This is a genomic window from Antrihabitans spumae (assembly GCF_043944905.1).
In the GTDB taxonomy this organism is placed as follows: Bacteria; Actinomycetota; Actinomycetes; order Mycobacteriales; family Mycobacteriaceae; genus Antrihabitans; species Antrihabitans spumae.
The window spans coordinates 55832-112059 of the sequence record NZ_JBIMSN010000008.1 but is presented as its reverse complement, the minus strand read 5'-3'; the positions used below and the strand labels follow the sequence as shown (position 1 = coordinate 112059).

The 56228-nt window shown below is 63.9% G+C and carries 59 protein-coding genes and 2 riboswitches (2 of these 61 running past the window's edge); of the genes, 29 read left to right on the top strand and 30 right to left on the bottom strand.

All coding sequences use genetic code 11. The features are described 5' to 3' along the window. The 4 genes in view from ACHIRB_RS02385 to mnhG are tightly spaced (each overlapping or abutting the next) and all read left to right on the top strand, a layout consistent with a single transcriptional unit that may run on beyond the window. On the top strand, positions 1-431 hold the 3' portion of the coding sequence (locus ACHIRB_RS02385) for a Na+/H+ antiporter subunit D (RefSeq protein ID WP_395123877.1). It extends 1186 nt beyond the left edge of the window; the window shows 431 of its 1617 coding nt (coding positions 1187-1617); its start codon lies beyond the left edge, outside the window; the stop codon is at positions 429-431. Further along, complete coding sequence (locus ACHIRB_RS02380; protein WP_395123878.1) at positions 428-961, top strand: Na+/H+ antiporter subunit E; 534 nt, start codon at positions 428-430, stop codon at positions 959-961. Before ACHIRB_RS02385 ends, ACHIRB_RS02380 begins: the two co-directional genes overlap by 4 nt. Continuing rightward, positions 958-1218, top strand: a complete 261-nt coding sequence (locus ACHIRB_RS02375) for a monovalent cation/H+ antiporter complex subunit F (RefSeq protein ID WP_395123879.1) — start codon at positions 958-960, stop codon at positions 1216-1218. Before ACHIRB_RS02380 ends, ACHIRB_RS02375 begins: the two co-directional genes overlap by 4 nt. Next, positions 1215-1565 (top strand): monovalent cation/H(+) antiporter subunit G, encoded by a 351-nt coding sequence (gene mnhG, locus ACHIRB_RS02370; protein WP_395113862.1) that lies wholly within the window; start codon positions 1215-1217, stop codon positions 1563-1565. Before ACHIRB_RS02375 ends, mnhG begins: the two co-directional genes overlap by 4 nt. A 1-nt stretch (position 1566) precedes the next feature. On the opposite strand, the gene ACHIRB_RS02365 is transcribed toward mnhG, so the two are convergent. Beyond that, on the bottom strand, positions 1567-2163 hold the full coding sequence (locus tag ACHIRB_RS02365) for a dihydrofolate reductase family protein (RefSeq protein WP_395123880.1): 597 nt from the start codon (positions 2161-2163) through the stop codon (positions 1567-1569). Positions 2164-2337: 174 nt separating this feature from the next. Then, the gene (locus ACHIRB_RS02360) at positions 2338-2724 is read right to left on the bottom strand and encodes a PPOX class F420-dependent oxidoreductase (protein WP_395123881.1); all 387 of its coding nucleotides are present in this window, start codon (positions 2722-2724) and stop codon (positions 2338-2340) included. Between the two features lie 88 nt (positions 2725-2812). Between ACHIRB_RS02360 and ACHIRB_RS02355 the strand changes: the two genes are divergently transcribed. Continuing rightward, complete coding sequence (locus ACHIRB_RS02355) at positions 2813-3280, top strand: winged helix-turn-helix transcriptional regulator (protein ID WP_395123882.1); 468 nt, start codon at positions 2813-2815, stop codon at positions 3278-3280. On the opposite strand, the gene ACHIRB_RS02350 is transcribed toward ACHIRB_RS02355, so the two are convergent. The 6 genes from ACHIRB_RS02350 to ACHIRB_RS02325 form a co-directional block, all read right to left on the bottom strand. Beyond that, positions 3277-4533: a phosphatase PAP2 family protein gene (locus tag ACHIRB_RS02350; protein WP_395123939.1), complete on the bottom strand. Its 1257-nt coding sequence runs from the start codon at positions 4531-4533 to the stop codon at positions 3277-3279. The genes ACHIRB_RS02355 and ACHIRB_RS02350 overlap by 4 nt on opposite strands. A gap of 143 nt (positions 4534-4676) precedes the next feature. Beyond that, positions 4677-6020 carry a phosphatase PAP2 family protein gene (locus tag ACHIRB_RS02345; protein ID WP_395123883.1) on the bottom strand — a complete coding sequence of 448 codons (1344 nt, stop codon included), beginning with the start codon at positions 6018-6020 and terminating at the stop codon, positions 4677-4679. An 88-nt stretch (positions 6021-6108) separates the two neighbouring features. After that, entirely contained in the window at positions 6109-7248 is a 1140-nt protein-coding gene (locus tag ACHIRB_RS02340) for a glutamate--cysteine ligase (RefSeq protein WP_199704358.1), read from the bottom strand. 5 nt (positions 7249-7253) lie between these two features. Then, entirely contained in the window at positions 7254-7952 is a 699-nt protein-coding gene (sodC, locus tag ACHIRB_RS02335; protein WP_395123884.1) for a superoxide dismutase[Cu-Zn], read from the bottom strand. A 163-nt stretch (positions 7953-8115) separates the two neighbouring features. Next, entirely contained in the window at positions 8116-8688 is a 573-nt protein-coding gene (locus ACHIRB_RS02330) for a LytR C-terminal domain-containing protein (RefSeq protein WP_395123885.1), read from the bottom strand. A gap of 63 nt (positions 8689-8751) precedes the next feature. Further along, a complete protein-coding gene (locus tag ACHIRB_RS02325) occupies positions 8752-9081 on the bottom strand; it encodes a DUF3263 domain-containing protein (RefSeq protein ID WP_199704356.1) in 330 nt (109 codons plus the stop codon). 159 nt (positions 9082-9240) lie between these two features. Here ACHIRB_RS02325 and ACHIRB_RS02320 point away from each other — a divergent pair, with 159 nt between their 5' ends. The 3 genes from ACHIRB_RS02320 to ACHIRB_RS02310 are packed head-to-tail and all read left to right on the top strand — an operon-like array spanning position 9241 to position 11366. Continuing rightward, on the top strand, positions 9241-9831 hold the full coding sequence (locus ACHIRB_RS02320; protein ID WP_395123886.1) for a peptide deformylase: 591 nt from the start codon (positions 9241-9243) through the stop codon (positions 9829-9831). After that, positions 9821-10756, top strand: coding sequence for an N-acetylglutamate synthase, CG3035 family (locus ACHIRB_RS02315; protein ID WP_395123887.1), 936 nt, complete (start codon positions 9821-9823; stop codon positions 10754-10756). The genes ACHIRB_RS02320 and ACHIRB_RS02315 overlap by 11 nt, the downstream gene beginning before the upstream one ends. A 25-nt stretch (positions 10757-10781) precedes the next feature. Next, positions 10782-11366 carry a DUF3558 family protein gene (locus ACHIRB_RS02310; RefSeq protein ID WP_395123888.1) on the top strand — a complete coding sequence of 195 codons (585 nt, stop codon included), beginning with the start codon at positions 10782-10784 and terminating at the stop codon, positions 11364-11366. A 68-nt stretch (positions 11367-11434) separates the two neighbouring features. Here the strand turns inward: ACHIRB_RS02310 and ACHIRB_RS02305 are convergent, their stop codons facing one another. Then, positions 11435-12310: an alpha/beta fold hydrolase gene (locus tag ACHIRB_RS02305; RefSeq protein ID WP_395123889.1), complete on the bottom strand. Its 876-nt coding sequence runs from the start codon at positions 12308-12310 to the stop codon at positions 11435-11437. Positions 12311-12547: 237 nt separating this feature from the next. On the opposite strand from ACHIRB_RS02305, the gene ACHIRB_RS02300 reads away from it, so the two are divergent. After that, positions 12548-12814 (top strand): hypothetical protein, encoded by a 267-nt coding sequence (locus tag ACHIRB_RS02300; RefSeq protein ID WP_395113874.1) that lies wholly within the window; start codon positions 12548-12550, stop codon positions 12812-12814. 42 nt (positions 12815-12856) lie between these two features. Then, positions 12857-13672, top strand: coding sequence for an exodeoxyribonuclease III (locus ACHIRB_RS02295; RefSeq protein WP_395113875.1), 816 nt, complete (start codon positions 12857-12859; stop codon positions 13670-13672). A gap of 21 nt (positions 13673-13693) precedes the next feature. Here the strand turns inward: ACHIRB_RS02295 and ACHIRB_RS02290 are convergent, their stop codons facing one another. Continuing rightward, positions 13694-14137: a MarR family winged helix-turn-helix transcriptional regulator gene (locus ACHIRB_RS02290; RefSeq protein ID WP_395113876.1), complete on the bottom strand. Its 444-nt coding sequence runs from the start codon at positions 14135-14137 to the stop codon at positions 13694-13696. A 196-nt stretch (positions 14138-14333) separates the two neighbouring features. Beyond that, positions 14334-14663, bottom strand: coding sequence for a GNAT family N-acetyltransferase (locus ACHIRB_RS02285; RefSeq protein ID WP_395113878.1), 330 nt, complete (start codon positions 14661-14663; stop codon positions 14334-14336). 166 nt (positions 14664-14829) lie between these two features. Continuing rightward, positions 14830-14937: riboswitch (TPP riboswitch) on the top strand. Between ACHIRB_RS02285 and thiC the strand changes: the two genes are divergently transcribed. Then, complete coding sequence (thiC, locus tag ACHIRB_RS02280; RefSeq protein ID WP_395123890.1) at positions 14928-16583, top strand: phosphomethylpyrimidine synthase ThiC; 1656 nt, start codon at positions 14928-14930, stop codon at positions 16581-16583. It overlaps the preceding riboswitch by 10 nt. Next, positions 16580-17431 (top strand): bifunctional hydroxymethylpyrimidine kinase/phosphomethylpyrimidine kinase, encoded by an 852-nt coding sequence (gene thiD, locus ACHIRB_RS02275; protein ID WP_395123891.1) that lies wholly within the window; start codon positions 16580-16582, stop codon positions 17429-17431. The genes thiC and thiD overlap by 4 nt, the downstream gene beginning before the upstream one ends. Here thiD and ACHIRB_RS02270 read toward each other — a convergent pair whose 3' ends face one another. The 8 genes from ACHIRB_RS02270 to thiO all read right to left on the bottom strand — a co-directional run bounded on the left by ACHIRB_RS02270 (position 17432) and on the right by thiO (position 24257). After that, complete coding sequence (locus tag ACHIRB_RS02270) at positions 17432-18298, bottom strand: adenylate/guanylate cyclase domain-containing protein (RefSeq protein WP_372433154.1); 867 nt, start codon at positions 18296-18298, stop codon at positions 17432-17434. A gap of 37 nt (positions 18299-18335) precedes the next feature. After that, complete coding sequence (locus tag ACHIRB_RS02265) at positions 18336-19787, bottom strand: M28 family metallopeptidase (protein ID WP_395123892.1); 1452 nt, start codon at positions 19785-19787, stop codon at positions 18336-18338. A 187-nt stretch (positions 19788-19974) separates the two neighbouring features. Further along, positions 19975-20745 (bottom strand): ABC transporter permease, encoded by a 771-nt coding sequence (locus ACHIRB_RS02260; protein ID WP_395113883.1) that lies wholly within the window; start codon positions 20743-20745, stop codon positions 19975-19977. Then, on the bottom strand, positions 20745-21689 hold the full coding sequence (locus ACHIRB_RS02255; RefSeq protein WP_395113884.1) for an ABC transporter ATP-binding protein: 945 nt from the start codon (positions 21687-21689) through the stop codon (positions 20745-20747). The genes ACHIRB_RS02260 and ACHIRB_RS02255 overlap by 1 nt, the downstream gene beginning before the upstream one ends. A 150-nt stretch (positions 21690-21839) precedes the next feature. After that, a complete protein-coding gene (locus ACHIRB_RS02250; protein WP_199704339.1) occupies positions 21840-22151 on the bottom strand; it encodes a trafficking protein particle complex subunit in 312 nt (103 codons plus the stop codon). Between the two features lie 54 nt (positions 22152-22205). Then, on the bottom strand, positions 22206-22958 hold the full coding sequence (thiG, locus tag ACHIRB_RS02245; protein WP_199704580.1) for a thiazole synthase: 753 nt from the start codon (positions 22956-22958) through the stop codon (positions 22206-22208). 7 nt (positions 22959-22965) lie between these two features. Continuing rightward, a complete protein-coding gene (gene thiS / locus ACHIRB_RS02240) occupies positions 22966-23178 on the bottom strand; it encodes a sulfur carrier protein ThiS (RefSeq protein WP_199704338.1) in 213 nt (70 codons plus the stop codon). Continuing rightward, positions 23175-24257: a glycine oxidase ThiO gene (gene thiO, locus ACHIRB_RS02235; protein WP_395123940.1), complete on the bottom strand. Its 1083-nt coding sequence runs from the start codon at positions 24255-24257 to the stop codon at positions 23175-23177. Before thiO ends, thiS begins: the two co-directional genes overlap by 4 nt. 98 nt (positions 24258-24355) lie before the next feature. Between thiO and thiE the strand changes: the two genes are divergently transcribed. Next, on the top strand, positions 24356-25054 hold the full coding sequence (thiE, locus tag ACHIRB_RS02230) for a thiamine phosphate synthase (protein WP_395123893.1): 699 nt from the start codon (positions 24356-24358) through the stop codon (positions 25052-25054). 6 nt (positions 25055-25060) lie between these two features. Here thiE and ACHIRB_RS02225 read toward each other — a convergent pair whose 3' ends face one another. Together ACHIRB_RS02225 and ACHIRB_RS02220 are read right to left on the bottom strand one after the other, a co-directional pair. Continuing rightward, positions 25061-27235: a molybdopterin-containing oxidoreductase family protein gene (locus ACHIRB_RS02225; RefSeq protein WP_395123894.1), complete on the bottom strand. Its 2175-nt coding sequence runs from the start codon at positions 27233-27235 to the stop codon at positions 25061-25063. 4 nt (positions 27236-27239) lie between these two features. Further along, the gene (locus ACHIRB_RS02220) at positions 27240-27923 is read right to left on the bottom strand and encodes an NUDIX domain-containing protein (RefSeq protein ID WP_199704335.1); all 684 of its coding nucleotides are present in this window, start codon (positions 27921-27923) and stop codon (positions 27240-27242) included. Between the two features lie 345 nt (positions 27924-28268). On the opposite strand from ACHIRB_RS02220, the gene ACHIRB_RS02215 reads away from it, so the two are divergent. The 3 genes from ACHIRB_RS02215 (at position 28269) to ACHIRB_RS02205 (ending at position 33204) form a co-directional block, all read left to right on the top strand. Next, the gene (locus ACHIRB_RS02215; protein WP_395123895.1) at positions 28269-29693 is read left to right on the top strand and encodes a hypothetical protein; all 1425 of its coding nucleotides are present in this window, start codon (positions 28269-28271) and stop codon (positions 29691-29693) included. Next, entirely contained in the window at positions 29690-30691 is a 1002-nt protein-coding gene (locus ACHIRB_RS02210) for a glutamate ABC transporter substrate-binding protein (RefSeq protein ID WP_395123896.1), read from the top strand. The genes ACHIRB_RS02215 and ACHIRB_RS02210 overlap by 4 nt, the downstream gene beginning before the upstream one ends. 164 nt (positions 30692-30855) lie before the next feature. Next, complete coding sequence (locus ACHIRB_RS02205; RefSeq protein WP_395123941.1) at positions 30856-33204, top strand: serine/threonine-protein kinase; 2349 nt, start codon at positions 30856-30858, stop codon at positions 33202-33204. On the opposite strand, the gene ACHIRB_RS02200 is transcribed toward ACHIRB_RS02205, so the two are convergent. After that, positions 33182-34381: an acetate kinase gene (locus tag ACHIRB_RS02200; RefSeq protein WP_395123897.1), complete on the bottom strand. Its 1200-nt coding sequence runs from the start codon at positions 34379-34381 to the stop codon at positions 33182-33184. The genes ACHIRB_RS02205 and ACHIRB_RS02200 overlap by 23 nt on opposite strands. After that, positions 34378-36471 (bottom strand): phosphate acetyltransferase, encoded by a 2094-nt coding sequence (pta, locus tag ACHIRB_RS02195; RefSeq protein WP_395123898.1) that lies wholly within the window; start codon positions 36469-36471, stop codon positions 34378-34380. Before pta ends, ACHIRB_RS02200 begins: the two co-directional genes overlap by 4 nt. Positions 36472-36504: 33 nt before the next feature. Here pta and ACHIRB_RS02190 point away from each other — a divergent pair, with 33 nt between their 5' ends. Then, a complete protein-coding gene (locus ACHIRB_RS02190) occupies positions 36505-37689 on the top strand; it encodes a GGDEF domain-containing protein (protein WP_395123899.1) in 1185 nt (394 codons plus the stop codon). On the opposite strand, the gene fgd is transcribed toward ACHIRB_RS02190, so the two are convergent. Then, positions 37686-38696 (bottom strand): glucose-6-phosphate dehydrogenase (coenzyme-F420), encoded by a 1011-nt coding sequence (gene fgd, locus ACHIRB_RS02185; protein WP_199704330.1) that lies wholly within the window; start codon positions 38694-38696, stop codon positions 37686-37688. The genes ACHIRB_RS02190 and fgd overlap by 4 nt on opposite strands. 280 nt (positions 38697-38976) lie before the next feature. On the opposite strand from fgd, the gene ACHIRB_RS02180 reads away from it, so the two are divergent. Genes ACHIRB_RS02180 through ACHIRB_RS02165 form a run of 4 tightly spaced genes read left to right on the top strand, consistent with a single transcriptional unit; the run spans position 38977 to position 41667 of the window. Then, positions 38977-39261: a hypothetical protein gene (locus ACHIRB_RS02180; protein ID WP_395123900.1), complete on the top strand. Its 285-nt coding sequence runs from the start codon at positions 38977-38979 to the stop codon at positions 39259-39261. A gap of 45 nt (positions 39262-39306) precedes the next feature. After that, complete coding sequence (locus tag ACHIRB_RS02175; protein ID WP_395123901.1) at positions 39307-39996, top strand: TVP38/TMEM64 family protein; 690 nt, start codon at positions 39307-39309, stop codon at positions 39994-39996. A 55-nt stretch (positions 39997-40051) separates the two neighbouring features. Further along, entirely contained in the window at positions 40052-40816 is a 765-nt protein-coding gene (locus tag ACHIRB_RS02170) for an HAD-IIA family hydrolase (RefSeq protein WP_395113972.1), read from the top strand. A gap of 47 nt (positions 40817-40863) precedes the next feature. Then, on the top strand, positions 40864-41667 hold the full coding sequence (locus tag ACHIRB_RS02165) for a transglutaminase-like domain-containing protein (protein WP_395123902.1): 804 nt from the start codon (positions 40864-40866) through the stop codon (positions 41665-41667). 18 nt (positions 41668-41685) lie between these two features. Here the strand turns inward: ACHIRB_RS02165 and ACHIRB_RS02160 are convergent, their stop codons facing one another. From ACHIRB_RS02160 to ACHIRB_RS02150, 3 genes are all read right to left on the bottom strand, one after another. After that, positions 41686-42921, bottom strand: a complete 1236-nt coding sequence (locus ACHIRB_RS02160; RefSeq protein WP_395123904.1) for an O-succinylhomoserine sulfhydrylase — start codon at positions 42919-42921, stop codon at positions 41686-41688. Continuing rightward, a complete protein-coding gene (locus ACHIRB_RS02155; RefSeq protein WP_395113897.1) occupies positions 42918-43337 on the bottom strand; it encodes a rhodanese-like domain-containing protein in 420 nt (139 codons plus the stop codon). The genes ACHIRB_RS02160 and ACHIRB_RS02155 overlap by 4 nt, the downstream gene beginning before the upstream one ends. Positions 43338-43389: 52 nt before the next feature. Further along, positions 43390-43505: riboswitch (SAM riboswitch) on the bottom strand. A gap of 68 nt (positions 43506-43573) precedes the next feature. Beyond that, a complete protein-coding gene (locus tag ACHIRB_RS02150; protein WP_395113898.1) occupies positions 43574-44071 on the bottom strand; it encodes an Rv0361 family membrane protein in 498 nt (165 codons plus the stop codon). A 223-nt stretch (positions 44072-44294) separates the two neighbouring features. On the opposite strand from ACHIRB_RS02150, the gene ACHIRB_RS02145 reads away from it, so the two are divergent. Then, the gene (locus tag ACHIRB_RS02145; RefSeq protein ID WP_395123905.1) at positions 44295-45686 is read left to right on the top strand and encodes an FAD-dependent oxidoreductase; all 1392 of its coding nucleotides are present in this window, start codon (positions 44295-44297) and stop codon (positions 45684-45686) included. A 94-nt stretch (positions 45687-45780) separates the two neighbouring features. After that, positions 45781-46560 carry an amidohydrolase family protein gene (locus ACHIRB_RS02140; protein ID WP_395123906.1) on the top strand — a complete coding sequence of 260 codons (780 nt, stop codon included), beginning with the start codon at positions 45781-45783 and terminating at the stop codon, positions 46558-46560. Positions 46561-46568: 8 nt separating this feature from the next. Here ACHIRB_RS02140 and ACHIRB_RS02135 read toward each other — a convergent pair whose 3' ends face one another. Next, positions 46569-47051, bottom strand: a complete 483-nt coding sequence (locus ACHIRB_RS02135; RefSeq protein WP_395123907.1) for a DUF456 domain-containing protein — start codon at positions 47049-47051, stop codon at positions 46569-46571. Between the two features lie 271 nt (positions 47052-47322). Between ACHIRB_RS02135 and ACHIRB_RS02130 the strand changes: the two genes are divergently transcribed. The 3 genes from ACHIRB_RS02130 (at position 47323) to ACHIRB_RS02120 (ending at position 52209) form a co-directional block, all read left to right on the top strand. Then, positions 47323-48408, top strand: a complete 1086-nt coding sequence (locus ACHIRB_RS02130; protein WP_395113903.1) for a CaiB/BaiF CoA transferase family protein — start codon at positions 47323-47325, stop codon at positions 48406-48408. 220 nt (positions 48409-48628) lie between these two features. Continuing rightward, on the top strand, positions 48629-50413 hold the full coding sequence (locus tag ACHIRB_RS02125; RefSeq protein ID WP_395123908.1) for a putative bifunctional diguanylate cyclase/phosphodiesterase: 1785 nt from the start codon (positions 48629-48631) through the stop codon (positions 50411-50413). Positions 50414-50499: 86 nt separating this feature from the next. Next, a complete protein-coding gene (locus ACHIRB_RS02120) occupies positions 50500-52209 on the top strand; it encodes a putative bifunctional diguanylate cyclase/phosphodiesterase (protein ID WP_395123909.1) in 1710 nt (569 codons plus the stop codon). A gap of 4 nt (positions 52210-52213) precedes the next feature. Here the strand turns inward: ACHIRB_RS02120 and yczR are convergent, their stop codons facing one another. Next, entirely contained in the window at positions 52214-53701 is a 1488-nt protein-coding gene (gene yczR / locus ACHIRB_RS02115; RefSeq protein ID WP_395123910.1) for a MocR-like transcription factor YczR, read from the bottom strand. Positions 53702-53762: 61 nt separating this feature from the next. On the opposite strand from yczR, the gene ACHIRB_RS02110 reads away from it, so the two are divergent. The 3 genes from ACHIRB_RS02110 to ACHIRB_RS02100 all read left to right on the top strand — a co-directional run bounded on the left by ACHIRB_RS02110 (position 53763) and on the right by ACHIRB_RS02100 (position 55977). Then, positions 53763-54047, top strand: coding sequence for a hypothetical protein (locus ACHIRB_RS02110; RefSeq protein ID WP_395113909.1), 285 nt, complete (start codon positions 53763-53765; stop codon positions 54045-54047). A gap of 55 nt (positions 54048-54102) precedes the next feature. Beyond that, a complete protein-coding gene (locus ACHIRB_RS02105) occupies positions 54103-54678 on the top strand; it encodes a methylated-DNA--[protein]-cysteine S-methyltransferase (protein WP_395123911.1) in 576 nt (191 codons plus the stop codon). Between the two features lie 294 nt (positions 54679-54972). Further along, positions 54973-55977, top strand: coding sequence for an alpha/beta hydrolase (locus ACHIRB_RS02100; RefSeq protein ID WP_395123912.1), 1005 nt, complete (start codon positions 54973-54975; stop codon positions 55975-55977). Positions 55978-55983: 6 nt separating this feature from the next. On the opposite strand, the gene ACHIRB_RS02095 is transcribed toward ACHIRB_RS02100, so the two are convergent. Then, on the bottom strand, positions 55984-56228 hold the final stretch of the coding sequence (locus tag ACHIRB_RS02095) for a LuxR C-terminal-related transcriptional regulator (protein WP_395123913.1). 2347 nt of this gene lie beyond the right edge of the window; the window shows 245 of its 2592 coding nt (coding positions 2348-2592); its start codon lies beyond the right edge, outside the window; it ends in the stop codon at positions 55984-55986.

The following is a 56228-nucleotide window of genomic DNA, read 5'->3' as shown; positions in this document are numbered from 1 at the left end:
GGTTCATCGGCAAGGTCTTCCTGCTGCAGGCCGGTGCAAGCGAAGCAAGTTCGCTCGCGTGGATACTCGTTGCCGGCGGCACGGTGACAAGCCTGCTCACCCTCTACGTCATGGCCCGGGTGTGGACCAAGGCCTTCTGGCGTTCCCGCGCAGACGCGCCGGAAGGCGATCTCGCCGACAACGCGCCGTCCGCACTGATCGACGAATCCTTCGACGTCTCGTTCCACAAGCGGATGGACGTCGGCCGCATGCCGGTATTTATGATCATCCCGACCGTCGTGCTCGTCGGCATCGGGGTTGCGATGACGGTTTTCGCGGGACCGATCATCGGCATCAGTGACCGCGCGGCCAACGACCTGCAGGATCGCAGCATCTACATCGACGCTGTCCTCGGACCCGGCTGGACCGAAATGTCAGGAGCGAGAAAATGACTCGCACCGTCGGCGTGCAGACCTCCGTCATCGTGTGGCTCGCGATCGTCTACGTCTGGTTGTGGGGCGACATCAGCATCGGCAACATGCTCGCCGGACTACTCATCGGTGTCCTGATCACCGTCCTGTTGCCGCTGCCACGGGTGGGCGTCGCAGGTACCGCGCAACCTCTTCGAATCCTGCAGTTGCTCGCCGTCATCGTGTACTACGCACTCGAGTCAAGTGTTCAGGTCGCGTGGCTCGCACTCCGACCCGGTCCGGCGCCGATCACGGGGGTACTGCGTGTACGCCTGACGATCAAATCCGACCTGGTGCTCGTATTGTGTTGCGACGCACTCAACTTGATTCCGGGAACGATGGTGCTCGAGATCGACAAGGACCGAAGGTCCGTCTACGTCCACGTCCTCGATGTCGGCAGCGACGAAGCGGTCACCAAGTTCTATCGCTCGACTCGGCGACTGGAACGACTCTTCATCATGGCGTTCGAACCCGACGCCGACCGCCACCCGATCGCGGAGGTGGACCGATGAACATCGTCGACATCATCGCAGGAACCCTGTTGCTGGCAGCCGCGATTCTCACGTCCTACCGTGCGCTTGCCGGACCGAACACCCTCGACCGAATGATCGCGATCGACACCCTCATCGCCGTGTCGATGGCGGGTCTCGCGGTCTGGGCCGCCTACAGCGGCGATACGACGATCGTGCCTGCGATCGTCGCTCTGTCGCTTGTCGGCTTCCTCGGCTCGGCGAGCGTCACCCGATTCAGGGTGAGTGACGACGAATGAACGCCGTGCTCAACGTCATTGCCGCCACCGTCATCCTCGTCGGCGCCCTCCTCGCGCTGACGGCTGCGATCGGGATCGTCCGCTTCCCCGACACCCTGTCGCGGATGCACTCGGCGACCAAGCCTCAGGTCGTCGGACTGATCCTCGTGCTGATCGGGGCCGTGATTCGGTTGCGCGGCAACATCGACATCTGGATGCTGGTCCTCGTCGGGCTGTTCACGATCCTCACCGCACCCGTGATCGCGCACATGGTCGGTCGGGTTGCCTACCGCGAGCAGCGAGGTCGTGACGGTCTGTTGGCCGTCAACGAGATGGCCGACGACGAGCTCGATCAAGAGGACGACTGACTCAGTAGCGCACCTCGTAGGTCAGATGCGTGGCGCGATTGCCCTTTCGGATGGTCGGGTTCTCCAGTCGCACAGGCTTGTTGGCGAGATTCGCGAAATACGGTTTGCCGGATCCCAACAGGTAGGGCACCAGGTCGACGCTGATCACGTCGAGTAGTTGGGCATCGAGTGCCTGCTGCGCGATGGTCGTGCTGGCGATGACGACGTCCTTGTCGCCTGCGAGTTCCTTCGCTTTCGCGATCGCCGCCTCGATACCGTCCGTCACGAATGTGAACGGTGCATCCTGATGTGGCCATTCCTCGGCGGTCGGGACGTTGTGCGTCACAACGACTACGGGGACCCCGACAGGATGTGACCCACCCCAGCCCTGCGTCAGGTCGAACAGCGTCCGACCGGTGACCAGCGCTCCGATCCCTGCGACTACCTCCTCCATCCGCTCGGCGTCTTCTTCCGATTGGTTGAATGTGACGCCTTCGTTCGCGGTCTTCGTCTCGACCGGGCCCGACGCATACCACTCGAAGAGCTGGTCGACGCTACCGTCGGCATCCTCGATGAATCCATCCAGTGACATCGACATGTTGGAAAATACGCGTCCCATGGTTTCTACCTCTCGTAGGTGATCACCCGCCGTGAGCGATCTTCACCTACAGGTCGGAGACGGCACGTGGACTTCGACATCGGACCAGAAGAGATTTTCACGAGTGGGCTTTCGCTGCGGCATCGTTCGAGTGGAATTCACAGCCATTGCCCACTCGGCAAGCTCGGCGCCAACTCAGCCCATGCCGATGGACTGGTGGTCCGGCTCGATGAGAGCGGCAACCCGCACCTCGTCGCGAGGGTAGGTCTGGCCTGTGTACTTGAGCGAAATTCGGTCGACGATCGCCCAGCCTGCGTCACCCTCGACCCATTCCACGACCCTGCCTCGCACGATGACGGGCTCGAACGGGTTGTCGGGAGGCGTCAACGACAGAGCTACGCGTGGGTCACGCCGCAGGTTGCGCGCCTTTCGTGAACCGGGCCCTGTGAAGATGGCGATGTGATCACCCTCGGTGCCGATCCACACCGGAACCGAATGCGGTCCACCGTCGGGAAGGACGCTGGCGACGTGGGCGAGCGGATTTCCGTCGAGGACAAGCCGGATGTCGGGTTCGATGGTCATGACCATTCCTTTCGGGGTTCCTTCAGAAGACCCCACGACCGTAGCATTCAGAGTTCCCTAAAGGAACCCCAATTGCTAGACTGGATACATGCAACGCACGAACTTCCAGGACATGGCCTGCTCGATCGCCAGGACCCTCGACGTCGTCGGCGAACCCTGGTCACCACTGATCCTGCGAGACGTATGGGCAGGGTTCACCCGATTCGACGCGATCCAAACCGACCTCGGGATCTCGCGCAAAGTGTTGACCGAGCGGTTGAACCATCTCGTCGACAACGGCGTTCTCGACCGCCGACCCTACGACCGGCGGCCACGCTACGAATACGTGCTGACCGAGAAGGGGACCGAGCTCATCGACATGCTCATGGCCATGGCCAATTGGGGTGATCGGTGGCTTGCAGGCGACGCCGGTCCACCCGTGCTCTATCGCCATCACACCTGCGGTGAGATCGGCAGAGTGGATCAACGCTGCAGTCACTGCGGTGAGCCGATCCACGCGAACAACGTCGACCTGCTGCCAGGCCCCGGCGCCGCGCCGTCACCCACCCCGAACTAGCGAACCGCCAGTTCCACTTCCCGCTCGACCTCTACGCGGCCACCCCAGGCGGCCAGTGTCCCGCCGGGCCTCGCAAAGAAGGTCGCGTAGAACGCACAACCGAACGCCGCGACCGTACCGATGAGAAGGAAGCCACCGAGTTCCGGGTATTCGGCGAGTTGCACCGGCAGGTAGCGGAACGACAGCAACTGCGCCGCGAAGAGCAAGGTGCCGCCGGCCACGAGCCGGAAACGGAACCAACCCCAACCACGTTCGGGATCACGCAGTGCAGCCTCGACGGTCAGGCAAAGCACAGCGCCCGCCAAGAGATCGACGCCGTAGTGATAGCCGAATCCCAACGTCGCGACAAGCGTTCCGACGAGCCACACGGTGCCGAACAGCCGCACCCACCATGGACCCGATCGGGAATGGATGAACAGCGCGAGCGCCCACGCGGTGTGCATACTCGGCATGCAGTTGCGCGGTGTGAAGTCGTCGAACAGCATCGGCTGCGGCGTCAGGTCGAACGGCGGCTGACCGCCCGGCCAACTATCGGAAATCTGGAACCCGGCACCGTCCGCACCGAAGGCGAACACCGGACCGACAAGCGGGAAGATCAGGTAGAACACCGGCCCGATGATGGCCAGCACCATAAACGTGCGAACGAGATGATGCGTCGGCCACGCGAAGGGATTCCGACCGACGTGGCGCAACTGCCAGAAGGCGACCAGCATCGCAGCGATCGGCAGCTCGAAATAGATCCAGTCGATGAACGCCTGACCGACCGGCCCGAGTGCGTCCATCAGCCGCAACGCAGCCCACGACGGGTTACCGAGCGCGTGGTCGGCAAGTTGGGTGTATTCGTCGAGCACCATCGGCCGCGTGATCGCCGATATCTGCAGCCAGGTGACGGCGACCTTCGACGCGACGATCAAAAGTGCGCCGAACGCAACGCCGCGTAGCGCGCTGGCCTTCTCGGCACCCGTCCACCGCACAGCGGCAACGACGGCGATCGCCGTCAGCACGATCAGCGGACCGTTTCCGAACGTGAACACGCCGCCACGCAGGACGCGCTCGAGCATAAATACGAGGTCGATCCCGATCGCGGCAACAAGTGCGATGGCGCGTCTGCGATTGTCGAGACCGATCAACGCCAGACCGAAACCGGCCCACGGCACAGACACAGCCTTGGGTGTCGCGATGTAATCGCTGATCAGACTATGTATCGGGCCTTGAAATCCGAAATGCTCCGCGGCGAGTTGGACGCCGATCATCAGAGCCGCGCAGGTACCGATCAAGATCAAGACAAGCGTCAGCGACGCCTTCGAACCCGGGAACCCCCCCTTCGGGGCTTTGAACAGCACCCGAACATAGTAAACGGCAGATGAACAAAGACCGTATTCGTCGAGCGTCCGAGCTAAACGGTGTCTCTGTCCGATGTAGCTTCGACAGGACGCCGACCCCAGATTCCGAGAGTCGAGTCCGGTCTGGCGTAAAACGTTGCATAGAAAGCGACGACAGCCGCTGCCATGGTCGCAACCAGCAGCGGACCCGCAATTTGGGCGTATTGCGCCATCTGCACCGCGAGGTATCGAACCGCCCACATCAGCACGAGCATCAACACCGCGAAACTGACGACCAGTCGAATCCTGAACCAGCCCCAGCCTCGATCGGGGTCACGCAACGCGCTCTCCACGCAGAGAAAGAGGAACGCGCCCGCAAGCAGATCCACGCCGTAGTGATAGCCGAAACCCAGTGTCGCGGTGAGTGTTCCGACCAACCAGAAGGCACCGAGGTAGCGCAACCACCGAGGTCCGCCGCGGGAGTGCACGAAGATGGCGAGTGCCCAGGCCGTGTGCATACTCGGCATACAGTTGCGCGGCGTCTCGTCGTCGAAGGGGATCTCGACGGGGTTCACGTCGATTGTCGGCATGATGTGCGGCCAGATGTCGGAGACCTGATATCCGTTGCCCTCGGTCGAAAAGGCGTACACCGGACCGACGAGCGGGAAGACGAAGTAGAACAGGGGTCCGATCATCGCCATCACCAGGAAGGTCCGGACCAGATAGTGACTCGGCCAGTACTCCGGCCCGAGTCGAATGTTGCGGAGTTGCCAGAACGCCACAACCATGGTGGCAAGCGGTAACTCGTTGTAGACGACGTGGATGATGCCGTTGCCCACCGGTCCGAGAGCGTCGACGACCTGAAAGACCAGCCAGGACGGGTTGCCGAGCGCGTGGTCGGCCACCTTTGTGTATTCGTCGAGCACCATCGGTCGGGTCAACGCCGTCAGCGGCAGGAAGGTTGCCGCGACCTTCGCCGCAACGATGAGCAGAAAGCCCAGCGCGCAGGCGCGCAACGCAGCCACCCGCTCGTGATCCGACCAGCGCACGGCGGCATAAACAGTGAGCACCGTCAGCACGATCAGCGGTCCGCTGCCGAGGGCAAGCCGATTACCGATGATCAGACGAATACCGAGGACGACGATGTCGACGACGAGAGCCGCCGAAAGGGCAATGGTTCGGCGCCGATTGCTCAGCCCGACCATGGCGACTGCGAGACCAGCCCACGGCACCGACCACAGCGCGGGTGTCGCGCCGTATTCCCTGATCAGGCCCCAGATCGGACCGACAAGACCTTCTCGGGTCGCAGCGATCTGCAGACCGATCAGCAGGATGGTGCCGCAGACAAGCGCAGCGATCACCGCGACGGATGATCGCTCCTTGTGCACAGCTCCCCCATGCATGACCTTGTTCGACACCACGAAATAATAAGCGAGCGTTCACCGCTGATTCGCCGCGACGCAACCCACGCGCCACGCGACCGGCAGCCGGAACACCCCGATCACATCACGAATCGAGCTCCCGGACGAGTGAGTTCACCACAGCGACAAGATCGCCGTTCGCGTCGGCCGCGACCTGGCGTTGCCGCTGGTAGGACGCGCCGCGACGCGGGATTTCGGCAACTTTCGCCAGCTCGTCGGAACAACCCAACCGCACGGCCGTCGGGGCGAGACGCTCCAGCAGATCGTCGAGATCGGCAGTGATGAGCCTCTCGTTGCTGTCCGCATCGAGAATGATCTCGGCATCGAGCCCGTAACGGGCTGCCCGCCACTTGTTTTCCTGCACGTGCCACGGCGGAATACTCGGCAGCGTCTCGCCGTCTTCCAGCCGACGGTCGAGGTCGACGATCAGGCAATGAATCAGTGCAACCAGCGCCGCGAGTTCCGACCGAGTCGAGACGCCGTCGCAGACGCGGACCTCGATCGTGCCCCACTTCGGTGCAGGCCGGATATCCCAGTGCATACCGCCGAGCTGGTCGATCACACCGGTTTTGAGCTGGTCGTGAATGAACGACTCGAATTGCGACCAGTTCTCGAACTGGAACGGCAAACCGGCGGTCGGTAGCTGCTGAAACATCAAGGCGCGATTGCTCGCGTAGCCGGTGTCGGCGCCTGCCCACATCGGCGACGACGCGGACAACGCGAGCAGATGCGGGTATTGCAGCAGCAGCGAGTTGAGGATCGGAAAGACCTTCTCCCGATGCGACACTCCGACGTGCACGTGCACACCCCAGATGAGCATCTGACGTCCCCACCACTGGGTGCGCTCGATCAGCTCGTCGTAGTGCGGCGATCGCGTGAGCTGTTGAGTGGACCACTGCGCGAAAGGATGTGTGCCGGCGCAATACAAGTCGACACCGAGTGGGTCGGCTGCCCGGCGGACGACGTCCATCGTCGCGCCGAGTTCGCCGATAGCCTCACCGACCGTATTGTGCACGCCTGTGACCAACTCGACGGTGTTGCGCAGCAATTCCTTCGTGACCTGCTGCGTGCCGTCGTGTGCCCGCAATTCGCCTACCGCGTCGAAGACGTCCGAGGCGTTGTTGACGAGATCACGTGAGGTCTTGTCGACGAGCGCGATCTCCCATTCCACACCGAGTGTGGGTCGCGGAGACGCTGCGAACGGGACTTCGCGAACGCCTGACACTCGCTCTACCCGATGACGCCGCAGGCAACGCGAGTTCCCGCGTCACCGGTCTCGAGGGTCTCCTCGTCCGGTGCGGGCGCGTAACGCTCGGGGATGTTCGCGAAGTTGTCGGGGCCGGAGTGCACGATCACAGCTTTGCCATCGATGTCGTCGAGAGTGAAGGCGTCGGAGGTCGTCACGAGTTCGACGGAACCGTCATTGCGAACCTGTAGCGAGGTGAGGTCGCCCGTGGCGGGATGACCGGTCGCTCCGTCCTTCTGGAAGTGGCCGCCTGCGGAGTTGAAGTTGCCGACCTCGCCATCGGGAGCCGCGGAGTTCGGCTTGCACTCGGCACCCTGGTGGATGTGGAAACCGTGGAAACCGGGGGTCAAGCCAGTGGCGTTCACCGCGATCTCGACATACTCACCGTCCGCGGTGAAGGTGACGGTGCCGAGCTTCTTTCCGCTCGCGTCGGTCAGATCGGCGATCCGCGAAGTGCTCGAACTCGACGAAGAGCCTTCGGGGTTGTTGTTCTCCGTCGCGGACATGCCGCCCTCTTGAACCTCGGCACTCGGCGCAGCGGAGCTTGTGAACGGAGCCGGCGTCGTTCCCGGCTGGTCGCTCGCCACCTGGCCGTTGCTGCATGCGGCAAGGCCGAGTGCGGCGACAGCCGCAAGTGGCGCCGCAATACGCCAAGATGCACGAACAGGTGTGGACAAAGCCATTCGAACCGCTCCTCTACAGGTGGGCAAGCCAAGAGCATCTGGACATGGTGGAAATGGACATGATCCAAGTGGACTTGATCATAGACGTGGGAAAAGTGCGTCGGACCGAAAGGTGGTCGGGCCGCTCGTCGGCTTTCTGGTCACGGGTTGATCAGCTGGTGATTCAGCTGGTGATGATGACGATGACGCCGGCCGGTTCACCGACGATGTCGGCGAAGCGTGGCTGCGCGCTGACGCCGAGCTCTTTCGCTATCTCTTCGGCAGCTTCCTTTTCACCGGATGTCTTGCCGTAGTAGACGGTTGTGGTTGCAACGTCCGTGCGGCTGTAGTTCGCACTTTCGACATTCGTCCAGCCGCTACCGGTGAGCGTTGTCGCCGTCTTGGCGGCGAGACCTGTGACGTTGCTGTTGTTGAGGACCTGCACCGAGATCGCTTTGTCGACCGACCCCGCTGCTCGCGACGTCGAGGTCCCGGAGCTTGCCGACGTGGTGGTTTCGTCCGAAGACGATTCAGACGATGTATCGGTAGCCGACGAACCGGTCGTTGCCGCAGGCGGTGTGGCGTTGCCGACAGCCGCCGTGGTGGTTACCGAGGTGTTGTCGGCCGCGGCGTCGTCGTCGCCGGAATTACTCAGCGAAAGGGCTCCGAGACCGCCGAACACGATCGCCAGCGAGATGAGAACCATCGCAAGCGCACGAAGTGGTGGCCCACCGGAGGGCGGATTCGAGTTGCTCACTTCTCTGACACTAATCGACGGTCACGGTCGGTGACGGTGTTGCGCATCGCTCGGCCTACCGCGTCAGACCTCGAACCCGAGTCGACGAGCGGCACGAGCCTTCTGCCTACTTGCGCGCAGTCGACGCAGCCGTTTGACGAGCATCGGGTCGGCTGCAAGAGCCTCCGGACGGTCGACCAAGGTGTTGAGCACCTGGTAATAGCGCGTGGCCGACATGTCGAACAGCTCTTTGATCGCTTCTTCCTTGGCACCGGCGTATTTCCACCACTGGCGCTCGAAACTCAGAATGTCGTGTTCCCGTCGCGTGAGACCGTCTTCGCCGCGTTCTGTGGCGTTCGCCGAGTTTCCCGCTGCCCCAGGCTGATTCCGGCTGCGCGCTGCTGCGCTGTCCATCTCACTCCTTGATAATCACCGTCGCTCCGCTCGCTCGGCGCGGCGAATTACACAGTTGTTCTTCGACGCTCATTCAACCATGACCGACCTCTTGTCAACGGGGTTGTGGCGTGCGCGTCGGAAATTCCGGTGCCCGCGTGCCCAGTATCCTTGTCAACCATGGCAATTCTTCCGATTCGCATCGTGGGTGATCCGGTCCTTCACGAGCCAACCGAGCAGGTCACCGAAACACCGGCAGAACTCGCGGAGTTGCTGGCCGACATGCGCGAAACCCTCGCTGCCGCGAACGGAGTCGGGTTGGCGGCCAATCAAGTCGGCGTTGGACTACGCCTGTTCATCTACGACTGCCCTGACCTCGACGAGAACGACAAGCCCCGCCGACGCAAGGGCGCAGTGATCAATCCGGTGCTGGAGACCTCGACGATTCCAGAAACGATGCCGGACCCCGATGACGACGACGAAGGGTGCCTCTCGGTTCCTGGCGAGCAGTTCCCGACCGGACGCGCCGACTGGGCTCGCGTCACGGGGACCGACGCCGACGGCGAACCAGTTGTCGTCGAAGGCACCGGCTTCTTCGCGAGGATGCTCCAGCACGAGGTCGGTCACCTCGACGGGTTCCTCTACACCGACGTGCTCATCGGCCGAAACGCCCGCGCCGCAAAGAAAGCCATCAAACGGAACGGCTGGGGGGTGCCCGGACTGAGCTGGATACCCGGCACCGTCGAAGACCCGTTCGGTCATGACGACTGACCCCTCGGTCGGCTCACGAGTAGTACTTCGATACCGACTGCCGGAGGGCTACAGCCATCCGATGACGGACGTCATCGGCGAATTGCTTTCCCTCGATCCGCCGACCGTCAGGACCGCGAACGGCGAAACGGTCCGCGTCGCGGCCGATCGTGTCGTCGCGTTGAAGACGTTGGGTCCCAGGCCGATCCGGACGAGCGAAATCCGGAACCTCGAAATCGCTGCAGCCGACGGCTGGCCGGGAACAGAGCAGGAATGGGTCGACGGCTGGTTGCTTCGATCCGGTGCCGGCTTCACCGGACGTGCGAATTCCGCTGCGCCGCTGGAGTCTTCGGCTGACACGTCGAGCCTGGACAGGATCGGCCAGTGGTACGCCGACCGCGGCCTCGGTGTGCGACTGCTCCTTCCCGACCGCCTCGGCACCGTCCCACCCGGCTGGCAGACCTGGGACGAGGTGCACGTCCTCGCAGCCGACATAGCCAACGTGCCGCTGCCCGACGGACCGGCAATGGCGACTATCACCAACGAGCCAGGCTCGGATTGGCTGTCGCTCTACCGGTATCGCGGCTCCGTTCCACCTCCCGAGGCGATCGAGGTGCTGACCGCGGTCCGCAGCGGCGTGCTCGGGTTCGGCCAACTCGGCGGTGTCGGCGGCTACCCACTAGCGATCGCGCGCGCAGCGGTCACCACCGCACCTGACGGTCGGCGGTGGGTCGGGCTGACCGCGGTGGAGGTGGCCAAGGAACACCGCAGGCATGGGCTGGGAACGCTGCTGTGCGCGCGGATGATTCGCTGGGGTAAAGAGCACGGCGCAACGCATGCCTACCTACAGGTTGCCGTCGACAACCGGCCAGCGGTCGCAATGTATCGAGCCATCGGTTTCATGGAGCATCATCGATACCGCTACGCGGCGCCCACCGACGCCTAGCGGTCCGACTTGCAAGGGAGACGACATGCAGATTTCGCGGATCACACTCGGGATCACATGCATTGCAGCGCTGGCAGTTTCGGCCTGCAGCTCGGACGACTCGGGGTCGGCTGCGGTGACCGAGACCGAGTTCGTTGTTGCCGAAAGCGTCACAGCGACGTCGAGCCCGGCGACTGCGGCACCCGAAAGGCTCACGTTTCCGGACGCCACGTCAGCGGCGGGAGCGTTGTCCACCGAAGGTCCGTGCGCCCTGCTGACGGCGGCGGAGATTGCGGCAGCCACCGGCGATGAGCCGACCTACTCGAGCGTCGTTCGTAAGACCGAGTGCCGTTGGCAGCCGAGTGCGAACGATCCGACGCCGATCGTCGATGTCGAGACCGAAGCGAAGACCGCCGACGAATTCGAAACGGAGAAGACGCTTTACGGCGACCCGACTCGTCCCGCTCCGAACCTGGGATCCGACTCGTTCATCGGAGCCCTCGATCAGGCGGCCTACTGGCTGCAGGGCGGCACCATGTACAAAGTCTGGATTCAGGTCGATCTGGCCGACAACGAGAAGGAAAGGGCAGCCATCGAACTAGCCGAAGCAGCCGCCGGGCGGGTCGGCTGACGCTGCGGGCATCAAGCGGTCGACTTTCAGCGGTCAGCTTTCAGTGGTCAGCTTTCAGTCGTCCGCTTTCAGCGGTCGACTGTGAGCCATTCGCGTATCGCCCCCGCGAACCGCTCCGGCGCGTCGGACTGCACGAAGTGGCCTGCGCCTTCGATGATTTCGGTTCGGTGATCGGGAAACAATTGCTGCCAACGCCGTAGCTCTTTGGATCCGAATGCGATATCGCCGTCGCCCCACACGATGAGCGTCGGAAGAGAGGCAAGGTCGGCAAGCCCCGCCTCCACGTCGGCGAGGAACGCCCGACCGGCCGTGATCTGCCGGGGCAGAATGGCCGACGCTTCGCGGCGCTTGTTGCCGCCGAGGGCGTTTCGGTAGTGGTTCATCTCGTCGTCGCTTAGTTTCCGCAATTTGTGACCGGCCGGGATCATCGCGTTGACGAACAGATTGAACTGGCTGGTCAGCAGACGTCCGAGCGGTCCGCCAAGCACGCGACTGGCAATTTCTACCTGGATTGCTCCGATCGGCCACGCCCAGGTGTTGGCCAGAACCAGCCCGGTGAAGGCTCCGGGCCGCTGCTCGACGGCGGCGAGGCCGATGGGACCACCCCAGTCGTGAACAACGAGCGTGACATCGCTCAACGCGAGGGCGTCGACGAATGCTGCGATCACCCGGCTGTGGTCTTCGGGCAGCTGCCGGTAGCCAGGGGCGGGCGTCGACAGCCCGTACCCGGGATAGTCGACTGCCACACAGCGAAACTCGTTGTGCAAGGAAGAGATCACGTCGCGATACACGAACGACCACGTCGGGTTGCCGTGGAGAAACAGCAGCGTCGGACCCGAGCCTTCGTCCACGTAGTGCACTGTGTTCCCGTCGATGTCGACGAAACGACTCTCGAACGGAAACACGCCGTCGTCGACCCACGTAGGCCTCGTTGCTGTCGTCATAACTGCCCCTCCCGTTTACCGTAGTTGATATATTAAAGCGCACTTTATGTTTTCAAGTAATAGGTTTCGGCTCGGGACTGGCGTCGGTGTGCCGCGAGCCACAGACAAGTAACTATCGGCGCGTCGCCGACGACATTCTGTTAGACCACCTTGCTCAGCTACAGGTAGTCGACACGCACCCCGGACCCGGTGCGTTGTTCTACTGACTACCGGGCAACTCCAGAGGATCTCGTGAACATGCACACCGAGTACGACCCCGCGATGGCACCTGCGATGGCAGTCCTCACCGCTGCCTACGGACCAGGCGGCGCGTCCGAAGCAGCATCGATTGCCCGGCAGTACGTTCTCGAGGGCGAAGTCGGCGATGCCCGAGATCTGCTCTACTGCCTACTCGACCTGTCGTCGACGCTGTTGCGTCGACTCGACGATGGAACCGCAACGAGCCACGACGCCGCACTTCGTGAACTCGGCCTGCAGATCGTCGCCGACCGATCTGCAGCGTGAATCGCTGCTGCGCCCGAGCGTCGCAACTGACAAGATCCCTGAGTGCTCAGACTCGCTACGTGGAACGTCAACTCCGTTCGCTCTCGACTGGATCGCGTCGTCGATTGGCTGGACCGGTCCGATATCGACGTCCTCGCGCTGCAGGAAACCAAATGCCGCGACGACCAGTTTCCCTATGACCGATTCGACGCGGCAGGCTACGAGGTCGCTCATGCCGGGATCAATCAGTGGAACGGCGTTGCGATCGCGTCACGCGTCGGTCTAGAAGACGTCCAGATCGCGTTCGACGGCCAACCCGGCTTCGATCGGGACGCGGCCGACACCCTGTTCGCCGAACCGGTCGTCGACTCGCGCGCAATCGCCGCGACCTGCGGTGGTGTCCGGGTGTGGAGCCTGTACGTCCCCAACGGTCGGGCAGTGACCGATCCACACTTCGAGTACAAGCTCGATTGGCTTGCGCGCCTGCACGACAACGCCGAGAAGTGGCTCGCCGACGACCCTGCCGCTCAGATCGCACTGGTCGGCGACTGGAACATCGCGCCGACCGACGACGACGTCTGGTCCGTCGAATACTTCGCCGACAAGACCCACACGACGCCGCAGGAACGCGCGGCGTTCGACGCCTTCGTGACCACCGGCTTCAGTGACGTCGTCCGTCCCTACGCGCCTGGTCCCGGCGTGTTCACCTACTGGGATTACACGCGGCTGCGATTCCCTCGCAAGGAAGGTATGAAGATCGACTTCGTGCTCGCCTCGCCCGCGTTGGCAGCACGAGCGACGGCAGCGCTGATCGACCGCGAGGAACGCAAAGGCACCGGGGCAAGCGATCACGCACCCGTTGTCGTCGAATTCGAATAGCCGGGTTTTCTAACAGCTGAGCTATTGCGCGGGTTCCAGTGGCTCGAGGAGAGCCTCTTCGAGTGCGGACATCCCAGCCATCAGCGCCGCTCGCTGCGACTTGTCCAATCGCTCCAGAGCAACTGCGAAGTTCTGAATACGGGACGACGTCAAGCCGTTGACCAGCGCTTCGCCACTGTCGGTCGCCTGCAGGAGCGAGGCGCGGCCGTCGTCGGGATCGGCCTGTCGCACAACGTAACCGGACTTCTCGAGCGCGGTAACGATCCGCGACATCGTCGGTGGCGTCACCCGTTCTGCAGCGGCGAGGTCACCGAGCCTGGCCGGCCCACTTCGAGTAAGCGTTGCCAGCGCGGAAGCAACTCCGGGACTGAGTGATCCGGCGTCACCGGATCGGCGCAATGCCCGGGTTATCCGACCGAGCGACAAGTACAACTCTGCTGCTTCCCCAAGAGCCTGCTGGTCCATTTGTCCGATTCTGGCGTATGCCGGTCACATTGTCGTCACCCGGTCCATCCTCTACCCCGAAGCGACTACCCGACTGCGACCCTCTCGGCCTCGCGATCAGCATCGGCCGATCGCTACTTGTCACTGTCTCCGAACGCATAGTTGTGCAGGCAGATTCGCCGTCAGCTGCCTGCATTTCTATGCACTCGGCGTTCGGTCAGAGCGGAACGGCAACCTCGCGATACTCCGGGTTGTCTGCAACGAACCGCTGGACGTAGGTGCACACAGGACGAACCTTCCAGCCGTAGACCCTTGCATGATCGAGCGCGCCACGAACGAGCACACCGGCAAGACCGCGATGGCCGAAATCCTCGGTGATCACGGTGTGCATAAACGACACGATCAGCGGTCTGCCCGCACGCCCGCCCTTGGTCAGTTCGCTCTCGTAGAACCCCATGATGCCGACCAAATCGCCATTGAGCCACAGCTCGAAACGGCTCTGCGCGGCGTTGACCACGATTTCCGTAGTGATTGCATCCGACAGCATGTAAAGCCTCCACCATCAACTTGTCGAGCCGATCGATCCCCACCCGCGACAACGTTGACGCTGTGATGCACGCCACTATTCAACAGTGCGGAGCGGGACTTGTCATCGACTGGATGAAACGTCTGCGTTACGGTCGACACCGTCGGGCCGAAACGCGCGGCGACAACTACACATCCACGGGGGCTCGCACCAGCGGGCTGAGAGGACGGCTAGGGCCGTCGACCGTACGAACCTGACCGGATAATGCCGGCGTAGGGAGAAGCTATGAGGGACACCTCTATCTCGAACGATCGCTCTGTCACGACGGGGCCGATCGAAGGCAGCAGCAAGGTCTACATCGACGTTGCACACAGCGCGGGCTTGGCAATCCCGATCCGTCGCGTCCACCTGACCAACGGGGATCATCACGATCTCTACGACACCTCGGGTCCATACACGGATACGAACGTCGACATCGACGTCACTGCCGGGCTTCCGAAACTGCGCAACCATTGGACGAAATCGGAACCGATCGACGGCGCCGCGACGCAGCTCAGCTGGGCCCGCGCGGGCACAATCACCGATGAGATGCACTTCTGCGCTGCGCGAGAGGGACTTTCACCAGAACTGGTACGCGACGAGGTCGCTGCCGGACGCGCGGTGATACCGGCGAACCATCGCCACCCCGAGTGCGAACCGATGATCATCGGCAAGCGTTTCGCAGTGAAGGTCAATGCCAACATCGGCAACTCGGCTGTCACGTCGTCGATCTCCGACGAAGTGGACAAGATGGTGTGGGCTACCCGATGGGGCGCCGACACCATCATGGACCTGTCGACCGGCAAGAACATTCACGAAACCCGCGAATGGATCATGCGCAACTCCCCCGTGCCGGTCGGCACCGTTCCGATCTACCAAGCACTCGAGAAATGCAACGGCGATCCAGCTGCCCTCACGTGGGAGATCTACCGCGACACTGTGATCGAGCAATGTGAGCAGGGTGTCGACTACATGACGGTTCATGCCGGCGTGCTGTTGCGCTACATACCTCTCACTGCCAAGCGAGTAACGGGAATCGTCTCCCGCGGCGGGTCGATCATGGCCGCGTGGTGCCTTGCTCACCATCGAGAATCGTTCCTGTACACCCACTTCCACGATCTGTGCCGAATCTTGCGAGAGTACGACGTGACGTTCTCCCTCGGCGACGGCCTCCGACCCGGATCGATCGCAGACGCCAACGACGCCGCCCAGTTCGCGGAACTGCGAACTCTCGGAGAGCTCACGAAGATCGCGAAATCACATGGGGTGCAAGTAATGATCGAAGGTCCGGGTCATGTCCCCATGCACAAGATCGTGGAGAACGTGCGCTTGGAGGAAGAGCTGTGCGAAGAGGCTCCCTTCTATACGCTCGGTCCGCTCGCCACCGACATCGCGCCGGCATACGACCACATCACCTCTGCGATCGGGGCGGCAATCATCGCGCAAGCAGGCACGGCCATGCTCTGCTACGTGACGCCCAAGGAGCACCTTGGCCTGCCCAATCGCGATGACGTGAAGGTCGGCGTCATCACCTACAAGATCGCTGCGCACGCAGCCGACCTCGCCAAACAACATCCGCGCGCACAGGAACGTGACGACGCACTCTCCAAGGCCCGCTTCGAATTTCGCTGGCGCGATCAGTTCGCACTGTCGCTCGACCCCGACACTGCGCGCGAATACCACGACGAAACATTGCCCGCCGAGCCTGCGAAGACCGCACACTTCTGCTCGATGTGCGGTCCCAAGTTCTGCTCGATGCGGATCTCCGCGGACGTCCGTGAGTACGCCGAACGTAACGGCCTGACAGACGTCGACGCGATCGAAGCTGTAATGGCTGCGAAGTCGGCTGAATTCACGGACGCGGGAGGCCGGGTCTATCTGCCGGTAGTGTCCCGACCGTGAACCTGTTACCCCTCGCCCCCGACGGCACGACTCCCGTACCAGTGCTCACCATCGCCGGAACCGATTCCGGTGGCGGCGCCGGCATTCAAGCGGATTCACGGACAATGGCGATGTGCGGCGTCCATGCCTGCGTCGCGGTCGCAGCCGTGACGGTCCAGAACTCGGTCGGGGTCAGCGGTTTCCACGAAATTCCGGCGGACATCGTTGCGGCACAGGTGCGTTCGGTGGTCGGCGACATCGGCATCGGCGCCGCGAAAACCGGCATGCTCGCGTCGAGCGCGATCATCGAAGCTGTCGCTGCGGTGTGCACCGAGGTCGGCATCGGTAAGGACCAACCGGTCCCGCTACTCGTCGACCCCGTGTGTGCGTCGATGCACGGCGATCCGCTGCTGCATCCCGAAGCGCTCGATGCCGTCCGGAACACCCTGATCCCGATCGCGACGGTGGTGACTCCGAATCTCGACGAGGTCCGGCTCATCACCGGAATCGACGTCGTCGACGATCGAACGGCACGGCAGGCAGCCGAAGCATTGTTCGCGCTCGGTGCCAAGTGGTCGCTGGTGAAAGGCGGGCATCTGCGGACGTCCACCTCCAGCACGGACCTACTGTTCGACGGAGACAAGTTCCTCGAGTTCACCAGCCCACGGATCGACACGGGCAACGACCATGGTGGTGGCGACACTCTCGGCGCGGCGATCGTCTGCGCGCTTGCGAACGGCTACTCGGTCCCGGACGCCGTCGAGTTCGGCAAGGACTGGGTCACCCGGTGCCTGGCAGCGTCCTACGACCTCGGCGCGGGCCACGGCCCTGCCTCTCCACTGTGGCGGCTGCGTACGAACGAACTCTGATCAGATGCGCTTGAGGGTGAAGATCCGCAGATCCTCGGGCACTCCCTGCAGCGGGCCTGCGAAGAAGCTGCGGCGGTACGGCTTGACCGTGTAGCCGAGGTCCTCCAGCGTGTCAGGGCGCAATGCCTGCAGCGTCGCGGCAGACATCATGACGTTGCCGTTGCCACCCGCTTCCATGACTCGGGCGGCGATGGTCACGTCGACGCCGAGCCAGTCGCCACCGATCTCTTTCGGCGCACCCGTGTGGATACCGACCCGCATCTCGGGTCTCAATCCAGCCACTTCGACGTCGGCGAGGTTCTTCTTGGCAGCGACGACCGCTTGGATCGCCTTGTCCGCGGACGGAAACACTGCCATCAGGCCGTCGCCCATCCGCTTGACGACGTGACCGCCACGATCGACGATCGGGGGCTCGATCGCCTTGGCAACCTTGCGCAACAGTTCGAGTGTGGCTTCGTCGCCTGCGCCGAGCGACCAGCTGGAGAAACCGACCAGGTCGGTGAACACAACCGTCACCTCTCGGCTGCCCTTGCCTCGGCCGACACGTTCCAACGCCGCCTGCCAAACCTGAAGCGCACCGAGACCGATTTCGCGTGCAGCGCGAGGTTCGTCGCCGGCGAAACGTTCTGCTGCCCGAGCGACCGCTCGCGCGCTACCGGGCCCGGACGTGGAAAGCGGGTCACCGAACGCCGGGTCGCCTGGCAGCAGCACCCGAACGCGACGGACGGCGTCGATGACCTGCGTGCCACGATTCGCTGCGTGTAACCATTCGGCAAACGCAGGCCTACGTCGATCGCTGCGTCCGGAGCCAGCTTTGTTGGACTCGACCGGCCGCTCGTCGCGAGTGCTGTCGGGCCGGTCTGTCACGGATCGAGCGTAGCTCAGCTCTGTGCCGTGCAGCCTCTCACTTCTCATCGCCTCGAGCCGCCTCACGGTCTGCTCTGCTTGGTACGCCGTTGGGCCCGTCGATGGACTGCGCGTAGGTCTCGACGCTGTACGCGACGGCGGCACCGTTTCGGGCAAAAGCGTCACGATCGATGTTTGCCAGCGTATCGCCGGACGCGTGATAGTTCGCGTCGAAAGGCTCGTCGGCCTCCCCACCCCACTTCTGCGCCTGGTCGGCCGACATCTTGTCTTCTGCGCCGGTGAAGATGCCGCCCGACGGGATCTTGTGCTCGATGAACGGCCCGTAGTCGGAGCGGCCGTCGAAGTCGGTGCCCTCCGGAGTTATCCCCTGATTGAGCAGGTAGGCGTTCAGCATCCGCTCGATCGCCGCGGACCCGTCCGGCCCGGCAGGTTCGCCGGTCTTGTCGGAGTCGTCGCCGTCGTAGGTCAGGTAGGCAGGGTTCGGCGAGGCGATCATGTCGTAGTTGAGATAAAGAGCGATCTTCAGGCGTTCGTCACTGCTGAGCTTCGACACATAATCCGTCGAACCGAGCAGGCCGAGTTCCTCGCCACCCCACCAGGCGAACCGCACGGCGTTCTGCACGTCGGGCTCGCTGCCCATTTGCAGCGCCGTCTCGAGAATTGCAGCCGAGCCCGAACCGTTGTCGTTGATACCAGGCCCATCCGGGACGCTGTCGAGGTGCGCACCGACCATGACGACGTTGTCTGCGGATCCCGTCTTGGTCTGCGCGATGATGTTGCGAGTCGTGAACGTTGTGGCATCGGCGTCGATGAGTAGCTTCACGTTCGCGCCGGGTGCGACGAGTGCAGGGACGTCGCCGACGCCGATACCTGCGGTCGGGATCTTCGCGACATCACGACTGCCGAGCGTGCCGCCGCCGACCTGCTCGCCGACGAACGCGACCAGCAGGGCCGCTGCTCCGCGCTCGGCCGCGATCTGTTGTTTGGCCGCGAACGGGCAGATACCACGTCGCACGATCACGATCGCGCCCGTCACATCGAGGTTGTCGTAGTCGGAGGCCTCGCAGCCGGGTGTGTCGTCGACAGGTACCTCGAGGACCCGCGTCACGAGTCCAGCTTTGTCCGTACCGGGCGAGTAGCCGAACGTTGCGACCTTCACCTGCTGATCGCCTACCGTCAGGCTTTCGGATTTGAGATCGAAGGTGTTGATCTCGAACTCGGGCGTCGAGACCTCGAAGCCCTTTTCCTTCAATTTGTCTGTGACGTAGGCGACGCTCGCGTCGTATCCGGGCTTGCCCGCTGCGCGGTTGCCGTCGTTGTCCTTCGCGATGCGGTCCAGATTCTCCAGGTGGGCCATCAACGCGTCGATCTGCACCGCGCTCGCGACTTGCGCGCCCTGCTTCGGCTCCTCGTCGGAGCTCGACGTACAGGCCACCACCCCGAGTACAACCGCCAATCCTGCAATCGCGCACCGTATTGCAGATCTCATCGAATCCCCTCCCGGTCGTTACTCACCCTACCGAGAAACACATCAACCCGGTGCGGATGAACATCCCACACCGGGCCGACATGTCACCTTTACCGCGCCGGGCAGCGGCTCGGATCAGGTGCTGTGAGGCGACTCCCCCGACAGGAGTCGCACCCCTCATTCGGTTGGCTCGATTTTCAGCGACAAGCTAGGCGTCGCGGTTGTTCACGACGACGATCGCTGCAGCGAAGAAGACCGCGACGAAGGCTGTGAAGTAGATCAGGCTGCCCCACGGACCCCAGTGGAATTCGATGCCGGTGTCGCCACTCATGAAGTGCTGAGCGTTGGCAAACGGCAGGAAGGCCTGCACCTCGCGGCCGAAGCTTCCGAACAGTCCGAACAGGCTCTCGATCAGCAACGGCCACAGCACAACCAGTGAGATCGCGGCGGCCGATTGCTTGACGAGCGCGCCGACCGCAACAGCGAGAACGACACAGAGGAAGGCATAGATCGGTACGCCGTAGACCCCGCGCCACGCTTCCTCACCCGAGAGGGCGAGTGGTTTCTGAGCGTCGGAGTTGGCCACGAGTTTTGCGACCTCGATGGATCCGAAGGTGAGGGCCGTTGTCAGGATTGCGCCGAAAGCACCGATCAGCGCTGCCTTTGCAGCGATCACCGTGCCACGGTGCGGCATCGCCTGGAACGTCGTCCGGATGGTGCCGAAGCGATATTCGCTGGTCACGACGAGCGCCGCCATGATCATCAGGACCAACACGCCGAAACCGGTGACGCCTGTGGCTGCCGTCGCGGGTGTGAGACCGGGGAAGCCTTCCGAATCCTCGGGGTTCGCGATCGCCTGGTTGGCAACCCAACCCATGATCGCTGCCAGCCCGAGGCCGAGTGCGATGATCACGGCCGCCGACCACCATGGTGATCGAGTCGAAGTGATCTTGATACGTTCTGCTGCCAATACGCCCATCAGAGCGCACCTCCCATCACTTCTTCCATGCCTTCGGCGTGGTACTGCACATCGCCGCCGGTGAGCTTCATAAATGCTTCTTCGAGCGAGCCACGCTGCGCCGAGAGCTCGAACAACGTGACGCCGTTCTCGCCTGCGGCCGCTCCGATCGTGTCGGTAGTCGCGCCGACGACGAGCAGTGCCGGACCCAGCTCCGACTCGCCGTCTTCACGGACGGTGAGCCCACGTGCGATCAGCAGGCTGCGCAGGGCGTCGAGTTGCGGGCTGCGGACTCGGACTGCAGACTCCGACGATTTGTCGATGAACTCCTGCACGGTCGAGTCCGAGATCAGCCGGCCACGGCCGATGACGACGAGCTGTTCCGCCGTCTGCGACATCTCCGAAAGCAGGTGGCTGGAGACGAGCACCGTGCGGCCCTCACTGGCCAGCCGCTGCATGAATCGCCTGATCCACAGGATGCCTTCGGGGTCGAGGCCGTTGACCGGCTCGTCGAAGAGCAGCACGGGCGGGTCGCCGAGGAGCGCGCCTGCCAGCCCGAGTCGCTGCGACATACCGAGCGAGAAACCGCCTGCGTTCTTGCTTGCGACCTCGCTGAGACCGACGAGGCGCAAAACCTCGTCGACCCTGGACTTGGCGATGCCGTTGGAGGCCGCCATCCACTGCAGATGGGCGCGCGCCGAGCGGTTGGGGTGCACCCACCGCGCGTCGAGCAGCGCACCGACTTCGCGGAGCGGATGGGCAAGCTGGTGGTACGGCTTGCCGTTGATGAGCGCCGATCCGGAGGTGGGCTTGTCGAGGCCCAGGATCATGCGCATTGTCGTCGATTTACCTGCGCCGTTCGGCCCGAGGAAACCTGTCACTTGGCCCGCGGGGACCGTGAAGGACAGATCGTCGACGGCCACAGTCGGCCCGTAGTGTTTGGTCAAACCCTTCACTTCGATCATGTGAACAAGCATCGCTTACGAGTAAGCACCTGCACATCGACCGCAGGTCGCGACTGTCGTCATCCTTTCGGATGAGGACACCCTGAGGCGGGTCGTGAGTCCTTTCGGCGCGCCCGACCTCCGAAAGGACTCACGAGGCGCGGAGCGCCCTCAGTCTTTCGGCTTGGACTTCGCCATGAACGTCTTGAACTGCGCTGTGTTCGGCGAGGCTGTGTCGCCTTCGAGCGGCAGCACACTCCGCAGCGCCGCTTCGATCTGCGACGCTCGCTCCTCCAGCCGCAGATCACGATCGTTGACCTCACTCGCGGTCAACAGAAAATCTATGTGCCTGACGATCGCTGCCGTCACCACAGAATCGAACTGCGCATTGGCGAGCACGACCCGCCGCACACCCGCTATGAACGCAGCCGCGTCCAGGCCATCGTCTTCTACTCGGAAAACCGTTGCACGCCTTGAATTCACGTTGTACCCCTTCTTACATCGAGGGTACATCGCAGGATCGGACCCGCAAGTGTCCTACAGACTCGGCGAGGACGCCTGTGCCCAGAACCGCTTGGGGATTCGACCGGCATGACGCGCGGCGTGTCCAGCTCTGACGGCATCCGCCATCGCGGTCGCCATAAGTTGTGGATTCTTCGCGCGCGTGACGGCTGTGGCGAGTAGCACAGCATCGCACCCGAGTTCCATCGCAAGCGCCGCGTCACTCGCTGTTCCGATACCGGCATCGAGAATTACCGGCACTCCCGCACCGTCGACGATCATCTCGATGTTGTGTGGATTGGCGATACCGAGACCGGTTCCGATCGGCGACCCGAGCGGCATCACCGCGGCGCACCCTGCTTCTTCGAGTCGACGGGCGAGAATCGGGTCGTCCGTCGTGTACGGCAGCACGGTGAATCCGTCGTCGACGAGTTGCTCGGCCGCATCGAGCAGTTCCACGGCGTCGGGGAGCAGCGTCCGCTCGTCGGCGATCACCTCGAGTTTGACCCAGTCGGTCTCCAGCGCGTCGCGCGCGAGCTGGGCGGTCAGTACCGCCTCGGCTGCGCCGCGACAACCCGCGGTGTTGGGAAGCATCGCGATCTGCAAGCGCTTCAGCAGATCGAGGACGCCCGTGCCTCCTGCCGCGTCGACTCTGCGCATGGCGACGGTCGTCAGCTCGGTGCCGGATGCGACAAGCGCTTCTTCTAGTACCGCAAGGTTGTCGGCGCCGCCGGTACCCATGATCAGCCGCGACCCGAACGACCTACCCGCGATTACCAGCGGACTCATAACCGAATCAGCCACCCTGCACCGCCGTCAGGACTTCGATCTCCCAGCCCTTGCGGACCTGTTCGCTCCAGCGCGACTTCGGGAAAACAGCGCGGTCGACGGCGAGGGCGATGCCCTTGTCGGGAAGCTTCAGATAGTCGAGCAATTCCCGGACCGTCATCTCTTCGGTCAGCAGGTGTTCCTTGCCGTTGACGGTGATGCCGATCAGTACCTGCGTCATCGGGAAGCTCCTGAAAATCTGTCGGGGTCGGCCTGCTTGGCTTCGACCAGTTCTACTCCGTCGAGTAAACCGAGCACCGCGTCGACCGTGATCGGGGTCAACAGAATGCCGTTGCGGCCGTGCCCGGATGCGACGACGACCCGATCCGAGACTCTGCCTATGAGCGGCACGTTGTCCGGACTCATCGGCCGCAGTCCTGCGATCGACTCGGCAAGCTCGTACTCGCCGATGCCTGGCATCAACTCCTGCGCGTCGGCGAGGAGGTCACGTACACCTGCGACAGTCACCGCTGTGTCGTGACCGGACTCGTACTGCGTCGCGCCGAGGACGATGCCGTCACCGCGCGGCACGAGATAGACGGGTCGACCGTGGACCCGAGCACGGACGACGTGCGTCGGTGCAGGCGTCACACCGGGCCTGGCTCGTAGCCGCAAAATCTCGCCTTTGACCGGGCGTACCGGCAGGCCGGGCCACAGCCTCGCTGACCGCTCTCCTGCTGCCAGGACGATCTGGTCGGCGTCGAGATCGTCGAGATCGACGACCTCACGCTCGACGACGCGAACCCCTGCGCCCGCGGCAGCGCGTCGTAATTCGGCGAGCAGGATCCGATTGTCGACGGCGAGTTCGGCAGGGGCAAGCAGGCCGAGCCTCACGCTACGAGCAAGCGCCGGTTCGTGTGCACGCACCTGGGCACGGTCGAGTAGTTCCAGTTCGTAGCCCTGCGCGCCGACCCATTCGGCGACGGTCCGCAGGTCTTGGGCATCGGCGGCATCGAGCGCGACGGTGAGCGAACCCGTTGCGCTGAAGACGTCCGCACCACGGGACCCGGACGCTGCTGCCAGCCGCGCGGCGAATTCTGGCCAGCGTGCCAACGACGCCGCACCGATCTCGAGGACGTCGGTCTCGCCGGGCCAGCCCTCCGACAGCGGCGCGAGCATGCCGCCGGCGACCCACGATGCTCCCGAGGCCGGCGCGGGGTCGAAAAGCGTGACCTGTCGGCCCGATTCGGCGGCTCGCCAGGCGATCGACAGACCGATCACGCCGCCGCCGACCACGGCCAAGGTCTGCTCGTCTCGCACTGTCTCCACCTCACTTCCACACCACTCTGGGCTGTCGCGACGCTGTTCTCCCCGCCCACCGATCAGCCCGTTCCACGGTAGCCGCTACCGTCGAAGCCGTGCATCCATCGCATTCTTTCAGGGGCTCGACCACTCGCGACCGCCTGGCTACGGCATACCTGTATCTGTGCACGGACGCCCGGCGCGAGAAGGGCGACCTCGCCAGGTTTGCGGATGCGGCGCTCGCCGGTGGTGTCGACATCATCCAGTTGCGCGACAAGGGGTCGGCGGGCGAAGCCGAATTCGGACCGCTCGACGTCAAAGGGGAATTGGCCGCACTCGCCGAGTTGCGGGCAGCGACACGACGGCACGGCGCTCTGCTCGCCGTGAACGATCGCGCCGATATCGCGCTTGCCGCGCAGGCAGACGTGTTGCACCTCGGCCAGGACGACCTACCGGTGCACTACGCACGCCGGATCGTCGGACCCGATGTGGTGATCGGCCGCTCGACGCACAACCGAGCCCAGGCGAGTCTGGCAGCGATCGAGGAGGGTGCCGACTACTTCTGCACCGGTCCGGTCTGGGCGACGCCGACCAAACCCGGTCGCGCGGCTGCCGGCCTCGATTTCGTCCGCTCGACGGCAGATGCCGAACCACACAGACCATGGTTCGCGATCGGTGGCATAGACGAAGAACGGCTACCGGAGGTCGTGGCCGCGGGCGCGACGCGGATCGTCGTGGTCCGCGCGATCACCGCGGCGGCCGACCCCGAAGCCGCGGCGCGTCGGTTGAAAGATCGGCTCACTCCGACGGTCTGAGCAGAGTTACGCCACCGGTTCGATCCGCACCGGAACACCGTTGAGATGTGCCATGCCCGCGAGCGGTTCGATGTCTTCGACGGCCGTCGACATCAGCAGGTTGACGTTCACGCCACCCGCTGCGTTGGCGACCTGCCAGCCACCACGATGGCCCCAGCCGTGCGGTACCGCAATGGTTCCCGGACCGACCTCGTCGGTCAGGAATGCAGGTAGCTCGATCGAACCGTGTGCCGACGCGATTCGAAACGGCTTGCCGTCCTCGATTCCGGCAGCTTCGGCGTCGACCGGATTGACCCGGGCGGTGTGCGCTCTGTTGCCCCGCATCAAGAACTCCGAGTTGTGCATCCACGAGTTGTGCGACTTGAGTTCGCGTAGGCCGATGAGCCGCAACGGGAAGTCTGGGTCCTCGCGTCGATCACCAAGGCTCGCCAACGTTTCGATGATCTCGTCGGGCGCCAGCCGCACCCTGCCGCCCGTGTGTTTGACGACCCGCTTCAGCACACCCGTCTCGACATGATCGCGAAGAACGATGCCGTGCGGATTGGCGCGTAGCTTCTTCATGCTCAGGCCGCCCCTGCGGAGGCCGAACCTGTCGCCGTACGCACCGAGTCGAAGCGCGACGTCGATGAGTGCCTTCGGCGTCGTCGCAGCGCTGGATCCAGGAACGCGCCTGATCAGTCCGCTCAGAGCCGCACCGACCCGCTTCGGGGTCGCGATGAACGGTACGACTCCGATCCGTTTGGCGATCTCGTCGATGATCTCCCACTCCTCCCGCGCTTCGCCGTACGGCTCGACCACCCGTTCGGTCGCCTGGATGAACGGTGTCGTGCTGAGGGCACCGAACGGCAGCGGGACGTCGTCGCGTTCGAGGAAGGTCGTCGCGGGGAGGATGTAGTCGGCTTTGCGGTTGGTGTCGTTGACGTAGAGGTCGATCGAAACGAACAGCTCGAGTTCGGTGAGCGCGGCTTCGAGTTCGTCGCCGTTCGGTACCGAAAGCACCGGATTGCCCGCAGAGGTGAACAGCGCTCGCAGGCGGCCTTTCCCTGGCGTGGTGATCTCTTTCGCCATGACGGCTGCGGGGAACGAGCCGAGGACATCGGGGAAGTTCCCGATCCGCGAGCGACGCCGGTCGTAGCCGATCATTCCCGTTCGCTGCACGAAATCGAGGCCGAGAAACGCCTCTTCACCGAATACGCCGCCGCCTTCGCTATCGAGGTTGCCCGTGACGAGCGCAAGAGCGTCGAGCAGAAAAGCGACGAGCGTGCCCTGCCTACCGAGGCACGTCCCGGTGCGGCCGTAGATGGCGGCACGACGGGCAGAGGCGAGTTCGCGTGCCATGGCGCGAAGCTGATCGGGAGCGATTCCTGTGATCGCCTGCGTGTGTTCGGGTGTGAAGCGCGCAACCGCTGCTCGCAACCGATCCGCACCTACCGACTGCGCCGCGATCGCCGTCGAGTCCGTACGACCTTCGGCGAACAGAACCTGCAACATCGAGGCGAGCAGCCAGGCGTCGCCGTCCGGTCGAATCGGAAGATGCTCGAAGGCCTTCGCTGTCTCCGAACGACGCGGGTCGACGACGACAACTCGACCACCACGGTCGACGATCGCGCGCAGTTTGTCCTTGATCCGCGGCGCTGTCATGACGCTGCCGTGCGAGACCAGCGGATTCGCCCCGACCATAAACAGAAAATCGGTCCGATCCAGGTCCGGAATCGGGGTGGCGGTCAGCGAGCCGTAGAGCAGCTGACTCGCGACGAATCGATTGTTCACGTCTTGCGATCCAGCCGAGTAGAGGTGGCGCATACCGCTGCCGACCACGAACGCGAGGATCCACAACGTGTGCGAGTAGGAGAACGAACTCGGGTTGCCGAAGTACCAGCCGAGGCCGTCCCGGCCGTGGGTGTCGATGACGGCTTTCAGCCGCGCGCCGATGTCGTCGTACGCCTGCTCCCAGGTCACCCGTTCGAACTCGCCGTCGGCGCCACGTCGCAGGGGGTGCAGTACGAGGTCGGGGTCGTTCTGCACTTCGGCGAACGCGATTCCCTTCGGGCAGGCATTGCCCTGCGAGAGCGGATGTTCCTTGTCGGGTCGCAGCTTCACCAACCTGCCGTCCTCGACCGTCGCGATCAACCCACAGAGGGGCTCACAGATCCTGCAGTAGGTGACGACCTCTGTTGGCATAAGGTCAATTAAGCACCTGGTCGGTCGGGATTGCTATGACATTTCCGGCCATATCGACGCCGTTCGGCACATGTTCGGCCAGCACAGCAGTGAGAGCGGAATCCCGACCGGCGAACGGATCGTCGAACGGGTAGAGCCAACCGAAACCACCCGACGGCAACTCGATCGTCCGCGGTAGCGCCTCCGTCAACGCCGCGCGGTCCGCCTCGGCGTCGATCTGCAGCTGCACCGGAACGGTCTGCAGTTCCTCCCAGCTCGCAGCGAAGCCTGGATGCAGTGGCAACGCGTGGACGTCGGCCTCGGGTACCCAGCGCAGCTCGGCACTCTCCATGTTCAACGTCGTCGCCAATCGTGACGCCGCATCGGCGACAACTGTGGTGTAGGTCCACCCGCTCAGTGCCCGCGCGGTCACCCGCTCGGCCCGGACTCGCAACATGGTTGCTGCGATGCCTGCCTCTTCTTCGGCTTCGCGAACTGCGGCGTGAACGGTCGATTCGTGGCTGTCGCGTGCGCCGCCCGGGAGTCCCCACGTCCCACCCTGGTGACTCCATACCGCACGATGCTGCAGGAGCACCGCGGGGTGTCCGCTCGCCAGCGGCGCGCGCAGCAGCAGCCCGGCGGCACCGTGTTTACCCCAGTGCCGACTGCCGTCCGAGCTCCACGACCACCCGTCGCCGTCACCACGCATCGAACTGCCTCACCCGTTCGGTCCTCGAGGACCGAAGGATCCGGCCATCGTCAGCATCGACCCTAGCGCGTGATTCGTTCCGCACGAGTTGGGTAACCCGCTCGAAGCAACCCACACTCCCCACCCCGACGGAAGGTTCCAACTCGATGTCGTACCTGCTCTTCGATCTGCTCACCCCGATTATGGGATCCGACACTGCTCGATACTGGGCAGAAATGCTCGTCGTCGACCCGATCTGACCCTCCGGTCATCGAAATGCAGTACGAGTGGACCGGGCCGGACCACAATAGAGTTCCGTTTCATCTGCGCTCACGCGAGTGAGCAGTCCGCTCGATGGAGGTCCACGTGGTCGCTGCCCCGTCGGCCTCGGCTGTCGAGGAGGGCGAGCAACGCCCGACATCGTCGCAGCCCGGCCCGGTCGGATCGCGGTCGGAAGACGCGACACCGCCGCTGTCCGCATTGCAGGGATCGCTCACTCCCAAAGCTGCCGCCGCGATCGTTCGGGAGCACCTCGACCCGCGTGATGTGCGGGTCTTTCTGCGGTCATCGCCCGCGCGACTGATCGCGATGGGCATCGTGCTCGTCGTTCTGTGCGTTGCAGCGGGTGCGGTTGCCGCCGCGACGGTCCGCGACCGGCAGCAGACCTTGAACACCGTCCTCGACGAGACCGAGCCCTACGCGGCGTCGTCGCAGCGGCTCTACAGCTCCCTGTCGATCGCGGACGCGGCCGCGTCGACAGCCTTCATCTCCGGTGGTATCGAACCGAAGGCCGTTCGCGACGCCTACTCGCAGGCGATCGGCGAAGCGGCCGCGGAACTGGCGGTCGGAGCGGCCGACCCCGAGGACGCCGATGCTCGCAAGCTGGCCGCGACGATCGCCTCGAAACTCCCCGTGTACGCGGGCCTCGTGGAAACTGCACGGACCAACAACCGTAACGGCCATCCGGTCGGCGCTGCCTATCTCGGCGAAGCATCGACGCTGATGCAGACGACGATGCTGCCCGCCGCAGAAGATCTCAGTGCGCGCCAGTCCGCGGCCGTCGTCGACGCCCAGCGCGCGTACACGACACCGCCATGGTTCTCGTTTGCACTCCTCGTGCTCGCCCTCGTCGCGCTGTTCGGCGTGCAAGTCCTGCTTGCCAGGCACTGGCGCAGAATCCTCAACCCCGGGCTCATCGTCGCCTCGGCGATCATGGTCGCGCTGTTCGTGTGGATGGCGGTCGGTGGCTCACTGTCCGCTGCTGCCGCGGACCGCGCGCTCGGCCACGGCACCCTGCCGCTCGCGAAACTGACCGAGGGTCGCATCCTCGCGCAGCAGGCACGGTCGGACGAAACACTGAAGTTGGTGCGTCGGGACACCTCCGGCGAGTACGACGTGGCGTTCGACGAGGACATGGCACGACTCGGCGCCGTCCTCACCGACTACGGATCCGATATCGAAGGATCCGATCGCGTTGCCGACGCGCTGAGGGCCCACACCGGTTGGCTCGCGGCGCACAAACGTATGAACGATACGTTGGCGACCGGCGATTTCACCGGAGCGTCGATCGTCGCGATCGGGCCGGGCGACGCAGATTCGACCGCTCAATTCGAAGCGTTGGACAAAGCTGTGCAGCAGGGCATCGTCGATACCCGAGACACGCTGCGGTCCAACGTATCCCGCGCCTCGACCGTGGTCGACAAGTTGACGCCCGGAGCGTTGACTCTGGCATTCGTCGCGGCGTTCTTCGTCCTCGTCGGCCTGTTGCCGCGCTTGCGGGAGTACCGATGATGGTGCAGCGCGGCACAACCCGCACCTGGCTCACCGCCATCCTCGCCTGCGCACTGCTCGGTGTCGCCGCCTGCTCGGCAACACCTGCCGACCTCGACGACCCGGCGGCTCGCGATGTCAGCTACACCGAGCCACCACTGCCCAACAAGGCCGAAAATGCCTCTGCCCCAACGCCGCCGCCAGCCGCGTCGACCAGCGACTGCGGCGACCCGACAGTCAGCCTGCGCCCGCTCGCCGACCCGTCGGAACCACCTGGACCGAACGTGGACGCAATTCGCGCACGCGGACGAGTTGTCGTCGGACTGGACACGAGCAGCAACCTCTTCAGCTTCCGTGACCCGATCAGCGGAGCCATCGAAGGTTTCGACGTCGAGATCGCGAAAGAGATTGCCCGCGACCTGTTCACCGACCCCGAACGCATCGAGTACCGCATACTCGGCTCGGCCGATCGCGAGGCCGCGCTGCAGTCCGACGCGGTCGACATCGTGGTGAAGACGATGACCATCAACTGTGCGCGCCGGCAGAAGGTCGATTTCTCGACCGTGTACTACCAGGCGAACCAGCGCATCCTTGCCGTCAAGAACTCCGGGATCCGCGGTATCGAAGACCTGGCAGGCAAGCGTGTTTGCATCGTTCGCGGCACGACGTCGCTGCAGCACATTCAGCAAATGCAGCCTGCCGCTTCGATCTTGACGGTTCCCGGCTGGGCCGACTGCCTCGTGGTGCTGCAGCAGCGACAGGTGGATGCGGTGAGTACCGACGACGCGATACTCGCGGGCCTTGCCGCGCAGGATCCCTACCTCGAGGTCGTCGGCAAGAGCATCAGCCCCGAGCCCTATGGGATCGGTATCGGCAAAGGCAAGGAGGACCTCGTCCGTTTCGTCAACGCCACGCTCGATCGGATTCGTGCGGACGGCACGTGGAACGCCATCTACAACCGCTGGCTGGCCGTCCTCGGTCCATCGCCGGGCCCTCCGCAGCCGAAGTACGAGGACTGAGCGCCGTGGCGATCGAAGAACCTGAAGCCGACGAACCTCGGCGCGACGACGAGGCCGACGAACAAGGCACGCAGGCTGCGGTATTCGTCCCCGACGAGGTCGGTACCCAACTGTCGGCCGCCGAGCGGGACGAGCCTGTCGAGGTCGGCACGCAGGCGGCGGCGATGGAACACGAGGACATCGGCACCCAGGCGGCGGGAACCCAAGAAGTCGGCACCCAAGCGGCCGGCACCCAGGCAGTCGGAACCCGAGCAGCCGGCACCCAGGCAGCGGAGAGCAGGACGAGCGGAACCCAGCGCTCGGACGGATCGGCAACGACTGCCACAACCGCAACGTCGGGGTCCCGGTCGTCGGGGCGCAGTTCGCGAACGGTCCGGTCCCGCCCGGGAATTCGTCGTCTCGGCGGCGGTCTCGTCGAGGTTCCCGCAGTGGCGCCGGTCGATCCCAAATCAGCAGTCCTCGTCGATCCCGTCGTCTCGGAGGGTAAACGATTCTGCTGGAAATGCGCCAAGCCCGTCGGCCGCAGCGACGGCACCGGCCGCGGCAAGCGAACAGGAGAATGCGCGCATTGCGGTGCGCCGTTCGACTTCCGGCCGCAACTGCACGAAGGCGACATGGTCGCAGGCCAATACGAGGTGCAGGGTTGTATCGCGCACGGCGGTCTCGGCTGGATCTACCTCGCGATCGACCGCAACGTCAGCGATCGTTGGGTGGTCTTGAAAGGCCTGCTCCAGACCGGCGATGCGGAGGCTCAGGCCGTCGCGGTCGCGGAACGGCAGTTCCTCGCCGAACTCAACCATCCGAGCATCGTCAAGATCCACAACTTCGTCGAACATCCCCTGCCCGACGGCGACCCGGTCGGCTACATCGTGATGGAGTACGTCGGCGGCCAGTCGCTGCGGGATCTACTGAAAAAGCGTGAGCACAAACGACTTCCGGTGCCCGAAGCGATCGCCTACGTCATCGAGATTCTGCCTGCACTCGACTACCTGCACTCGACCGGTCTGGTCTACAACGATCTCAAACCGGACAACATCATGCTCACCGAGGATCAGCTGAAGCTGATCGACCTCGGCGCGCTCGCCGGTATCGAGTCCTACGGCTACCTCTACGGCACACCCGGTTATCAGGCTCCCGAGATCACCAAGACCGGTCCGACGGTGGCATCGGACATCTACACCGTCGGCAGGACTCTCGCCGTGCTGACGCTGGACCTGCCGAGCAAACACGGCCGCTACCTCGACGGAATACCCTCCCCCGCAGACGATCCGCTGTTGAGTCGCTACGAGTTCTTCTATCGACTCCTGCTTCGTGCGACCAATCCCGACCCAGCACTTCGATTTGCGTCGGCCCACGAGCTGTCCGGGCAGCTCGCCGGCGTTCTGCGCGAAATTCTCGCGCTCGAAACCGGAGTCGAACATCCCCGCCTGTCCACCATCTTCAGCCCGCAACGGACAAGCTTCGGAACCGACGAGGCGGTCAGCCAAACCGATGTCTACGCCGATGGCGTTCGTCGCGACAAATTCATCAGCGCAAGGGAAGTCGCGCACGCGCTGCCGGTGCCGCTGGTCGATCCGACCGACCCGTGCGCGCCCCTCGTCGCGGCCGCCGTGCACCGCGAGCCGAGCCAGACCCTCGAATCACTACGCCAAGCCCGCGAAAAGAACAGTGCGACCGACGCGGTCGAATCGTTCGATCTCGAGATCACCCTCGCCGAGGTGAAGGCCTACATCGACCTCGGGGAGACAGCAGCAGCCGAACAGCGACTGAAGCGACTGCATACGAAGATCGGGGCGAATTGGCGGATCGATTGGTACGGCGGTCTCGCAGCACTGCTCGGCGGTGAATACGAGTCCGCCTTCACCCATTTCGACGCGGTCCTTGCTGCGGTGCCCGGCGAGATAGCCCCGAAGCTCGCCCTCGCAGCGACCGCGGAACTTGTTCTGCAGCAGTGGGATACACCCGAACCAGAGCAGTGGCAGCAGTTCGCGGAGAGTTTCTATCGGACGGTATGGCGGACCGACCACGGCATCGTGAGCGCGGCGTTCGGGTTGGCGAGGCAACTCGCTCAGCGTGGCGACATACCGGGATCGATCCACGCGCTCGACCAGGTGTCGCCGTCGTCACGCCACTTCAACGTGGCCCGCATGACCAGCGTGTTGACGCTGCTCACCGGTCGAGCAACCGAGGATATCGACGAGGATGCCATCAGGTCCGCCGCGGCGCGCGTGAAGTCGCTACCGCCCGACGAGGGCAGGGCGGTCCAGATGCGGACCCTCGTTCTCGGTACCGCCCTCGAGTGGCTGCGGGCCGATCTCCGGGACAGCTCCCGAACCGGGGATGCCGCACATGTTCCCGAAGGCACCCTTCTCGGGGTGACCTTCGACGAACGCGGATTGCGCTGCGGTACCGAGGCCGGCCTGCGAGCACTGGCACGGACCGCCCCCGGCCGAACCCATCGCTACCGACTGGTCGACCTTGCCAATTCGATCAGGCCGAAGAGCTGGTTCTGATCGCGGCACGCGCGATCGCCAGTTCTTCGTTGGTCGGCACCACCAGCACCGTCACCTCCGCGCCGTCGGGCGAAATCACCCGCGCCTCGCGGCTTTTCGCGGTATTTCGATCCGGGTCGACGGCGATTCCGAAGCGTGTCAGTCCCGCGAGCGCATCGGCGCGAACCCCTGGGCTGTTCTCACCGACCCCGGCCGTGAATGTGATGACGTCGGCGCCACCGAGCTCGATCAGGTAGGCGCCGATGTAGCGGCGCAGGCGATGGATGTAGACGTCGTAGGCAAGCTTCGCGCCCTCGTCCCCCGCGTCGATCAGGCCCTGCAATTCGCGGAAGTCGTTGACGCCGGAGAGGCCTTTGAGTCCGGACCGCCGGTTGAGCAGTTCGTCGATCGCGTCGACGTCGAGTTCTGCGCTGCGGCGCAGATGCAGAACGATCCCTGGATCGATATCGCCGCTGCGGGTGCCCATGACCAGCCCTTCGAGCGGGGTGAGACCCATGGACGTGTCGATTGCCTTGCCACGCTCGATTGCCGACGCCGACGCACCGTTGCCGAGATGCAGCACGATTTGGTTGAAGTCCGCTCGGTCGCGGCCGAGGAATTCCGCAACTCGGCTCGAAACGAAGTCGTGCGAGGTGCCGTGAAAACCGTAGCGCCGCACGCCATGACGCTTGGCAACATCGATGTCGATCGCGTATGTGCTTGCCGCAGCTGGCAAACCGTGAAAGAACGCGGTGTCGAACACGGCAACGTGCGGCACCTGCGGCAGCAGCGCTCGTGCGCTTTCGATACCGACGACGTTCGGGGGATTGTGCAGCGGCGCCAAGGTCGACAGTCGTGATATTTCGGCGACGACGTCGTCGGTGATCAGGGTCGGCTCGTAGAACACGTTGCCGCCGTGGACCACCCGGTGACCGACCGCCGCGACACCGGCCGAGGTCAGGCCGTGCCCGGTCCGTTCGAACATGTCGAATGCCAGCCGCAAGCCTTCGGCATGGTCGGCGATCGGTCCCCTGTGCTCGATCGTCTCGCCGTCAACGGTGTGGGCGATGATGCCGTCCGCTTCGCCGATCCTTTCGACGAGACCACTGGCAACCGCAGCGCCGGTCGCGGTGTCGACGAGCTGATACTTCAGCGACGACGAACCCGAATTGATGACCAGGACAAGCGAGTCCGTCATGGCTTCACTCCTGCAGCCTGGATGGCTGTGATCGCGACCGTGTTCACGATGTCGGTCACGAGCGCGCCGCGAGACAGATCGTTGACCGGCTTGTTCAGTCCCTGCAGCACGGGTCCGACGGCCACGGCGCCGGCACTGCGCTGGACCGCCTTGTAGGTGTTGTTACCGGTATTGAGGTCAGGGAAAATGAAAACCGTTGCACGACCCGCCACTTCGGAGTCCGGGAGCTTCGACTTCGCGACCGATGGTTCGATGGCAGCGTCGTACTGGATGGGACCTTCGAGCAAGAGGTCGGGTCGGCGTTCGCGGGCGAGTCGCGTCGCTTCGCGTACCTTGTCGACGTCGGCACCGGTCCCCGATTCGCCGGTCGAGTAGGACAGCAGGGCGACACGTGGTTCGATACCGAACTGTTCGGCGGTGATCGATGACGAGATCGCAATGTCGGCAAGCTGTTTCGCCGTCGGGTCGGGCACGATTGCGCAGTCGCCGTAGGCCAGCACGCGGTCGGCAAGACACATCAGGAACACGCTGGACACGGTGTCGACACCCGGCGCGGTCTTGATGATCTCGAACGAGGGTCTGATCGTGTGCGCTGTCGTGTGCGCGGCACCCGAAACCATCCCGTCGGCAATTCCCATGTGCACCATCATCGTTCCGAAATAGGAGATGTCGGTGATCACCTCGCGGGCACGCTCGACCGTCATGCCCTTGTGCTTGCGCAGCTTTGCGTACTCCTCCGCGAAATCGTCGAAGTACTCGCAGTTGCTCGGATCGAGCACGCGCGCCGCGCTCAGGTCGACACCGAGTTCGGCTGCCCGAACACGGATTTCGTTCTCCTTGCCGAGGATGGTTAGGTCCGCGATCTGGCGCTGCAACACGCGGCCTGCGGCACGCAGAATGCGATCGTCGCCACCTTCCGGCAGCACGATGTGCTTTCTGGCCTCACGAGCCCGGAAGACCAACTGATACTCGAACATCTGCGGCGTGACGACCGACGGAATGGGAACATCGATGCGCTCGAGCAGTGCTTTGGCGTCGACCCGTTCCTCCATGAGGCTCAGCGCGGTGTCGATCTTGCGTTGCGATCCGACGGCGACGCGTCCCCGCGTTTCGAAGGCCGCCTTCGCGGTGTCGAACGTGCCGAGTCCGGTCGTCAGGATCGGCAGTCGTGGCTTCAAACCTGCGACAAGCTTCGCGATGGACGGATGCGGCAGCATGCCGCCGTTCATGATGATGCCTGCGAGTGACGGAAAGCCCTCGGCATCATGGGCATTGACGAGGCTGAGCAAGACGTCGGAGCGGTCCGCCGGAGCGATGACGACCACACCTTCGGTGAGACGCTCGAGAATGTGTTCGGCCGTCATACCGCCGACCATCACCCGCAGCGCCTCCCGCTGCAGCAACTCGGTGTCGCCGCTGTAGAGCTCACCGTCGATCGAGGTCTGCAGTTCGGCCATCGTCGGTGCCATCAGCAGCGGGACCTCCGGCAGGCTCCAGGACGGCACACCCGTCGACTCGAGCGCAGCGGGCACCTGATCGAGCAGTTCCGGATCGCAGCGATTGGCGATCACCGCGACGAGATGTGCCTTCTGCGAGGCCAACTCCGCCTGGCATACCTCGACGAGGTGCAGCAGTTCCTCCGACGTCCGTCCCGACCCGCGCACGGTGAGCAGAACCGGTGCGCCGAGGTTGACGGCGATACGCGCGTTGAAGCTGAGCTCGCTCGGACTGACGATGTCGGTGTAGTCGCTGCCGATGATGACCACCGAGTCGCACAGTGCGGCGACGGTATGGAAGCGCATGACGATTTCGCTGAGGGCACCTTCTGGATCTTCGTGCACCTGCTCGTAGCTCACGCCCATGGCTTGCTCGTACGTCAGATCAGCGGTGCTCTGCTCGAGCAGAAGTTCGAGGATGTAGTCGGGTTCGTCGGTCGAGCGCGCGATCGGCCGAAACACCCCGGCACGTGCCGTTGTCGCGCTCAGCATGTTCAGCAAACCGAGAGCCACCGTCGACTTTCCGGTGTCACCTTCGGGTGCTGCTACGTAAACACTGGAGATTCGATGCAGGTCAGATTCCACGGACGGCATGCGCCGAAGCATAGTTGCACCACAATGGCTGCTATGTCCCCTGACCGACTTCCCGACCCGACCGAACAGTCGGCGCTGATGAACGTCGGTGAGGTCGTGCGTGAGTGGTGGGTGTCGCCCGTCGATTTCCAATGGCTGCGTGAGTTTCTGGCAAGTAGGTCGTTGACCGACCCGGTTCGGCTGTTGATCGCACTCATAGCTGCACTACTCGCGGTGGTCCCCGCGCTGGGCCTGCTCACCCACGACGCGCCCGACCACATCGCAGGGCGGGCACTGCTCGTCGTCGCGATGGTGACCGCCGCCGCTTGGAGTGTGCGCTGGTTACGTGGACCATGGCCGACGGCATTCGGCTCCGCCCTGTTCGTGATCTGGGCCGACATCGCGATAACTGTGTGTTGCCTGCTGCACGGCAACGCCCTGTCCGGGCTCGCAGGCACGACGACGTTCGTTCTGATCGGTGCGTACGTCACGTTCTTCCACGGCCCTCGGCCGCTGTGTGCCCAGCTCGCGTGGTCGTTGCTCACAGTCGTCGCACTTGCGATTCCCGTCGCGACGGGACCGGACGGCGATCCTGCGACAGCCATCGGAAAAGCCTTCGTGACGATCGCCGCTGTCGTCGTCCTGCCGCCGATCCTGCAGATCAGCTACACGCTCATCCGTTCCGACGCTGTCGACTCGCTTGTCGACCCACTGACGGGGCTGCTCAATCGACGCGGACTGCAGACCCAATCGATACAACTCGCACGAGGACAACGTGTTGCCGGCGACACGGTTGTGCTGATCTCGATCGACCTCGATCGCTTCAAGACGATCAACGACACACTCGGGCATTCCGTCGGCGACGAGGTACTGCTACGAAGCGCACGCCGGATCAGGTCGGTGGTCCGCAGCGACGCGGTGCTGGCCCGGCTCGGCGGCGAAGAATTCGTCGTGCTCGACGTGCTGCCCCTCACGCACGCCGACGAGCTTGCCGAGCGAATTCGCGTCGCGATCAGCGCCAAGGCCGACCGCGCACCTGTCACTGCGAGCGTCGGCTTCGCGATCGCGAAGCGGGACTTGTTCGCAGGTTCGGCGGCCGATGCCGTAGACGCGCTCGAGCAGCTACTCGACCGAGCGGACACGGCGATGTACGAGGCGAAACGAGCCGGCCGCGACCGCGTTTCCCGCGATATCGCCGATATCCGGGATAGCTCCGACGACGACGCGCTCGAAAGCTAGCCGGCCGCGCGCAACCTCGGCGCAAGATCTCGCTCGAACAGTTCGAGGAACCGCTTCTGATCGTGTCCAGGCGCATGAAACACCAGGTGGTTGAGGCCTGCATCGAGGTACGGCGTGATCTTCGAGACGACGTCGTCGGGGTCTGAACCGACGATCCAGCGCTTGGCGACCTGCTCGATCGGCAGGGCGTCGGCAGCTGCTTCCATCTCGATCGGATCTTCGATGCTGTGCTTCTGCTCCGGTGTCAGGGACAGCGGCGCCCAGAATCGTGTGTTCTCCAGTGCTGCATCGGCGTCGGTGTCGTAGGAGATCTTGATCTCGATCATGCGATCGATGACGTCGGTCGAGCGGTCGACCTTTGCGGCACCTTCGGCGAGTGCGGGCATCAGTTTCTCCGTGTAGAGCTCCATACCCTTGCCCGACGTGCAGATGAAGCCATCGCCCGCTCGTCCCGCATACCGTGCGACGACGGGTCCGCCCGCTGCGATGTAGACCGGCACGCCACCGTCGGGAACGTCGTAGATCGACGCGCCCTTCGTTTTGTAATATTCGCCGTCGAAGTCGACGCGATCCCCGACCCACAGTTCGCGCATAAGCTGCACTGCCTCGCGCAACCGCGCGAAACGTTCCTTGAACTCGGGCCACTCACCTGCGTATCCGGTTGCGATCTCGTTGAGCGCTTCGCCGGTACCGACGCCGAGCATCACCCGTCCCGGATACAGGCAGCCCATGGTCGCGAACGCCTGTGCGATCACGGCAGGGTTGTATCGGAAGGTCGGCGTGAGCACCGAGGTCCCCAGCTGGATCCGCTCGGTGCGCTCGCCGACGGCAGTCATCCACGCGAGCGAGAAAGGGGCATGGCCGCCGTTGTGGCGCCACGGTTGAAAGTGATCACTGACCGTGGCGGAATCCATGCCGTGTTGCTCGGCGAGGACTGCCAGTTCGACGAGTTCGCGAGGTCCGAATTGTTCCGCGGACGCCTTGTATCCCAGCTTGAGCTCAGGCATGCACTACTCCTTTGTCGGCTGACCCGAGCCTAGCGAGAGTCCCCGACGCGCATCCGGGCGGTGCAACGTCGTGAGCAGTAGGAATTGCCCAAGTTTTTCGGCGTTTGCTCTCGCATAGCGAACGGCCGGTCTGTTATATTTCCGAGACCTTTCGAGGCTGTACTACGCACCTAGGTGTGAGGTAAAGGACTTGTTCGCGGCACGGGTGCGGTACGAGCAACGTTAGGTGCTCGGGTCAACGCCGACTGCGCGGCAGCGGTGCCATGAAAGGGGCGGTCCAATGCCACAGCCCAGACATCTCTCCCGCTCGACCGGACAGTCGACCAAGGAACCTCGCCATCGGGCGCAGAGCCAAGAGGCAGCGATACGGGCCGCGAGGCACCGAGCGGCCGCGGATCTCCCGGGCGCAGGCACCCTCGTCGGCGATGGACCCGCCCGCCACCGCGCACATCGACTCCCCGACGACGTTTCGGGCGACGATCGTAACGGCGACACCGATCGACCCGAGGTCAGCATGTCGTTGCGCGAGTGGACGAACCAGCTCTTCTACACCGGTTCGAGCTGAACCCGACACGACTCGACAACCCCGGTGCGGCAAGATTGCCTTGCCATGACCGACATCGACGACAACCCGCGGGCAACCCGCAGGCGACACGTCGTGCGGCTCGTCCTTTTCGCCACTTTCCTGCTCGGCCTGTTCGTTCTCGTTGCTGTGACGCGCGTCGTCGATGTCGAGGACCTCAGGGCAACGGTTGCGGCGACCGGCCCGGCAGCGCCATTGACCTACGTCGTGCTGGCGGCCGCTCTCGGCGCAGCACTCGTACCAGGGCCGATCCTCGCCGCAGGCAGCGGACTGCTGTTCGGAACGGTGCTCGGCACCTTCGTGACCCTCGGCGCCACTGTCGGCACCGCCCTGACAAGTGCCTTCCTCGGTCGCCGGGCGGGCCGTAACAGCACCCGCGCCCTGCTCGGCCCCGAGCGGTCCGATCGCGTCGACGCGCAGATCGAACGGTGGGGCCTGTGGGCTGTCGTCGGTCAACGCTTCGTTCCCGGCGCACCCGACGCGCTGTCCGCCTACGCCTTCGGCGCCTTCGGACTTCCGTTGTGGCAGATGGCAATCGGGGCTTTCATCGGGTCGGCACCGCGGGCGTTCGTCTACACCGCGCTTGGCGCTTCGGTCGGCGATCTGTCCTCACCGCTTGCCTACTCGGCAATCGCGGTGTGGTGCGCAATGGCCATTGTCGGCGCGTACGCCGCGCGGCGCGGTTATCGACGGTGGCGTGGTAAGGCAGCACAATGAGGTGGTGACGCGAACAGCGACCGAACTCGACCCCGACACACAACTGTCGTATCTGATGGACATGGACGGAGTTCTCGTCCACGAGGAACACCTCGTCCCCGGCGCGGACGAGTTTCTGGCCGAGCTACGGCAGAACCAGACACCGTTCATGGTGTTGACCAACAACTCGATTCGCACCCCGCGTGACCTGCATGCGCGGCTGGTGCGGACAGGTCTCGACATCCCCGAGCGGTCGATCTGGACCTCTGCTCTTGCGACGGCGACCTTCCTGAAGAATCAGCGCCCCGGCGGCAGCGCGTACGTCGTCGGCGAATCCGGTTTGACCACGGCACTGCACGACATCGGCTACGTCCTCACCGATACCGACCCCGACTACGTCGTCCTCGGCGAAACGCGCACCTACTCCTTCGAGGCCATCACCAAGGCGATTCGCCTCGTCGAGAACGGCGCGCGGTTCATCGCGACCAATCCGGACGCAACGGGTCCGTCTCGTGAAGGTTCACTGCCCGCAACGGGATCGGTCGCTGCCCTCATCACGCGGGCCACCGGCCGCGAACCGTACTACGTCGGCAAACCGAACCCGCTGATGATGCGCTCGGCGCTGCGCGCGATCGGCGCACATTCCGAGCACACGTTGATGATCGGCGACCGGATGGACACCGACGTCGTCTCCGGGCTGGAGGCGGGACTGCGGACGATTCTCGTGCTCACCGGAATCTCGACCCGGCAGAGTGTCGAGTCGTTTCCCTATCGTCCGACGCTCGTTCTCGACTCGGTCGCCGACCTCATCGGACGAACGCGAAATCCGTTCGAAAGCTGATCGCACCCAGCGCGGGGAGCCCCGACCGCTACTGGCACGATCGAGGAGTGAAGCGCGACGTATCTGCCCATCTCGATGTCGATATCAGAGCTGCGACAACCCTCGAATTCCAAATTGCCGTTGCGAAGCTGCCAGGCATCGAGGTGACCGAGTCGTTGTCGTTCACTCACGACGGCAACCCGGTGGAGGCTGCGGAGATAATCGGCTTGCACGGCACCAGGATTCACAAATTCGAGGTCGGCGAAGGCAATCTCGTTGCGAGCTATCACGCGAGCGTCACCGGTCGCGCCGAACCCGACGAGGCGACCGACTACGACCTCTCGGTCTATCTACGGCCGAGCCGCTACGCCGAGGCCGACAAGTTCTTCGGTTTCGCCGCAAAGGAATTCGGCCAGTACCGCGACTCCGAAACACTGCTCGCGCAGATATCGGGGTGGGTGCGATCCCGGATGTTCTACGTGCCCGGCAGCAGCGATCCGATCGACGGCGCGGCAGACACTCTGCTGTCCGGCGCCGGGGTGTGCCGCGACTACGCACATCTGGTCGTTGCGTTTCTTCGTGCGATGAATGTGCCTGCCAGGGTGGTCGCGGTGTACGCGCCCGGCTGTGTCCCCATGGACTTCCATGCGGTCGCGGAGGCGTACGTCGACGGCGTGTGGCGCGTCGTCGATGCGACCGGTCTGGCACCACGGTCGACGCTGGTACGCATTGCTACGGGCCGCGATTCGGCCGATACGGCGTTTCTCGACAACCACAGCGGCGACATCTGGCTCAACCACGTCTGGGTCACGGTCGTCGTCGAGGGGATGCTGCCGATCGACGACATCACCGAGTTGGTGTCCCTCGGCTAGCTAGGCCAGCTAGCCGTGTTAGCTCAGGGCTTGATCGAGATCGCCGAGCAGGTCTTCGATGTCTTCGAGGCCGACCGAGATCCGGACCACCGAATCGGTGATGCCGATCGCCGCGCGGCCTTCGGGTCCCATTGCTCGGTGCGTCGTCGTCGCCGGATGTGTGATCAGCGATTTCGCGTCGCCGAGGTTGTTGGAGATGTCGACGATGCGAAGGGCGTCGAGCACTTCGAATGCACGCTTCTTGCCCATACCGTCGGGTGCGTCGAGTTCGAACGTGACGACCGTTCCGCCGCCGCTCATCTGGGTCCGGGCAAGCGCATATTGTGGATGCGATTCCAGGTACGGATATTTCACCCAACGGATCGCGTTGTGGCCTTCGAGGAACTTCGCGATGGTCAGCGCGGATTCGGTGGAGTGCCGAACGCGCAGCGGCATCGTCTCCAGTCCCTTGAGCAGGGTCCAAGCGTTGAAGGGGCTCAGCGCCGGACCGGTATGCCGCATAAGGGTTTTGACGGGTCCGTCGATGTAGTCCTGCGAACCGAGGATCGCGCCGCCGAGCACTCTGCCCTGACCGTCGATGTGCTTGGTGCCCGAGTACACAACGACGTCGGCGCCGAGTTCGAAGCTGCGCTGCAGCAGCGGCGTCGCAAAAACGTTGTCCAGCACAACTTTTGCGCCCGCTGCATGCGCGAGCTCGACGACCCGCGGAACGTCGACGAGTGACTGCATCGGGTTGGACGGCGTTTCGAAGAACACAGCCGCCGTCGGTACCGACAGTGCCTGCTCCCACTGGTCGAGGTCGTCACCGTCGACGAAGACGGTCTCGACACCCCAGCGCGGCAGGATTTCGTTGCAGACGACGAAACACGAGCCGAACAGACTGCGCGCTGCGACCAGACGATCGCCTGCGCCGAGCAGTGCACCGAGTGCGGTGAACACGGCAGCCATGCCACTCGCGGTGGCGAAACATGCCTCTGCACCGTCGATGAGCCGCATACGTTCTTCGAACATCGCAACCGTCGGGTTGCCGTAGCGCGAGTAGACGAAATGATCGACTTCGCCGGTGAACGCGGCTTCGGCAGCTCCAGCGCTCTCGTAGACGAAGCCGGACGTCAGATACAGGGCCTCGGCGTTCTCTTCGAAACCCGAACGCATCAGTCCGCCACGGACGCCGATGGTCGCGGGACCGACTCCCGCCGGGAGTGGCTTCTCGAACGCTCCACCGGTCGGGCGGCTGATCTTGCCGTCACTCATGACTGCGTCCAGGGCAACCCGATGGCACGCCAACCGATCGCGCCGCGGTGGCCGTCTGCGTCGATCGGGCCTTCGAAACCTTCGAGAATGTTGTAGGACGGGCCGATCCCTGCCGCGGTGGCTGCCTTTGCCGCGCCGACCGATCGTTGACCCGAACGGCAGAGAAACACGACCGGCCGTTCGACTCCGGGTGTGAGACCTGCCTCTTTCAGCTGGTCGACGAAGTTGTCGTTGCGTGCGCCGCCCGGGTAGCCGACCCATTCGACCAGCAACGACTTGCGGCCGATCGAGGTGGTGTCGGCGACGCCGACGAACTTCCATTCGGCCTCGGTGCGGACGTCGACGAGCACCGCGTCGGGGTGCTCGGTCAACAGATCCCACGCCTGCTGCGGAGTGATATCGCCTGCATAGCTCACGTCATGCGCCTTTCACAATGCCCTGGACTCGCCGGCACTGCACTGGCCTTGGAGTCCGCGCTTGCCGCGTCCGGAATTGAAGCACGGCCAGGTCGTCACCCGGAGCACCCCACCGCGGAGGAGGGTTGCCGACCAGCTAGCCGGGGCTGTTCGCTGGTACTCATGACCTCAGCAGAGGATCGCTCGCTACCCGTGCTTCTGTCAACTTCTGCGTATGCAATCGCGAGTAATTGCGATCAGTTGCACACCAGCCAGCCGCCATCGCTGCGGACGAAGTTCCATTCCGCGACCGGCAGGTCCTTCTCGTCGGCAGCGACGGTGACGTCGGCCTTTGCGCGGTCGCCGTCGACTTTCACGTTCTCGACCTTGCTGTAGGTGATCTTGTCGCCACCGGGCTTCACGACGAAGGCATTGTCGTCGAAACCGGGACAGACAGCACCCTTCAACTGCGCATCCTCACCGTTGCGAGCCTTGATGTAGGCAATGGTCGCCTGGTCGACGCGCTGCGCTTCGGAGACGTTCTCCTCGGCAGGTGACACGATGCCGCCGATGACGATGGCCGCGATGATCGCCGCTACGACCGCGACGGCAGCGATGAACGGGACGGGGGTGCGCTCCCACTTGGACTCGGTGTCGGCGCCCTCGACGACCGCATTCGTGTCTGCGGAATCCGCGGCGACCTGCTGCGCTGCCTCGTCGCCCCTGTTGTTGCGCTTCTTCTTCTTGGCGGTCACGAGGGAATCCTCCACGGGCGCCGCGTGTGGGGCAAACGCGCACCCTGCAAGTCGGCGTGCGGGGTGACGATAGACTTCAACGGCTGAGCCTGCCGCGCACATCTCCCGAGCGGATCGGTTCGGCCGTTGCTTTGGCAGATTAGAGATTTGGCTAATTAGGCTTAGCTAAGTTTAAGCTCGCGTCAGCGAACGTCCATTTCGTCGAAAAGGTGCACGGTAGAAGATGACAGACCAGTCTCGAGCGGCTCAGTCGCCCGCCCAGTCCCGTCCGCTTCGCGTGGCCATCATCGGCGCAGGTCCGGCAGGTATCTACGCCGCTGACGCGCTGATGAAATCCGACGCCGAGGTCAGCATCGACCTCTTCGAACGTATGCCTGCACCGTTCGGCCTCATCCGCTACGGCGTCGCACCCGATCACCCGCGCATCAAGGGCATCATCACCGCACTGCACAAGGTGCTCGACAAAGAGCACGTTCGGCTGCTCGGCAACATCGACTACGGCACCGACATCGATTTGACGACGCTGCAGCGTTTTTATGACGCCGTGATCTTCTCCACCGGCGCCAACGCCGACCGCGCACTCGAAATCCCCGGCGTCGATCTCGAAGGCTCCTACGGCGCCGCCGACTTCGTTTCCTGGTACGACGGGCACCCCGATGTGCCCCGCAACTGGCCGCTCGAGGCCGAGAAGGTCGCTGTTCTCGGTGTCGGCAATGTCGCTCTCGACGTCGCCCGTGTGCTCGCCAAGACCGGCGACGAGCTGCTGCCGACCGAAATCCCCGCCAACGTCTACGAAGGCCTCAAAGCGAACAAGGCCGTCGAAGTGCATGTGTTCGGTCGCCGCGGACCCGCGCAGGCCAAGTTCACGCCGCTCGAACTGCGCGAACTCGATCATTCCCCGACGATCGAAGTGATCGTCGACCCCGAGGACATCGACTACGACGCAGGTTCGGAAGCGGCTCGCCGCAACTCCAAGATCGTCGACATGGTCGCAAACACCATCCAGGACTGGGCGATCCGCGACGTCGGCAACCGCCCCCACAAACTGTTCCTGCACTTCTTCGAATCGCCGACCGAAATCCTCGGCAAGGACGGCAAGGTCGTCGGACTGCGGACCGAACGCACCGAACTCGACGGCACCGGCAACGTCCGCGGCACCGGCAAGTTCAAGGAATGGGAGATCGGCGCCGTCTACCGCGCTGTCGGGTACCTGTCGCAGAACGTCTCGGACCTGCCTTTCGACGATCAAGCCGGGACCGTGCCGAACGAAGCGGGCCGGGTGCTGGACGACGAAGGCAACCACGTCGCCGCGACCTATGTCACCGGCTGGATCAAGCGTGGCCCGGTCGGACTCATCGGCCACACCAAGGGCGATGCGAACGAGACTGTGGCATGCCTGCTCGATGACAGCGAAAGCTTCACCGGCGCAACGGAACCCGAGGAAAGCTCGATCATCGAATTCCTGGAGAGCAAGTCCATTCCGTTCACGACGTGGCAGGGCTGGTACCGCCTGGACGCCCACGAACGTTCCCTCGGTGAGCCGGAGGGCCGCGAACGTATCAAGGTCGTCGAGCGCGAAGACATGCTCCGCGCCAGCGAGCCGCACAAGGCCTAGTAGCGAGCAGCCTGATCCCCCACCTGCCTCGTCCGGGCGTGAAATACGCCGCATCTTGGCTTGCCCGCTTGGCTTGTGGGGCATGCTTAGAGCTGTGTTCGACGCCCATCTTCACATCATCGACCCGCGGTTTCCGCTGGTCGGAAACAACGGCTATCTTCCGGAACACTTCACGATCGCCCAGTACCGCGAGCGGATGAGCGGTTTCGGCGTCGAAGGCGGTGCCGTCGTCAGCGGGTCGTGGCAGGAAACCGACCAGACCTACCTGGTGGCAGCTCTTGCCGAGCTCGGCGACAGCTGGGTCGGGGTGACACAACTAGACCCCGATGCGACCGACGACGACATCGTCGAACTCGATCGGGCAGGGGTACGTGCGATCCGTTTCAACCTCAAGCGCGGAGCCATCGATATCGCCGGGTTGACCCTGCAGGCCTTGCGCGCCCACGAGATTGCCGGGTGGCACGCCGAGCTCTATGTCGACGGCTCGCTACTGCCGTCGCTGGAACCCGTGTTGGCGAAGCTGCCCGCCGCAAGCGTCGATCATATGGGCATGTCCACCGACGGGCTGCCGTACCTGCTGAATCTCGTCGACCGCGGGGTCAAGGTGAAGGCAACCGGCTTCGGTCGGGTCGACATGGACATCCTCGACACGTTGCGGCAGATACATGCGGTGAGTCCCGAAGCATTGATGTTCGGGTCGGACCTACCGGGGACGCGTGCGCAACGTGCGTTCGATGCCTCGGATATCGATGTGATCGCCGACGCCGTCGGCGACGACCTTGCCGCGGTGCTCGATACCAATGCACGCCGGTTCTACCGGGTGCCACCGAAACGTGCTGTCCAGCAGAGCGAATCGTCGGTAGCACTGGGCTGAGGCGCGCATCACGTCGCGATTGCGGCTACCAACCAGATGCCGCTCGCGAGCAGCGCACCGAGCAGTTCGATCAGCATCGAAAGGCCGACCGCCTTGGTGGCGTGCCACGTCGCGGGCCACGCCTGGTCGTGACGCGAAAGCCGCTGCAGCTCGGACAGATACGTGCCGAGGATGAAGCCGATGAACAGGCCGATCACCGGGACGACGAAGAACCCGACGATGCCGAACAGCGCACCGATCACGAGGGACCGCTTCGGCACCCCGGCGTCGCGCATCTTCTTTCCTGGCCAGGTGTACTTGACTACACCCGAGATGACAAGCAGCACAGTGCAAATCGCGAAAACGGCCCAGCTGCTCACACCGCCCTCGACGATCGCCCAGACCAGGATCGCACCGAATACCAGCACAACGCCGGGCAAAATCGGGACCACGACGCCGATGAGACCGACGAGGATCACCAGGCCGACGAGGAGCTCACCCCAGCCGCTCATGCGGCTGCCGCGATCCGAGCGGCAGGTACGAGATTGATCATGGGCCAAACCCTATCCGGGCAAACCACCCATCGCGCGGTGCGCCCGCGCGGGCGAAGTCGCCAACGCTATTGACCCGCGGCCAACGGCACCCGCTCGTGCGTGAAGAACGCCGATTCGTACACTGTCGAATCGTAAGCATGTCGAATCGGAAGCTTGTCGAATCGGAAGCTTGTCGAATCGGAAGCTTGTCGAATCGAGACCCAGCTCCAACCCGGAACGAGGATGCAGAGTGACCACAGCGAAACAAGGCCCGCTAGCCGGAGTACGCGTCGTCGAATTGGCCGGCATCGGACCCGGCCCGCACGCGGCATTGCTGCTCGCCGACCTCGGTGCGGATGTGGTCAGAGTCCAGCGAGCTGGGCAACTACCCGGCGGGATGGATCGCGCACAGCTACGTAACCGGACGGTCGTCGAAGCCAATTTGAAGGACCCCGCGGGAATCGAGATCGTGCTCGACCTGCTCGACCGCGCGGACGTCCTCATCGAGGGCTTTCGGCCGGGGGTTACCGAGCGGCTCGGGCTCGGTCCCGCCGACGTGCACGCCCGTAACCCGAAGATCGTCTACGGCCGGATGACGGGCTGGGGGCAGGAGGGTCCGCTCGCGGATCGGGCGGGCCACGACATCAACTACATCTCCCTCACCGGCGTGCTGCACGCCATCGGCCGCAAGGGTGAGCGACCGGTTCCGCCGCTCAACATGGTCGGCGATTTCGGCGGCGGCTCGATGTTCCTCGTCTTCGGCATCCTGGCGGCTCTGGTCGAGCGCCAGACCTCGGGCGAAGGTCAGGTCGTCGATGCCGCGATGATCGACGGCACGCTGGCTCTCTCACACATGATCTGGGGAATGCGCGGCGTAGGCATGTGGTCCGACGAGCGTGGCGTGAACATGCTCGACACCGGAACGCCCTACTACGACACCTACGAGACCTCGGACGGCAAATACATGGCTGTCGGCGCTCTGGAACCGCAGTTCTATGCCCAATTGCTTGCGGGCCTCGAGCTCGATCCTGCCGATCTGCCCTATCAGATCGACCCCGCCGGATTCCCGAAGCTGCGTGAACTGTTCACCGCGAAGTTCAAGACGAAGACCCGTGACGAGTGGGCCGAGGTCTTCGCAGGTACCGACGCCTGCACGACGCCGGTCCTGACGTTCGAGGAAGCGAACTCGAACGCCCATATCGCGGCGCGTGGCTCTTTGATCGAGGTCGACGGCGTCGTTTCCCACCTGCCTGCGCCGCGGTTTTCTCGCACACCGAACGCTGTGCCTGCCGCGCCACCGAGGGAAGCGACCGACCCGTCGACGGTCTGGCGCTGACGACCCGGTCCGCTTCGAGAAAAATTACGCAAATCTGCCGCCGTAATTTTGCCGGTTTTGCTTTCGCTGGAAAACGGGCTCATACCAACATGCACCCACTCGAGAGATTAAGCTTCAAAGCCGAACCGGCAGTCCTTCCAGCGCGCAATAATCTCCGATATTCAACTAGGCATCCTCCAGCAAACCGGGGAGGGTGAGATAGAGCGGTAATGTGAACAGCGTGCGGCGAACCCAGCGGCTCGGCGAAGCAGGCGCACCGGCACGCGTGCCGTTCGCTCTCGCTACGTCGACCGTCATGGCGCGAACTACGGGCGGCCTCTTCGCGATGGGCGGCATTCTCGGCACCGTGCTCAGCGTCCTGATGCCCCACGACGGTCCTGGCAATCGGCTCGTCGTCGCAGTCGCAGCATTCGGCGCTGTCTGTTTCGGTCTCGGTTTGGTGGTGATCGGCGATCGGGTCCGCCCGAGCACCCACCAGATCCTGGTGGTTTTCGGGACGATCCTGATCACCGTCGCCGTCCACCAATCGACGAGCAACGCAGCCGCTCTGTCACTTGCCAGTTGCTACGTTTTCGTCGCCTGCGATTCGTCGTTCTTCTTCTCGTGGTTTCGCGCGGCCGGACAGATCCTGTTCGCCGTCGTGTGCTGTATGACGGTCCTGATGTTGCGGCCCGAACTGCCGTGGTGGTCGGGGCTGATTCCGTCCGGCGTCACCATCGCGGTCGGCTGCGTCGTCGGTGTCCTTGCCCGGCTCGCGTCAGACGCCGATATCGATTCGCTTACCGGCTTGTTGAACAGACGAGGATTCGATCGGCGTCTCCATTTGGAAATTGCGCGGGCCACTCGTACAGGTTTGCGTCCCGCTTTGATTTTGTTCGACCTAGACCGTTTCAAGGCCGTCAACGACGAATTGGGTCATCGATCCGGTGACGCCGTATTGCAACGTGTCGCCGATCAATGGCAGAAGTTACTCGGACCGACCCGGATTCTCGCCCGCTACGGCGGCGACGAATTCGCGTTGCTTGTGCCGGACATGTCGGAGCAGGGTGCAATATCGCTCGCCGACCAGATGCGTGAGGCGATCGCACTCGGCTGCTCCGCAGGCGTCACGTCGTGGCAGCCCGGCGAATCGGGTTCGTTCCTCGTCAGCCGCGCCGACGTCGGGCTCTATCGCGCAAAGCAAGCCGGTCGCAATCGAACCGTCCTGGAATCGTCACGACGACCGCCGCTCGCAGTCGAACTGGTGGAGGCGATCGCGCGCGAGACACTCGAGGTCCAGTACCAGCCCATCGTCAGCCTCGTCGACGACGGGCAAACAGTCGGCGTCGAGGCCCTCGTGCGGTGGCAGTCGCTGACGCAGCCGTCGGTTACGACCGAAGAGGTGATCCGGGTCGCCGAAGAGAACGGCCTGATCGGCAACCTCGACAAGTTCGTCCTCTACCGTGCGTGCCGGGACGCACACGACTTCCAGAATGCGGTCGCGGACCGTCGACTGATCCTCAACGTCAACGTTTCGGGCCTCGAGCTGGTCGAAAAGGACTACGTAGGAAGAGTCGACGAAGTGTTGCGTGCTACCGGTTGGCCCGCGGCGCAACTGGTGCTCGAAGTAACCGAAAGCGTCCTCGACGTCAACACGCCCACGGCAATCACCAACCTGACCGAGCTACGCACGCGCGGCATCAGGATCGCCATCGACGACTTCGGCACCGGCTACTCGTCATTGAGCAGGCTCAAAACGCTGCCGACCGATTTCCTGAAGTTGGACGGGTCGTTCATCACCCCCATTACGTCGGAAGGCGAGGCGCCGCCGCTACTCGAGGTCATCGCGTTGCTTTCGACGTCACTCGGTCTGCCCGTGATCGCCGAAGGTGTGGAGAACTCGCATCAAGCTGCCGTTCTCACGGCCCTCGGCTATTCGCTCGCCCAGGGTTTCTACTACGGTAAACCGCAGTCGGCGAGGGGTTTGATCGACAGCCTGGGGACCCCGACCTCGGTAGGTACCTGAATGTGAGGTGGGGGGGTGAGCACGGATCGCGCTAGACGACGACCGATCCGACGCTCTGCGCCGTCCACCCTGATCCTGCCGTCTCTATGTCTCGCACGGCCGGCGGACTCTACCTCTTCGGAGGCATCCTCGGCACGACGGTGACGATTCTGATGCCGAACGAGACGAGCGGCAATCGCCTGATAGTCGGCAGCGTGGGTGCATCGGCATTGATCATCGGTGCGGCGCTGCTCATCTTGGGACGACGAGTCGATCCGCGCACACATCCGGTGCTGATTCTGTCTGCGACGGTCCTGCTAACCGTCGGGATCGTCAACGCAACCAGCAGCATCGCTGCCCTGGGTTTCGCGTCGCTCTACGTCGCGATCATCTGTGATGCGGCGTTTGTCTTCTCGTGGGCGTGGGGTGCGGTCAACACCGTCTTCGCCGTCACGATGTGCATGGTCAGCCTTGCGGTCCGGCCGGATATCCCGTGGTGGACCGGGCTGGTACCCGCAGGGGTCTCACTGGCCGTTGCCTGCTGTGTAGGGGTGTTGGCTCGGATCGCGTCCGACGCAGACATCGACGCGCTGACGGGTCTTGTCAACAAGCGTGGCTTCGATCGGAGCCTCGACCTGGAAATCGCGCGGGCAGGGCGAATCGGCACGCGACCGGCGATTGCGGTGTTGAACCTCGATCATTTCAAGCTTTTCAACGACTCCCGTGGTTACGCCGACGGTGACGCAGAACTGCAGCGCATCGCCGACATCTGGCGAAAGTTGCTGGGTCCGAATCGAATTCTGGCGAGGTATGGCGGCGACGAATTCGCGCTGCTGATGCCGAACATGAGCGAGCACGGCGTGATTCTGCTCGCCGACCGGATGCGAGACGCGATCGAGGTCGGCTGCTCCGCCGGCGTCACATCGTGGCAGCAGGGCGAGTCTGCGTCCTTTATGGTCAGTCGGGCGATGGTCGGCCTGTACCGCGCGAAACTGGCCGGGCGCAATCGGTCCGTTCTCGAAACCGATCACGATCCGCAGCCGACCGCCGCGATCCTGGACGCAATCCGGTCGGACGCCGTCGACATCGCGTTGCAGCCGATCGTCGACCTCCAAGCCAGCGGCAAGGTGGTCGGCTACGAAGCGCTCGTCCGGTGGTGCGACGCCTCGTCACAGACCGTGAGTCCCGCCGAAATCGTCCATGCCGCTGAGGAAAACGGCTTGATCTCACACCTCGGCGCCTTCGTTCTCGCACGTGCCTGCGAGCAGGCGATGCGGTTGGCCAAGGCGACGCCGGGTGAGAAGCTGACGCTCAACGTCAACGCGTCCGGACTCGAGTTGATCGAGGCGGGTTTCATCGCCGGAGTGGACGAGGTGCTGAGCCGAACCGGTTGGCCCGCAGACCAACTGGTGGTCGAGGTGACGGAGACGTTCCTCGACATCGACACACCGGTCGCCATCGCCAACCTTGCTGCGCTGCGCCGACGCGGTATCAGGATCGCCATCGACGATTTCGGTACCGGGTACTCGTCACTGAGCCGTTTGATGACCCTGCCGACCGATATTCTCAAGCTCGACGCCTCGTTCGTTGCCTCGATCGCGCCCGATTCTCCGCCACCGCCTCTGCTCGAGGTGATCGCGAAACTCAGTGCAGCGCTTGGCTTGTACATCATCGCCGAAGGCGTCGAGTACACCAATCAAGCGACCGCACTTTCGACGCTCGGCTATCGATTCGCACAGGGGTATCTCTACGGACGGCCGCAGTCGGTCGAGCAGTTGCTTGCAGATCTCGCGGCGAACCACCCCATCCCCACCTGAGCCGTCATACGCACACGAGCGTTGCTTCCTGCTCGTTGCGCGGCGACAACATGTCGTAGGCGGCAGCGAGCGCGGACACCGCTAGACAGAGATCCGCATCGGTCTGCGCATACGGCAACCGGATGAACCGTTCGAAGGCGCCTTCGACGCCGAATCGGGGTCCGGCAGCGAGCAGCACCCCGAAGTTCGGTGCGGTTGCCGCAAGTGAGGTCGACACGGGCGAGGGCAGTTGCACCCAGAGCGACATGCCACCCGATCCGTTGAGCGGCCGCCAGTCGGGCAGGTGGTCGGTCAACGCGGTCAGCAGTGAATCACGTTGCCTCCGAAGCAAGTTGCGGCGCGCATCCAGTATCGCGTCGGCGTCGGCGAGGAGGTGTGCCGTTGCGAGTTGATCCATGATCGGAGTGCCGAGGTCCACGGCGGATCGGGTGCCTGCCAGGCGGGTGACGAGTGCCGGATTCGCTCGAATCCACCCGACTCGCAGTCCACCCCAGAACGATTTGGACGCCGAACCGATCGTGACGATTTCCGAACCTCGCGCGAACGATGCGACCGGCGTAGGTGGCTCGACGTCCAGATTCAGCTCGGCCATCGATTCGTCGACGACGATGGTCATTCGGGTCTCGCGTGCGATGCGGGCCAGTTCGGCCCGACCGTGATCGTCGAGACACAGGCCGGTCGGGTTGTGGAAGTCGGGCACGAAGTAGGCCATCTTGGCTGCGGTTTGCCTTGCAGCACTACGAATTCCGTCGAGATCCCAGCCACCCGAGTTGCCGTCTTCCGGGCGCAGTGCGACCGGGACAGGCCTGGCGCCCGCGTTACGGATCGCCTCGATACCGTTCGGGTAGGTCGGGTGTTCGATCAAGACGCGCTCACCGGACGAGGTGAGGGCGGCGATAAGCAGTCGCAATGCATGCTGCGCGCCGAGAGTCACCATGATCTGTTCCGGCTCGGTCGGCAGCCCACGAGCGCGATAACGCGCGGCGATGGCCTCGCGCAGCACCGCGATCCCGATCGGCTCCATACCGTGCGACGGCAGGTAGGCCGGTAGTGCCTGCAGTGCGGCGGCGTAGGCGCCTTCGACCTCGGGCGGCGCGGGCAATGCCGCGTAGCTCATGTCGATGGCAGGGCGGTCCGGTTTGGCAACGGTCGCCTGAAACATCAAGCCGTTCGGCGTCGCACCGGAGGGTAGTGCGACTGTGCTTCGACTCCCCTGCCTGCTGATGAGGTAACCGTCCTCACGCAACAGTGAATACGTGGACGTGATGGTCGTGCGACTCAGTGCCAGTGCGCTCGCGAGGTCGCGCTCGCTCGGCAATGCAACGCCGAGCGGCACCCGACCGTCGTGAATCAGCAACCGAATGTTGTCGGCAAGTGCCTGATAGGCGGGCTTCGACGACTTCCGGGAACTTGCGGAGTCGTCGTGGCGGCCCTGCCGCCATTGCCCCAGATCGCGGGTCAGCGAACTCACGCCCAACACTCTCATAGCCATGCAGTCCAGTATTTGCGACTTGGCTCTTTTTTGCAAGGCCAGATCGCCGCATTGTTTTCCTATGACATCTTTCCTGACGCTCCTGGCGATAGCGACCTTCGCGGCCATCGTCTACCACTACGCACCCGAGGGTTCCAAACACGGAATCTTCCACCTCGACCAGTTCCGACCTGCGGCTCCGCTCGCGGGCTTCTTCTACGGCGACCGCGAGCAGGATCGGCTCCAGCAGGAGTTGAACGCGATCGCGAGCCGTCGCGACGACGACGAGTGGCCCGAATACGCGACGCCCGCGACCCCTGAGGCCGCTGATGTCCAGGAGGAGCCCTCGCAGAAGTTTGCGGCGTGAAGTCCAGTTTTCAGAACTGGACTGCCTGTCGGTGGGTACGGGGATACTCGAACACATGACAGACGGTCGGGTGACGAACGGTGGATCTGCGAGTGGACATGTGCTGTTCGATACCGCGATCGGCATCTGCGGTATCGCCTGGAACGACCGCGGAGTCGTCGGTCTGCAGCTACCCGAACGCGATGTCGAAGACACCGCGATGCGCTCGGCGCGCGCGGCAGGCAACTCCGACCACACTCCGCCACAAGTCCCGCCGCCGCGTATTGCCAAAGCGATCGAAGCGATCATTGCCCATCTCGACGGCTCCCCCGACAACCTGCGTTGGATCGAACTCGACACGACCGGGGTTCCGGAGTTCAACCGCAGGGTCTACGAGGCCATCCGGGCAATCGACTCTGGTTCGACACTCACCTACGGCGCGGTCGCCGCGCTGGCCGGTGCGCCCGGGGCTGCGCAAGCCGTTGGACAAGCATTGGTGCGCAACCCTTTTCCGATAATCATTCCGTGCCACCGGGTTCTTGCCGCCGGCAACAAGGTCGGCGGGTTCACCGCATTCGGCTCTACCCAGACGAAGCGAAAGCTGCTGGCGATCGAACAGGCGCCAGGATTCGATGCTCCGACGCTCTTCTGACCGTCGACCAGACAGCGTCCGGGAACGCTGCGAGAGCGGCCGCCAAAGCCGCTTCGGCGACCTCCTGCAGCCGGGGAATTTTCCGTGTGAAAATCAGTGCATCGGGCGACAACTGCGGTAGCGAGTGCATCTCCGCATTGTTACCGGTAACAAACGGCCGAGCAACATTCGTTGTATCCGCCTAGAGACACCCCTGTTGCAAGCCGTGATACTTGTCTTCGACATCAGGTCGGTGTGCGACGACGGCGTCGAACATGCAGTTCTGCCCGACCCGATTTTCGAAAGGGCTACAACGTGGTTGCCAGTCGAAGGAAAGACGCGTCTCGCGTCCGCAAGGTTGCTCAGGTCAGGTCCGAGCAGACGCACGTTCGTAACGAGTTCACCGATCGGAGCCTGCAGTCCCGCGGACTGGACCTCGGCATTCGACTGACCGTCCGACCACTCATCGCGGCCTGGGCGTTGGCGCCAAATCTTCCGTGGCCGTACAAAGCCTTGGACCAGATCGGCCGGTTGCTGCCTTCGGCACCCGGCACCACCAGACGAGGTGTTTTCCTACCGAACTGCAAGGCGGAAATTGCGACGCCGGAGCGCGTCGACAGTGACCGCTACGTCGTCTACATGCACGGTGGCGCGTTTCTCGTCGGTGGGCGACATTTGCACTCGCAGCTGATCTCGAGGCTGGCACGCGACCTGTCGGCCGAAGTACTCCAAGTCGACTACCGAATGATGCCCGACTATTCGATCGACGACGGTGTCGCCGATTGCCTCGACGCGTATCGCTACGCACTTGCCAGTGGCGTTCCCGCGGAACAGATTGTGTTTGCAGGCGATTCGGCGGGTGCCTACCTCGTCTTCATGACTGCGATCGTCGCGCGTGAGCAAGGCCTTCCGGTGCCAGGTGCAATCGTATCGATCTCACCGCCGACCGAATTCGAGCTCGAATCCAAGCTTCGAGCCGCGCACAACGACGCCATGTTCACGAAGTCGTTCGCTCGTGAATTTATGAAGATGGTCGCGAGTCGAACTGTGCCGCGCTCCTTGGTCGGCTCCGACTGCACCGGACTCCCGCCGTCTTTGATCCAAGTCAGCGACGCCGAGCTGCTGTACCCGGACGCCGAGCGTTTCGCAGTCGAACTCGGCCGGGCAGGCGTTTCCTGCGAACTACAGGTGTGGCACGGGCAGATTCACGTGTTTCAAGCGGCTGCAAGCATCGTTCCCGAAGCTGCTGCGGCGCTCGACGAGGTTGTCGGATTCGTCGAACGCACGCTGGTGGCCAATTCAGCCGCTCGCTCGGCGTAAACGATCTCAAGTCAGCGCGTGTTTGAGCGCACGAGCGAGCGCATCTCGATCGGGCGCGTCGAGTTTGATGCAGGCCCGGTAGATGTGCCCCTCGACCGTCCGAACCGAAACCGCGAGCTTGTCGGCAATCTCCTTGTTGGACAAGCCGAGTGCGACGAGAGCAGCGATATCACGCTCCCGCGACGTCAGCGGTAGCGGATTCGACGCGTCGATGATCGCGGGTGATCTGGCGTCGTCGCACTCTTTGGCAA

What these genes read in the sequence shown, in the direction of transcription:
- ACHIRB_RS02380 (WP_395123878.1), top strand. Translation starts at nt 428, where the DNA reads ATGACTCGCACCGTCGGCGTGCAGACCTCCGTCATCGTGTGGCTCGCG.
- ACHIRB_RS02375 (WP_395123879.1), top strand. Translation starts at nt 958, where the DNA reads ATGAACATCGTCGACATCATCGCAGGAACCCTGTTGCTGGCAGCCGCG.
- mnhG (WP_395113862.1), top strand. Translation starts at nt 1,215, where the DNA reads ATGAACGCCGTGCTCAACGTCATTGCCGCCACCGTCATCCTCGTCGGC.
- ACHIRB_RS02365 (WP_395123880.1), bottom strand. Translation starts at nt 2,163, where the DNA reads ATGGGACGCGTATTTTCCAACATGTCGATGTCACTGGATGGATTCATC.
- ACHIRB_RS02360 (WP_395123881.1), bottom strand. Translation starts at nt 2,724, where the DNA reads ATGACCATCGAACCCGACATCCGGCTTGTCCTCGACGGAAATCCGCTC.
- ACHIRB_RS02355 (WP_395123882.1), top strand. Translation starts at nt 2,813, where the DNA reads ATGCAACGCACGAACTTCCAGGACATGGCCTGCTCGATCGCCAGGACC.
- ACHIRB_RS02350 (WP_395123939.1), bottom strand. Translation starts at nt 4,533, where the DNA reads ATGATCGGCGTCCAACTCGCCGCGGAGCATTTCGGATTTCAAGGCCCG.
- sodC (WP_395123884.1), bottom strand. Translation starts at nt 7,952, where the DNA reads ATGGCTTTGTCCACACCTGTTCGTGCATCTTGGCGTATTGCGGCGCCA.
- ACHIRB_RS02325 (WP_199704356.1), bottom strand. Translation starts at nt 9,081, where the DNA reads ATGGACAGCGCAGCAGCGCGCAGCCGGAATCAGCCTGGGGCAGCGGGA.
- ACHIRB_RS02320 (WP_395123886.1), top strand. Translation starts at nt 9,241, where the DNA reads ATGGCAATTCTTCCGATTCGCATCGTGGGTGATCCGGTCCTTCACGAG.
- ACHIRB_RS02315 (WP_395123887.1), top strand. Translation starts at nt 9,821, where the DNA reads ATGACGACTGACCCCTCGGTCGGCTCACGAGTAGTACTTCGATACCGA.
- ACHIRB_RS02310 (WP_395123888.1), top strand. Translation starts at nt 10,782, where the DNA reads ATGCAGATTTCGCGGATCACACTCGGGATCACATGCATTGCAGCGCTG.
- ACHIRB_RS02305 (WP_395123889.1), bottom strand. Translation starts at nt 12,310, where the DNA reads ATGACGACAGCAACGAGGCCTACGTGGGTCGACGACGGCGTGTTTCCG.
- ACHIRB_RS02300 (WP_395113874.1), top strand. Translation starts at nt 12,548, where the DNA reads ATGCACACCGAGTACGACCCCGCGATGGCACCTGCGATGGCAGTCCTC.
- ACHIRB_RS02290 (WP_395113876.1), bottom strand. Translation starts at nt 14,137, where the DNA reads ATGGACCAGCAGGCTCTTGGGGAAGCAGCAGAGTTGTACTTGTCGCTC.
- ACHIRB_RS02285 (WP_395113878.1), bottom strand. Translation starts at nt 14,663, where the DNA reads ATGCTGTCGGATGCAATCACTACGGAAATCGTGGTCAACGCCGCGCAG.
- thiC (WP_395123890.1), top strand. Translation starts at nt 14,928, where the DNA reads ATGAGGGACACCTCTATCTCGAACGATCGCTCTGTCACGACGGGGCCG.
- ACHIRB_RS02265 (WP_395123892.1), bottom strand. Translation starts at nt 19,787, where the DNA reads ATGAGATCTGCAATACGGTGCGCGATTGCAGGATTGGCGGTTGTACTC.
- ACHIRB_RS02260 (WP_395113883.1), bottom strand. Translation starts at nt 20,745, where the DNA reads ATGGGCGTATTGGCAGCAGAACGTATCAAGATCACTTCGACTCGATCA.
- ACHIRB_RS02255 (WP_395113884.1), bottom strand. Translation starts at nt 21,689, where the DNA reads ATGATCGAAGTGAAGGGTTTGACCAAACACTACGGGCCGACTGTGGCC.
- thiG (WP_199704580.1), bottom strand. Translation starts at nt 22,958, where the DNA reads ATGAGTCCGCTGGTAATCGCGGGTAGGTCGTTCGGGTCGCGGCTGATC.
- thiS (WP_199704338.1), bottom strand. Translation starts at nt 23,178, where the DNA reads ATGACGCAGGTACTGATCGGCATCACCGTCAACGGCAAGGAACACCTG.
- ACHIRB_RS02225 (WP_395123894.1), bottom strand. Translation starts at nt 27,235, where the DNA reads ATGCCAACAGAGGTCGTCACCTACTGCAGGATCTGTGAGCCCCTCTGT.
- ACHIRB_RS02220 (WP_199704335.1), bottom strand. Translation starts at nt 27,923, where the DNA reads ATGCGTGGTGACGGCGACGGGTGGTCGTGGAGCTCGGACGGCAGTCGG.
- ACHIRB_RS02210 (WP_395123896.1), top strand. Translation starts at nt 29,690, where the DNA reads ATGATGGTGCAGCGCGGCACAACCCGCACCTGGCTCACCGCCATCCTC.
- ACHIRB_RS02205 (WP_395123941.1), top strand. Translation starts at nt 30,856, where the DNA reads ATGGAACACGAGGACATCGGCACCCAGGCGGCGGGAACCCAAGAAGTC.
- ACHIRB_RS02200 (WP_395123897.1), bottom strand. Translation starts at nt 34,381, where the DNA reads ATGACGGACTCGCTTGTCCTGGTCATCAATTCGGGTTCGTCGTCGCTG.
- pta (WP_395123898.1), bottom strand. Translation starts at nt 36,471, where the DNA reads ATGCCGTCCGTGGAATCTGACCTGCATCGAATCTCCAGTGTTTACGTA.
- ACHIRB_RS02190 (WP_395123899.1), top strand. Translation starts at nt 36,505, where the DNA reads ATGTCCCCTGACCGACTTCCCGACCCGACCGAACAGTCGGCGCTGATG.
- fgd (WP_199704330.1), bottom strand. Translation starts at nt 38,696, where the DNA reads ATGCCTGAGCTCAAGCTGGGATACAAGGCGTCCGCGGAACAATTCGGA.
- ACHIRB_RS02180 (WP_395123900.1), top strand. Translation starts at nt 38,977, where the DNA reads ATGCCACAGCCCAGACATCTCTCCCGCTCGACCGGACAGTCGACCAAG.
- ACHIRB_RS02175 (WP_395123901.1), top strand. Translation starts at nt 39,307, where the DNA reads ATGACCGACATCGACGACAACCCGCGGGCAACCCGCAGGCGACACGTC.
- ACHIRB_RS02170 (WP_395113972.1), top strand. Translation starts at nt 40,052, where the DNA reads ATGGACATGGACGGAGTTCTCGTCCACGAGGAACACCTCGTCCCCGGC.
- ACHIRB_RS02160 (WP_395123904.1), bottom strand. Translation starts at nt 42,921, where the DNA reads ATGAGTGACGGCAAGATCAGCCGCCCGACCGGTGGAGCGTTCGAGAAG.
- ACHIRB_RS02145 (WP_395123905.1), top strand. Translation starts at nt 44,295, where the DNA reads ATGACAGACCAGTCTCGAGCGGCTCAGTCGCCCGCCCAGTCCCGTCCG.
- ACHIRB_RS02135 (WP_395123907.1), bottom strand. Translation starts at nt 47,051, where the DNA reads ATGAGCGGCTGGGGTGAGCTCCTCGTCGGCCTGGTGATCCTCGTCGGT.
- ACHIRB_RS02120 (WP_395123909.1), top strand. Translation starts at nt 50,500, where the DNA reads ATGTCTCGCACGGCCGGCGGACTCTACCTCTTCGGAGGCATCCTCGGC.
- yczR (WP_395123910.1), bottom strand. Translation starts at nt 53,701, where the DNA reads ATGGCTATGAGAGTGTTGGGCGTGAGTTCGCTGACCCGCGATCTGGGG.
- ACHIRB_RS02110 (WP_395113909.1), top strand. Translation starts at nt 53,763, where the DNA reads ATGACATCTTTCCTGACGCTCCTGGCGATAGCGACCTTCGCGGCCATC.
- ACHIRB_RS02105 (WP_395123911.1), top strand. Translation starts at nt 54,103, where the DNA reads ATGACAGACGGTCGGGTGACGAACGGTGGATCTGCGAGTGGACATGTG.